Raw genomic sequence first — 57671 nt, 5'->3', positions numbered from 1 at the left:
CGTGATGGTCATTTCGTTCACAGATTTCAAAATGTAATCTTGTGACTGTTCGCGGACTACGGCGTTCGCGTTCGTAAGAAGGTTTTGTGGAATTGATGAAACAGCATACTCCTGAGCGCTACTGTAAATCGAAAAAAAAGCACAAAACAGCAGGTAAAATTTATTCATATATAAATTTTTTAGGTGAATTTAATTTCCGGCTTCAGGCTGAAAAGTGCGCTGCGCCAGTTCCTGATCGAAAAGATAAAGCGCGGACGGATTGTCGGAAACCATTTTTATCTTAGAAACCAGCTGCGAAGCGTTGGCCTCTTCTTCAATCTGTTCGGTTACAAACCACTGAAGGAACGTCACCGTAGCGAAATCGCCTTCGTCGTTGGCATTTTTCAGAATATTAAAAATGCTTTTTGTCACCAGTTTTTCATGTGCAAACGCTTTCTCGAAAATCTCGACCGCGTTCACAAATTCGTGTGGCGGTTTCTCAATTGTTCCCATTTCGATAGCGGCGCCCACGTCATTTAAGTAGTCGAAAATCTTGTCGGCATGCATCAGCTCTTCTTTACTTTGCACGCGGAAATAATTTCCTATCCCGTCTAAATCCCGCGCGTAAAACCATGCGGACATTGCAAGGTAATATTGAGCGGCGAACTGTTCATTGGTAATTTGCTGATTTAAAAGTTCAGCGACTTTTGTACTTATCATAATATTAACTTCTTAACCAAATATAATAAAAAAAGGCAAACAAAAAAGCGGAAATAAATTCCGCTCTAACATTAAAAAAATAAAACTATGAAGAACTATTTTACTGCGCTTTTTGCATGTGGTGCTTTTTCATCATATCACCTTTTTTGTGCATCATTTGGCGCTTTTTCTGCATTTTTTCCTGGTTGCTTGCCATCCATTTTTGGTATTGGTCCGGAGAAAGAATTTTTTTCATTTCAGCCTGATGTTCTGCGCGTTTGGCTTTCATCTTTTCCATTTTGGCTTTTCTTTCCGCCTTTCTTTGTGGTGCCTCCATTTTTCTTTCCGCCATTCTTTTTTCATGAAGCGTTTTCAGCTGCGCAACCTGTGTTTCAGTAAGATTTAACTCGGTTTGCATTTTTTTGAAATGATCAGCTTTTTTCTGTTCCATGGTTTGCTGATCTTTTTTAGCCATCTGACCGTTTTGTTGTGCAAAGGCAAATGTTCCAACTGCTAAAAATGCAGCACTGAAGATTAATTTTTTCATTTTGTATATATTGCTATTGTTGTTTTATATGGTTTTGATACTAGAAAAATCCGAGAGTTAAAGCAGCTCTTCATAAAATTATGTTAAATAAAAATTACCCACATTTCAGGGCTTTTTTTCTGAATTTAACATCGAAGCCAAAATCGAAAAAAAAGTGCTTTTAGCGGCTAAAAAAAGAGCAGTTTAAAATTAAACTGCTCTCCCATCATTATTAACATTAAAAATCTAAAATTATCGGGAAGTTAATCGGCCTCCCGAGTTTCTTACGCTGGAATTTCTGGTTCCTGCGCCGGCATCCTGGGTAGAGTTGCCGGAATTATTTTCCATTCTGCGAGACGGTGTAACATTTCGCAAAGTTCTGTCTGGCTGTGCTGTTTCTGATCTAAATCCTGATTTCGAAGGCATTTCTGCTGGTCTTCTTGTGGAATTTGATCTTGTTCCTGCATCAGTTCTTGCAGATGCATTTGGTGTTACAGTTTCAGACTTAAAAGTATTTGTTCTGGTCCGTGAAGCACTTTCATTGGTGTCATTTCTAAAACCACTGTTGCGGTTCGGAGTAACTGTTTGTGTTTGTCCGGTGCGCGACGGCTGTTCAAAACCAATATTTCTGCGCGAATTATTCTGGTGATAGTTGTTTCGGTCCACACGGTAAACATTAACATTTACACTTCTGTATCTCGGTACTACGTAAATATTTCTGGCGTAGTGTCTTTGGTTATAATTCTGGTAATAAATTACCGGGTTGTACCCGTTATAATAACTGTTCTGGAAAACGACAAACAAATTCGGTCCCAAAATTCTCTGCAAAGCATAGAAGCGATCGTAATACCAGCGGTCCGGGTTATATCTGTAATATGAATTCCAGGCGCTGAAAGACGAAAAGCTGTCATTCAACATCATAATCTGCTGAATTTGCCACGGTGAAAGTCGGTACATCGAAAAGAAGCGGTTCCAGTTTACATTATTAATGCTGCTTCGGTAGTCGCTGTAATAATTTCTGTACAGGTCATTATTGTAATAATCACTCGGATATTCGTAGTAATAATCGTCCGGGAAATAAAACGCATCATCGTCGTCGCCGTAGTAGTTGCCATTTCCATAGCTGCTGTTCGGGTAATAATCGGGATAATTCTGAGCGGAAACCAATGTCATTGCAAACACCGATAAACCTAGTATAATTTTTTTCATTTCAATTTCAATTTATGTATTGATTCTTTAACTAATAATTAAAAAACGTGCCATAATTTTCAGTGATAATTAAATTCAGCATAAAAATAATCAGCTGCTTTTTGTATTAGCTGGTTATTTGATATAAAAATAAAACAGAAGTTAAATGCAGTGATTCAACTTCTGTTTATTCCGGGCTAAAACGCTATTTTTTAGCGATTTATATAGCTGCTGTTTTTAGAAACTATTTTTAAATTCTATTTGAATCAGAAATCCAGTACGCTATTTTTTTATTGAAATCTGTCTCTGCTACCATATCTTCTATGTTCAGATGCATTCTATAACGCCAGTAATGAGGGAAAACCGCCGGTTGGTTAATACGTTCATCATCCATATTCGGGTTTTTCAGCTTATTATCGGTTGCTAAAAACTCCTGGATCGGGAAAATTGCCAACATCGCATCGTTATAAAGATGCTGCAGCATTATAATTTCCGCCAGTTCACATTCCAGATGCCATGGCGCGGTACCGTATTGCCCCAGCTGATGCTGAAAATACTTTTGCGTCAATTCACGGTCTTCCTGCCACCACTGCCGCAAGGTAGAACTGTCGTGCGAACTCGCCGTCACCACATTCATATAAGTCGCATTTTGCGGATCGTACCACAGCGAATCATCGGCGGGCATTCTCTGCACTTTCAAAGCGGTAATTCCCAGACGGTCCATCACCTCGGGAACGCAATCCGGAACCAAACCTAAATCTTCGCCACAAATCAGCATGTCAGTAGAATTCAGGATGACTGGAAGTTTTTCCATTCCTTGCTGATACCACAATCCATCCTGTCGGTGGAAGAAATAATCCCGGTATAATTCGGAAATTTTCCACTTTTCGCTGTCGTTTAAATATTTATAAGATTCTGTTTTCTCCACATTAAACCGCGGATGATAAACATATTGATCATCGCCGAGCGCTTCTTGTAAAAACAAAACATTCGCAGCTAAAGAAAGCAAGCGCTCCTCTGCACCGTTAAAGGATCTTGTTTTAAAGTAATCAGCAAGTTTTCGCTGGGTATCAAATTCTTCTTTGAAAGTGTAAGTTCCATCGAAGTGGTTATTCATGAAATGCTCCTGAATATGTTCGCGTTCCTCGCCGAAATAGTCCCATAAAATCTGGTCATTAATGAAGGGCTTGCAGAATCTTTCGTAATTAAAATGAATATCACGCGCGTGGAATTCTTCAATTTTAACCGGAACAGCAGGATAAAAATATCCCAAAATTCCTTGCGTGGCGCTCATTGGCATCCGCCAGATTCGGAAGAAACCGAGAATGTGATCAATTCGCATCGCATCGAAATATTGCTCGAGCGCTTTGAAGCGGTTTTTCCACCAGCGGTAACCGTCGGCTTTCATCGCTTCCCAGTTGTAGGTCGGAAATTCCCAGTTTTGACCGAGTTCAGTAAACTGATCCGGCGGTGCGCCCGCCTGAAAATCCATACCGAAAAGTTCCGGTTCTGCCCAAGCTTCCACGGAATAGCGGTAAATACCGATCGGCAAATCACCTTTAACCGAAATTCCCAAGCGGTGTGTATAATCTATAGCGTCTTTTAGCTGAAGATGAAGTTGGTACTGAACCCAGGCGTGCACCATGGCAGCAGCAAAATCTTTGTTTTTTGGTGAAAAGAACGGTGAAACTTTACCAAAAATAAATTTTCGGTGCGTTTTCCATTCGTTGAAGTTCGGCGTTTGATATTTATCGCGTAAAACGCAGAAAGCTGAATACGGTAAAAGCCATTCTTCATTTTCTTTCAGGAATTTCTTAAAATTTCTGTCTTTTAAAATTTGGTCAAAATTGCCGGCAAAAATTGCTTTTAAATATTTCCATTTTCCGGAAATTACTTTTTCATAATCGATGAGCGAAAGTTCATTCAAAGCATCTTTTTCTGCTTTGTATTCTTCAACTAAATCGTTCGGTATAGGAAAATGAAGTTTTTCAACCGACAAATATTGCGGGTGAAGCGCATACACCGAAATCGCCGCATATGGATAAGAATCGGTCCAGGAATAATTCGCAGTCGTGTCGTTAATCGGCAGAATCTGCAAAATCGAAAGATTGGTTTCTTTCGCCCAATCTGCCAGATTTTTTAAATCGGGAAATTCACCAACACCAAAACCATTTTCGGTTCGTAACGAAAAAACCGGCACCGCAACTCCGGCGGCATGGTACATTTCATGCGACTTGAAACGGAAATAATGATCGGATTTTATTTGAAGTGCATTGTTTTCAGCGTTCGGCAAAGCCCAACGGTTCGGGCCGTATTCCACACCGAAAACTTCGCCGGTCTCGATGTTCATCAAACCGTATTTATATTCGATCATGTGGTTTTGCGGCAATACCACAGCGACTTCCCAGATTCCGAAATCTGTCTGATTCATCGGCAAAGTTTTCAAATATTGCCAATTACCCAGCACTTCGCAGTTTCCCAGCATGACAATCTGCCAGTCCGGATTATACACCGGCGCTTCCAGGCGGAAAAGATGGGTGTGTTTTTTTAGCGCGCTAACTTTACCGGGTGTAAAGCTTTGAAGCTTATTCTTAAGAATTTTATTGTTCAGGTAATTCTCCGGGAAATTTTTGGCGTTCCAGGAATCATAAATTACAAACTCATCATAATTATGCGGAAAAGCCAGATAGTGCACCGAATATTCTTCATTAATAATATTGCCGTGCTGGCCGGTAACCCGATATTTATATGAAATGGTTTTCGAAAAAAAATCTATTTCACCTGTCCAGTTTCCATTATCGGTATAATTAAGGTGATAAATTTTCTCTTCAATTCCGTCATTTAAAACCAGAAGTTGCAGATTTTCACCAACTTTCGTCTGGAAATTTATATTAAGATAAAGTTTCATCAAATTTATTTTTTAATGACTGCAATTTAGCAAATTTTTCAAGAATTAATCTGAAATTTCAGCTGCTTTAAAGGTGATATTTTTCAGTTTAACTATTGATAATCATTTTATTACAGAACCAATACAAACTGATACGAAAAAATGTTTGATTAAACATTTCCGCCAGGTGAAATAATAAAAATTTTAGCTGCTATTTGGGCATTTTTTCAAAAAAAATAAAATGCTTCAGATAACCTTATGATATCGAATACGTTGTGCCGTCTCTTCCGTCTTTAAGCTCAATTCCTTCAGCCAGCAAGCGATCACGAATTTGGTCTGATAGATCAAAATTTTTGGCTTTACGTGCCTGATTTCGGAGTTCAATTAAAACCTGTAAAGTCTGATCCAATTTTTCATTGTTATTTTCCTCGATATTCTGCAAGCCTAAAACATCGAAAATAAAGCTGTTCAGCAAGGTTTTCAATTCTTCTAAATCCTGAGTGGAAATGCTTTCTTTGCCTTCTTTTAATTTAAAAATGAAATTAGCAGCTTCAAAAAGATGTGCTATTAAAATGGGTGAATTAAAATCGTCAGTTAACGCAGCATAACATTTTGCTTTCCATGCTTCAACATCAAAGCTGGAAACCTCAGCACTGGAAAAAGTTGTATTTGAAAGCACCTTCAGCGCTTCCATCAAACGCTGAAATCCTTTCTCACTTGCGATCATGGCCTCATTGGAAATATCCAAAACGCTGCGGTAATGCGCCTGCATAAAATTGAAACGCACGATAGTCGGATGAAAAGCTTTTTCGAAAAAGTCGTTGCTTCCGGAAACCAATTCCATCGGTAAAATATAATTCCCGGTAGATTTACTCATGCGCTGACCGTTCATCGTCAGCATGTTTGCGTGCATCCAGTAATTAACAGGTTCTACACCATTGCAGGCTTTTCCCTGGGCAACTTCACATTCGTGATGCGGAAATTTCAGATCCATTCCACCACCGTGAATGTCAAACCTTTCACCTAAATATTTAGTTGACATGGCTGTACATTCCAGATGCCAGCCCGGAAAACCTTCGCCCCACGGCGAATTCCAGCGCATAATATGTGCAGGCGAAGCGGCTTTCCACAAGGCAAAATCCTGCGGATTTTTCTTTTCACTTTGTCCGTCGAGGTCGCGCGTGTTTGCAAAAAGTTCTTCAATATTTCTACGGGAAAGTTCACCATAATTTAAACCGCGGCGGTTGTATTCCAAGACATCGAAATAAACAGAACCGTTCCTTTCATACGCAAAACCTTTATCTAAAAGTTTCTGTGTAAGTTCGATTTGTTCTAAGATATGTCCGGTTGCAGTGGGTTCAATCGTCGGTGGAAGTAAATTGAAAACCTCTAGAACTTTGTGAAAATCTACGGTATATTTCTGCACGATTTCCATCGGCTCCAGCTTTTCCAGGCGCGATTGCTTTACAAAACGGTCATTGTCCACATCACCATCGTCGGTAAGATGGCCCGCATCGGTAATGTTTCTCACATACCGGACTTTGTAACCAAGATGCATCAAAGTGCGGTAAATAAAATCAAAAGACATGAAAGTCCGTACATTTCCCAAATGCACATTGCTGTACACGGTAGGACCGCAAACATACATCCCGACGCTTTTTTCGTGAATGGGCGTGAAAATTTCTTTTTCACCGGAAAGGGAATTGTATATTTTTAAATTCATTGTTTTTAGTTTGAAATTAGTCCAGTTTTGCGTGGTTTCCTACATAATGTAAGAATTCCTGACGCGTAATCGGATTGGTTCGGAAAAGGCCGCTAAGCTCGGCGGTTGTGGTGGAGCTTGCAGTATCTTTAATGCCGCGACAGTTCACGCACAAATGTTTTGCTTCAATGATACACGCTACATCTTTGGTACCTAAAGCATCTTTCAGCGCATCCACAATTTGCATCGTCAGCCTTTCCTGAACTTGCGGACGTTTTGAATAATAATCCACAATTCGGTTTATTTTTGAAAGGCCTATCACTTCGCCGTTTGAAATATACGCCACGTGTGCTTTGCCGATAATCGGTAAAAAATGGTGTTCGCAGAAGGAATACACGGTGATATCTTTTTCCACGAGCATTTGGCGGTATTTGTATTTATTGGAAAAAGTGGAAATTCGCGGTTTATTTTCGGGCAGAAGACCGCCGAAAATTTCATTTACATACATTTTCGCCACGCGTCTTGGTGAATCTTTCAGCGAATCGTCGGTCATATCCAGGCCAAGCGTTTCCATAATTTCATGGAAATGTTGCTGAATAAGCTGAATTTTTTCCGCCGGTAATTTATCAAAAGCATTTGCGCGCAATGGCGTATGTTCTTTTCCGGTAAACACGTCGTCGTCAAAGTCGATATCCTGATCCATAAAATGTTATAATGAAAGCAAAATTAAGGATTTAATTTCATGTTTTTTCAATTCAGGAAAAAAGGCTTAAATAGCCCGGATTTTTTTCAGATTAAATCACTTTAATTCTGCTTTTTTTAAAATCAGAAAAAACGGTCATTTAGCAGCGAATTTTTAAACCAAATGATTTTTTATTCAGGTTTTCAAATCCGAAAAAAACGGTCATTTAGCAGGGAATTTTTTTCAACCAAATTAAAACCCACCGGTGCCACCGAAAGTAAATGTCGCTGTAAGTCCCGCGCGTACTGTTGAAAGCGGGAACGCCGTGGAAATTTTGTATTTCGTCATCAGCTGATCGTAGAAAAAGCGGATATTGAAATTCTGCGACATATTATAATCCGCGGAAAGTTTTAAGCTCAACATGCGCTGGCCGCCCGTTACCTGAGAATCGTCCTGCAAAATATTGGTAATTCGGGTTTGGCTGTCTCGCAACGCAAAATCGCCACGCACATTCAAATCACTTTTAATATTGCGCTGTTTTCCTTTGAAGTTCAGCTTCAATTTTAAATCCTTCAAAATATAACCAAAACCGAGGATATATTCTTTCCCGATATCTTCCGTCAGCGTATGATTTATCAAACCGAGCATAAACAAACGGTCGGTGTTGTACTGCGCACGGAACTGCATATTGTTGCGCATGGTAACATCAGCACCGATCAGCGGCGCAAAAGCTTCAACATAGCCAACCTGCGAAAACGTGTAAGGATTGTAAAAATCGCCAAACGCGTCGCGGTTGTCAGTACCGTTGTTCTGAACATTGTAATAATCAATACTGGACTGGATTCCCGCGGCGGTGTACGTGGAAGTGTAACCGTGCAAAATATCAAATTTGGAAAATTGGCTGTTTATAAGCGGAATATTTTTTAAACCGGAATAAGTCACACGCCAGTTCGGTAATGGGAAACCGGATTTTTTCGGATCGTCCAGCGGACCACCCGCCGACTTACCTTCAACAGCTGCCTGAAAAGCCGGAACCAAAATGTACGCGTTTGCTAATGAATGACCATCCGTAAAACCGTTCGCATCAAGCGGTCCACCGAATTGCTGAGAAATTTCCCGGGCATTTGAGATCATATTTTCGTAAATCGTACGGCCGTCTACAAACGAAGTTCCGAAGGTCCACGCCGTTTTGGAATAGGTGAATAAATCGCTGCCAAAGGAGAACTGAAAACCATTATTAGGATCGGAATCTGCATCTACATTATAACCGCCCTGAGTGAAATTGCTGTTGTAATTTTTCAGGAAATTAACATCGATGCGGAAATCGTTCACCGGCATAATCTGGACGTTCGCGAGGAAGTTTTGATTTTTCAGCTGCGAATACGGATCGTTCATATAATTGGAATCCGAAATCCAACCGTTTTCAATTACCGTTCGTCTAATGTCTGCTTGGGAACCTAAAAGGAAACCAACAGTTGGTCCGCCGATATTCTGGCCATATCCGTACCAGTTCGGCGCTGCCAATAAACCAGGCAATACAGTTCCGTTGTTTTCGTTGTAAGAAATATCCAGCTGCTTCACGGAGGTTAATGCGTAAGCAACCGCCTGCATTGGATTTAATTTATTTTTGAATCTGTAATTTTTGAAATTTCGCTTTTTGTTTTTCTTCTGCCAGGCTAAATTATAAACATTGTTCAGTGAATCGATTTCCTGACGGCGTTTTTGCATTGTGGAACTAATTGCCTGGAAATATTTAAATTTTCCGAAAAATTTTGGAACATCTACCGCTGCTGTCGCAATAATATTATTGGTATTTTGGCCGATACTACCCAAACTTTCTTCACGTCCAGTGTCCGGATTTCTAAAATTTGTAAGTACAGTGCTGCGCGCGTTCCAGTTATAGGTAAAACCATAACCTAGTTCGGCATTAATGAAATCCAGGTAAGGCAAATATTCGAAAGGTAGACGGTAGCTCAGCTGCACGCGGTGGTTATACAATACCGGACGACCGGCGCGGAAAGGATCAGCGAAAATCGATTTTGTGTTCATATTATAGACACTCAGATTGTCGTTTAAAGTCCGCATGGCGGAATTTATATCAAGTTTAAGCGATTTTGTAAAATTAAAACCAATACCGTATTGCCAGCCAAAATAGAAATTTCGGTTTTTGATCACATCGAAATCCTGGGCAGCATTTCCGCCAAGAATTGCATCGATGTTTCTGAATTCCAGCTCATTATAATTTCGGTCGATTTCTGTTCTGAAAGAAAGTCGTGTAGGAACCGGATTAAAGTTGACTTCTTTAACCCAACGCAAATATTTGTACGATTTTGCCGTGTCGCTGACCAGTTTATTAAATGGTCTTAAAACCCAAGGTTTGAAGGAATAATTATAGTCGATATAACCTTTCAGATATTGGCGGTAATTCTTTTTGGTATACACATCGCGGAAATAATCATCGTTATAAATCGCGGTCACCGATAGATTTTCTACGTCATAAAATCGCGGTTTTTTATTAGGATTCATTCGTTCCTTTCGCATATTTACCACGCCAATGCTGCGTTGCTGCGTGTAAGTTCGTGCAACGGTTTTCAGCTCTTCTTTATTCGGTGCTTTTTCAAAAGTTACATCATTATCCAGCGGATTATATTTCGGATCTTCAATCGTTTGGGTATACGAATAATTTACCGGCACTTTTAAACCAAGTTTTTCCGGTAAAAATTTATCCACGTTCACGGTCGTATTGATGTTATAAGCAGCTAATGTAGACTGGGCTCTTTCAGCAGGTTTTTCAGTAATACCTCCAAAACCAATGGTTGAGTAAGAAGCATTGGCATTAACCAAAGCAAAATCACCAAGGTTAAAATTCACACTTGCATTCCCAGCATAACCGCCTTTATTTTCTATTTCAGAAAGACGGATTTCATTAACCCAAAGCACCACTTCTTTGGAAACAACGGAATTTTTATTGCGCACACCCAACATAATGGTCGTTACGTTGCCTAAACTCGGGCGACCTTTGATATATATTTTTTTGTTAGGATCAAGTGAACCGTATTCCACATCTTCGCGGCGAAGTTCTATTTCGGTCGGATAGTTTTGGTCGCGGCGCAGTTTTGCATCCACAAAATCCTGGATTTCTAAATCTACATTATTTTCCGAAGGCCAAATTTCCAGCGGTGAACGTGCATTTTTTGAAGTATATTTCAGCGAAGCTTCATACTCGTAATAATTGTCGGTTGCATCACTACCAAAACGGATGAAAAATTTAGCGTCTTCATCGTAGTTCGAAGAAGTAACATCTTTTAAATCTTCAGCGTGAACGAAAAGCTCCAGCTTTTTGTACCGGCGCATATCCAAAGCCACATTTTTAAAAACTCCGCGCGAAGAATTTTTTTGTAAAGGCGCCGCTTTTAAATATAAAGAAGCTTCATTCTGTCTCTGTACACCGGCATTTCCGCTCAAAACCTGACGGTCAATTCCCGGAGGCAGAACATAAGGCGGTTGGCTTAAACCGTTTTCTTCCAAATTTACACTTCCGACATCTAAATTCTGGTCGGTTACCAGCTCAATTCCTTCAGTATCAGAAGCATTTGTCGCGATGTTTTTGGTATATTTTCGCCAATCGCTTCGAACCAAATCCAAAGTTCCAAAACGAAGCGTAGAAGTTTGGTCGAATCCGGTAAGCAACATTCTTGCGAAACGTACATTATTCAGAATGGAAGCATCTGCTTCGCCGGCATCATAATCATATTGCGCCACCGGCACACGGAATAAATACCATTTGTTGGTTCCGGTTTGTCCGTTTTGAAATTTACTTTCCACTTCTTTAACATCAACAATAAAATTTTGCCCTAATTGCAGGTTATTTTTATCGAGATTAATGGTGTACTGATTATAGTTTTCGCTTTGGTCCAGGTTGTAATCGCGGTTTACGTCTTCAGCATCCGGAGTTTGTGTGGCAACTTCCAGAGAATTGCTTTGCGAATTACCTTCAGGACCACGGAAGTACTTATAGCGTTGGGTTACAGAACCCGCTTGATTTCCCTGAAACTGGTCTGATAAATAAAATACGAAATCATCCGACGCCGGATCCGAATTATTGGTAACCGGATTAATAAAATTGGTCGCGAACTTGGCTGTTTCTCCCGCAGCATCAAGACCGTCATAACCTAAATCCTGCGCCGTACGCTCTGCACCTTCCGAAGAAAATGCATAAAGCACCGGGAATTGATTCGGTTGAACACCCCAATTTGTAGTCGTGGTATTTGCAGGAACGGCAGGTGTTGGCAAGCCGTTTTCGTACATAAGTTTACCATCTTTCAGCAAGTCTTCGGAAACATTTCCCAATTGTAAAAGAAGTTTTGGTGTTGCACCTAACGGATTTCCGTCTGCGTAAGGATCCATCATCCAGAACTCCACATATTCGATATTTGAATTGGTGAAATTGGACACCGAAATAGGTCTCATTAACCCCGCCCAGCGCTGCTGCGTAGTTTCAGAAGCTGGATTTACGTTATATGGTCCTCTTTCGGTCGGGAAATAAGTAATATCTAACGTGTTGGTATATAGTTGTTCACCGGCAACGAAATCGCGGCTGTTGAACAGTTCAGATGTTTTCACACGTCGGGAAGAGTGATTTGATACGGCTTCGGCATTAATTCCACTCGGCGCTTTTCCCCCTATTCCATAAAATCTCGGATCAATATTATACCAGCTTAATAAGCCACGTCCATTTCCAAAAGATAAATTATCATTGAGATTACCGGTAGAAAAAATAGGTTCCGGGTTTTTTTCAGGTTTTGAAGCCAAACTCCACATCGCCGGTTCTTTAAGCGAAATTTTAGAAGTGCTCTGTTCAAAATCATCGATATAAGACTGGTCACCAATTCCTTTATTCTGTCCCGGAATTAAATAGGCTCCTTCAGCCATAAAGTTCAAATTCGATGGTGCTTCGGTATTTACAAACGGAATTTTATCGGTTAAGCGGGTTAAAAAAGGCAATTCGTTGTTATACAAAACATTGAAGCCAGCCATTGTATTATTCACAGCTTCCTGACCAAAATTTACCTTTTGGGCTAGCGGCGTTTCGGCATAATTTACCACCGTAGCACCGACGGTTAAATGTTCATTAAATCTTCTTTCGAGATTTAAACCCAGGAATCTTTTTCTTTGGGTATTGAAAGTCAGCTGATTTTCCAATGAAATATTGATCGCCTGCCCCGACTGCTTTACGGTTTCATTGATAATGTTTACCGTTCCCAGCATATAATCGACGGTATAATCAATACCCTCCTGAAGCTGTACGCCGTTGGCGGTAACTTTTACAGAACCTTGCGGCACGTTAATCGCTCCTAATGAAATGCCCGAACCCTGGCTGCCTTTATAACGGCCTTCCATGGTATATCGCAACGCAAGATTGTTCTGCGAAGCGACCTGCTTTTGCTGATTGTAAAGGTCATTAAAAACGAAATCCGGATCGTCTTTTCCCAATACACTTTCCAGATAAGCGCCGAAAGGTTTTGCTTTAGTGAAAATTACGCGTCCGTTTTCGGAACTCACCGTAATGCCGGGAACATAATCGAAAATGCCATCGCCTGTTTCACCTGAACCTTCCTGCAAATCGTTATTCATATTTAAACGGTCCCAGTTGAAGAGTTTCAGTAAATTAGGATTAACCTGAGGGTCGGGCGCGTTAACAGTTGTTGGTAAATAATTTACTTTTCCCCCTGTTTGCGGATCGCGGTAATAAACGTTGAGTAAAAATCCATCGGAATTGATCTGATTGGTGTTCAAAGAATAAATATTCTTCATCATCAAATCCCACATCGGCGATGAAGTTTTCACGGTGCTGTTCGGTTTCAGAACTTTGGTGATGAGCACCGGACTTTCCTCCGAAAATTCGCCAACTTTATAAACTTTGTTGTCACCGTTTAACGTATAACTGTACGAAACTGCCAAAAGCTGGTTGTCATTAAGTCTCTGGTTCAGTGAAACGTAACCTAACTGCGGATGATAAGTAAATTCGTTTTGATTTAATTTTCTTGCTTTACGGTTGAAAATAAATTGCTCACCGTCTACGTAATTTTCTGCTGAACCGTTTGCGTTCGGGAAAGATTTACCATTTATTGCATTGTAGGCGGTATTTACGTCGCGAATGGCCGGTCCTAAACTGACGATGCTTTGGTATAAATTATTTTGTGAATTATCCGGAAAACCTGAAGTTCCATCACTTAAATCCCGAATTCCAAGAATTCCTTTTTGATCCTGAAGATTTCCGGAGCCCTGGTCTAAAACCCAGGCTTCAATGCGGCTGATATTCACACGGGAATTGATCTGCGGGTAATTAAGAAGCGCTTTGTCGTAAGTATTTAAGAAAAAATGTCCCAGAAAATAGTGCTGATTATCTTCATAATCTACCGCGTTGAACTTAAAAGTGTTCATAACGCCTCCACCTTGTGCTATTATATTTCGCGCTTCACCCTGTTGTTGCGAAAACACCAAAGTTCCGTAGGTTTTCCCCAGCTGAAACTCCGTCTTTAGTCCAAAAAGCGATTCGGAACCGCGAATTAAACTAGTGGAAAGCGGCATATTTACATTACCGAATTCTACGCGCTTGATGATTTTATCTTCGCCGCTTGAAGTTGGGTTATTCAGTCCTTTGGTCTGTAAATCGCGCCAGGTCCCTTTTGCCTGCCAGATCAGGTTCATACGGTTTTCAAAAGCAAAACCGCTTTGGGTATCGTAATTGGCTTTTAGCTGTAGATTTTCACCTACTTTGCCAATCATTCCCAACTGGATTCTCTGCTGAATATCAATAGCAAAATTGGTCCTGTTTTGGGGTAAAATTAACGGATTATCTATTTTTTGGTAAAGACCTCCAATGTCAAAGGAAGCGAACCCTTGCGGAATAATTTCAATCTTATTGCCGCCAAATAAGGTTTCAAAAAGTTTGTTTTTAATCTTTACAGATGGTAGTAAACCTTTTTTTATGGCTTCCGTCTGATCTTTCCTATAACCTAAATCATTAATTGATGATTTTTCACGGTAATATTCGCTTATTTCGTTGGTCAGCATAAACTTTTGGTATTCTGCAGACGTCATAGAAACGGGATTTCCCACCACTATATTACCGATTTTGGGATATAGAATGTACATGCCGCTGGAAACATCATAAAATGCTTCGTAGCGCGTGGGATTGGGCAAAGAAAAATCCTGTCGTACGCTGGCACTGTCGCTGGGTTTAACCTGCGCGAAAACCGACGTAAGAGAAAAAAACGTAAGTAGAAAACCTAAAAAACGCTGTTGAATTAATCTTTTTCTTCCCAAATGTTAAATATTTTTTAATATTTGTTTTATCAGGTCTTCTACCGTCAAGTCCGGGTTTTGCTTTAAAATACGGTCGGCAATTTTCTCGCTCATTTTCTTTGAAATACCCAAAACTTCTAAAGCTGATAACGATTCCTCCTTAACTTTATTATTTATGGTTGGTGAAAAATTACCAGCTGAAACGGCAAATTTTTGCATTTTATCTTTCAGTTCCACGATAATACGTTCTGCAGTCTTGGAACCAATTCCCTTTACTTTTTGCAGCATCATGCTGTTGTTCGACATGATGCCGGCTGCAATCTCCTGCAAAGACAGTGATGAAAGCATGATTAAAGCCGAAACCGGTCCAACCCCATTCACACTAATCAGCAAGTTGAACAGCTCTTTTTCAGCGATGGTATCAAAACCAAAAAGCAGGTTTGCATCTTCACGGATGATTTGCTGGATGTTTAAAAAAGTTTCCTTTCCTAAGACCAATTTTTCTGAGGTTTGCAGACTGATGCCAACAAAATAACCCACGCCATTTACATCAACGACAACGGAAGTTGGGTTAAGTTGCTGAACAATTCCTTTAAGCGAATATATCATTTTTAAAAATTAATAAATTACGCTTTTGATTCTTCACGGCGCTGCGCATCCAGAACCGCAATCGTTGCTAAATTCACGATTTCATCCACACTTGCACGCATTTGTAAAACGTGTACCGGTTTTTTCAATCCCATTAAAATTGGTCCAACAACCTGCGCTACTTTTAAACCTCTGATGATTTTATAGGAAATATTTGCACTTTCCAGATTCGGGAACACAAATACATTCGCTGGTGTCGTCCCCAATTTAGAAAATGGATAATCCGAAAGATGGTCGCTGTCCAGAGCAAAATCCGGCTGAATTTCTCCATCAACAATCATTTTCGGGAATTTTTCATGCAAAATAGAAACGGCTTTTGCCACTTTTTTCGAAGTTTCTGTCCTGCCGGAAAAATTTTCGAAAGACAACATGGCAATTCTCGGTTCTACGGCAAAAGTTTTTACCGTCATTTCGGCCATTTTTGCAATATTTACCAAGTCTTCAGCGGTTGGATTTTGATTAATGGAGGTATCAGTAAAAAATATTGGCTTTTTCTCAGTCATAATCATCATCATCGATGAAATTTTTTCAACGCCTTTTTCTTTTTCTACAATTTTTAAAATTGGCTTTATCGTAGAAGCATAATTTTTAGAGAAGCCTACAATCAGCGCGTCGGTATCACCATGGTGAAGCATCAGCGGACCAAAATAATCGTGCTGGCGTACGTATCTTTTGGCTTTGTACTCATTCATGCCTTTGCGTTGGCGCATTTTCCAAAGTGTTTCACGATATTTCAGGCGGTTTTCTGACTGATCATCATCCATCGGGTCGATGATTGGCACGTCAAGCTCAATACCGAATTTTTTCATCTGCTGCTGAATGTATTTTTTCTCGCCCAATAAAATCGGGTGCGCAATACCTTCTTCGTAAAGAATCTGAGCAGCTTTCAACACATTATATTCATCAGCGTTGCCGAGTGTCACACGTTTCGGATTGGAGCGTGCACGGGTCTGCATCATTCGGATAAGTTTTTCATCGCGGCCCATTCGGTCTAGCAAAACATTTTCGTAATCGTCGAAATTTTCAATTGGTTTGCCTGCTACACCACTTTCCATGGCTGCTTTTGCAACCGCGACAGAAACCCTGGTGATCAATCGGTTATCAAATGGTTTCGGAATAAAATATTCGCGGCCGAAATTTAAACCGTTTAAGCTGTATGCTAAAATAACAGCTTCCGGAACGGGTTCTTTTGCCAGTTTTGCAATCGCGTGAACTGCTGCCAATTTCATTTCTTCATTAATTCCGGTCGCCTGCACGTCAAGCGCTCCGCGGAAAATGTACGGGAAACCCAGAACATTATTCACCTGGTTAGGATAATCGCTTCTACCGGTTGCCATAATGGTGTCCGGTCTGGTCGCCATCGCAACATCATATTCAATTTCCGGGTCCGGATTTGCCAAACCAAAAACGATCGGGTTTTCTGCCATGCTCAACAGCATTTCCGGCGTCATGATATTTCCTTTGGAAAGACCGATGAATACGTCGGCACCTTTTAAAGCTTCCGCTAAAGTATTCCGGTCGGTATCAGCAATAAAATGCAGTTTTTCAGGTGTGAGGTTTTCACGGCGTTTGTTGATGACACCTTTGGAGTCGCACATCAAAATATTTTCCATGCGAAGACCGAGCTGAACATACAGTTTGGTACATGCAATTGCAGCGGCGCCGGCACCATTTACCACCATTTTTATTTCCTCGATTTTTTTACCGGCAATTTCAAGGGCGTTCACCAAAGCTGCAGCAGAAATAATTGCTGTTCCGTGCTGATCGTCGTGCATCAACGGAATATTGAGCTCTTCCTTGAGGCGTTGTTCAATATAAAAAGCTTCCGGAGCTTTAATATCTTCGAGGTTAATTCCACCAAAAGTCGGGGCAATACCTTTTACAATTTCTATGAATTTATCCGGGTCTTTTTCGTTGATTTCAATATCAAAAACATTGATGTCCGCGAAAATTTTAAAAAGCAATCCTTTACCTTCCATCACCGGTTTTGAAGCTTCAGCGCCGATGTCACCCAAACCTAAAACAGCCGTTCCGTTGGAGATTACAGCAACAAGATTTCCTTTTCCGGTGTACTCATACGCGAGTTTCGGATCTTTTTCAATTTCGAGACACGGGATAGCAACTCCGGGCGAATATGCCAGCGACAGATCGCGCTGCGAAGAATGTGGTTTAGAAGGAATTACTTCAATTTTACCTTTCGGTTCGTTGCTGTGGTAATCCAAAGCGGCTTGTCTGAAATTGCGCTCGTCTCGATTGTTTGTAGTGGACATATCTAAATTTTTTGGCGGCATTTTGAGCAAATTATTTCAAAATACCTGAATTTTATTAAAGTTCTTCCGGACCGAAAATTAGTCCAGATTGAGAATGTATTTTTTGTGATAATCGACCAGACTTTCAATAGGTTTCTGAACCACTCTGCCGATTTTTAAATTGAGTTCAGCTGCTGCAGAACGCAGGATATCTTCATAAATAAAGGCAATATAGCCCATAAAATTTATTTTCACCTCACGCGCTTCCGGGTAAGGTAAAACCTGGTAATCCAAAAAGTTTTTCATTTCATCGAAAACCATATTCTGAAAATATGGATGTTCTTTTCTTTCAGCGATAAATTTGTTGAAGTCGCCCAGATACGCATTGGCGCGAGGATTATGGTACATATTTTTAATGGCGTCGTCGATGGTTAGCTGGTATTTTTCTTTGAATTGCTTTTCCAAATCGACGGGCAATTTTTTCATGAAAAACCTGCGCAATAGATGTTTTCCCAAAGCGCTGCCGCTTCCTTCGTCACCGATAAGGAAACCTAAAGAAGGCAAATCAATACGGATTTTTTCACCATCGAAAAAGCAGGAATTAGAACCGGTTCCCAGAATGCAAACCATACCGGGTTCACCGTCGTAAGCCGCATAGGCCGCGGCGGTCATATCTTCTTTCACCCGAATTTCCGCTTGCGGAAAAGAGGTTACAAATTCGTCATTCACCTTTTTTGCATTCGCAGCGGTGCCGCAACCAGAACCATAAAAGAACAGCTTTTCGATATGATTTTTCAGGAAAAAAAGGTCTTCATTACGATCAATTTCTTTTCCGATAAAATCCGGATTGATAATATTTGGATTAAAGCCTAAAGTTGTAGTCCGCAGGTGAAGTTTCCCGGAATTATCCAGGATAACCCAGTCACATTTCGTAGAACCGCCGTCTATAATGGCAATCATATAATCATTAGTTTAAAGTGCTAAAATAATTAATTTCAACGTCAAAATTTTAGACTATGCGAAATTACGCATAATTACCGTCTTGCCGAAGCAGAGATAAAAAAAACGGACAATTGCCCGTTTTAATTTTTTGGTGAAATATTTTTACTCTACCGCAAGCACCTCGGTGATTTCCGGCGCAAATTGCTTCACGGTATTTTCCACACCAAGTTTCATTGTAGAAAAACTCATCGGGCAGCCGTTGCAGTTGCCGTGGAGTTTTACCAATACGGTGTGTTCGCGCACATCGATCAGTTCGATATCGCCGCCGTCTTTATTCAAAAACGGACGTATACTTTCCAGTGCCAACAGTACTTTGGTTACCGTTTCTTCCTGTGTTAATTGTTTTTCCATCGTTTGAGATTCATTCTTTTTTCGAAGAATAAAAGGTGTTTTTTAGGCGTTTTTTTTGTTTTTTGGTGAACAGCCTGCCATTGTGGTAATTTTTACCGCTTCGGTCGCCGGCATGTTTTTATTCCGTTCTACCAGGCTTTCTACCATTTTCTGGGTAGTTTCATGATAAATTTTTGCAACTACAGAATTTTCCTGCAAAGCTGCCGGTCTGCCAACATCGCCGGATTCGCGGATGCTTTGTACCAAAGGAATTTCGCCCAAAACAGGAATTCCCAAATCTTCAGCTAAAAACTGCGCGCCCTGGTTCCCGAAAATATAATATTTGTTTTCCGGCAATTCTTCCGGAGTAAAATACGACATATTTTCAATTAAACCTAAAACCGGAATGTTGATGCTTTCCATCTGGAACATTGCGATTCCTTTTCTTACATCAGCAAGCGCAACGTGTTGCGGCGTACTTACGATTACCGCGCCGGTTACCGGAACTTCCTGAATAATTGATAAATGAATATCGCCTGTTCCCGGTGGTAAATCGATTAAAAGGAAATCCAGTTCACCCCAAGCCGCATCGCGAATCATTTGGTTTAATGCTTTAGAAGCCATCGGGCCACGCCAAACAACCGCCTGGTTTGCACCGGAAAAATATCCGATTGAAAGCATTTTCACCCCGTAATTTTCTACCGGTTTCATCAGTGATTTTCCGTCAACTTCCACGGTAATCGGTTTTGAACCTTCCGTATCCAACATCGTTGGAATTGATGGTCCGTAAATATCAGCATCTAAAATACCAACTTTAAAACCCATTGAAGCTAAAGTTACCGCTAAGTTGGCTGCAACTGTAGATTTCCCAACGCCACCTTTTCCGGAAGCGATGGCAATAATATTCTGAATTCCCGGGATCTGTTTTCCTTTGATTTGATTTTGCTGAACTTCGGACGGTTCCGGAGATGAAATTTTCAGTTTCAAAACCACTTCTTCACCAAACTGCGAAGCGAAAGCCTGTTTCATGGCAGCTTCCAGCTTTTTCTTTTCGTGCATTGCCGGTGAATGCGCGGTCATATCGATATACACATCATTTCCCATCACCTGGAAATTGTGCACCAAATCATCTACTTCTATCTCTTTCAGGAAATCCTGAACTTTTGCTTTCGTCAACATAATTCTTTATAAAAAATTGATGGTCAAATTTAAGCAATATTTTCTTATTTAGAATGATTAAAATTTATGATAAATGTTTGTGTTAAATCTACATCACGGTTACTTTGTAGATAAAGTTATGCTTAAATACTTATTGCACAGTTATTAAAATTAAAAATTAGCCGTTGAATTGGCAAAATTCTTGATGTTTCACAACTCTCTGATACACAGACTGCTAAACTCAGTTTAATCTTAAAATATTACTATTATGAAAAATGCAATGCTTTCGGTCTTGTGCGCTGCGGCGCTGATGGCCTGTAACAAAAACGAAAACACGCAAACCACATCCACAACGGATAGTATAATGACCATGCCTGCCGACTCAACTATGATGATGACAGATTCAACGATGACTGGCACTACCAATGAAACGCTTACAGAACAGGATAAAATGTTCGCCAATGAAGCTGCTACGGGCGGAATGATGGAAGTGATGTTGGGGGTGTTGGCAGAAACCAACAGCAGTCAGCAGGAAGTAAAATCGCTCGGCAAAATGATGGTAGATGACCACACCAAAGCCAACGAGGAGCTTAAAAGCTGGGCAACAAGCGCCGGTTACGATTTACCAAATACGCTTAAAGCTGATATGCAGCAAAAATACAATGATATGCAAGCCACAAAGGGCGCTGATTTCGATAAGGCATATGTGGACTTTTTGGTGACTGATCATAAAAAAGATATTGCTGCCTATAAAAAGCAGGCAGATGCCGGTGGAGATGGCAATTTAAAATCATTCGCCTCGAAAACAGTACCGATTTTGGAGAAACATCTGAAAGCATCACAAGATGTGATGAATAATTTAAAATAAATACCAATTGGCAAAAATGAAAAAAACCGGTTTTTAACCGGTTTTTTCTATATTCTCAGCTGATCTTTATTACAAATCCCCGCCGTGATTTTCGAGCTGACCTTCCCATTTCGAAACTGCTGAAGTTGCCAAAGCGTTACCTAAAACATTGGTCATGGATCTTCCCATATCGCAAAAATGATCGATTGGTAATATCAGTGCGATACCTTCTGGCGGAATACCAAACATGGTACACGTCGCGACAATGATGACCAAACTCGCGCGAGGCACGCCCGCAATTCCTTTCGAAGTAAGCATCAATACCAAAAGCATTATAACCTGCTGACCGATGGACATATCAATACCATATATCTGCGCGATGAAAATCGCTGCGAAAGTCATATACATCATACTTCCGTCCAGGTTAAAGGAATAACCAAGCGGTAAAATAAACGAAACAATTCTGTTGTTACAGCCAAATCTTTCCAGCTCCTCTACCAATTTCGGGAAAACCGCTTCGGAACTCGTCGTGGAAAAAGCGATGAGTAACGGTGCTTTAATCCGGCGCATCAATTCAAACAAACGGTTGCCGAGAATTAAATATCCAACGATGCACAGCACCAACCATAAAACCGCCAGCGCAAAGAAGAAATCCCGGAGGTAAATCGCGTATACTTTAAATATTTCAAAACCATTGGTTGCAACGGTCGCTGCAATTGCACCTAAAACGCCTAATGGAGCAAACCACATGATGTAGCCCACCATTTTAAGGATCGCATGTGCGCAAATATCCAAAGCGCGGACAATGGGCTTGGTGTATTCTTCGCCCATATTTGCTAAAGCAATACCGAACATAATTGAAAACACCACAATCTGAAGCACTTCGTTTGTGGCGAAAGCTTCGAATAAACTTTTCGGAATAATATGGTTTACAAACTGCTCCAAAGACAATCCCTGGCTTGTAGCCAAAACCTCGCCCGCTGCATCTGCTGCAGGTTTCTCCAGCTGCATTACCAAGCCCGGCTCCAGCCAGTTTACAAATACAAGTCCGATGAAAAGTGAAACCAAAGATGCAGTAATAAACCAAAGCATTGCTTTGGAACCTACACGTCCAATCATTTTCATATCGCTCATCTTTGCAATACCAACCACCAAAGTGGTGAAGACCAACGGCGCAATAATCATCTGCACCAAACGGATGAACATTGTGCCTAAAAGCTTGATGTTTTTTGCAAAGTCGGGAGCACTATCCGGATATTGGGTGTGGACGACACCGCCCATAATCACGCCTATGATTAAAGCGACGATAATGGCGATGAACAGTTTGTTTTGACCTTTCATAAGGAGTTATTAAATGTAAGAATACAAATATATGTTTTTTTGCCAAAAATTGGGGTTATTTCTGCGTGGACAAGCGATTGAAGTGGAAATCCTTTTGCCGCGGCGCAGCCGCGGCAAAAGATTGAACGGAAAGCGCGGTCCCGGCAGAAAATTTGGTGAGGAAAAGCATGGGCGAATTTTCTGGCGGGATGGCCCAAAAAAAATTCCCTGTTAAAACAGGGAATTTTTCTTTTTGCAAAAATCTTTTAAGAATGCAGATAGCGTGCGTAGGCGTAACCTTCTTCACCATCGGAAGTGCGAACTTTCCACCATTCATCGGAAGTCTGTTCTACTAAAGTTACGGTTTCACCTTTGGCGGCTTTGCCGATTACCGCAGCGTCGGTGGATGGTTGCTGACGAATATTCAAATTAGAAGACTCGGTATTGACCGTTAACGTGGAGCCGGAAGCCAAGCCATTGACCTGAACATCTAAATTAATGTCTGAGGCTGAATAGTTCGAATCGATGGTGCCCAAAGCGTTCCATACTGCATCTTTTGCGGCGCTGTTGGCCGCGTAGCCGGAAACGTAAAGAATGCCGTTCTGTTCCGCCACGCGCAAATGGGAAATTCCTGCATTTTGCGCAGCCGCTATTACACTGGCGTATTTATCCTGTAATGTACTCATAATCTCTATTTTACTGTATAGTTATAGTTTATTTTGCCGGCCTGTAGTGCATCTACAGATTCCTTAATCTTTCGTGCTTGTGCCGGAGAAACATTTCCGGTCAAGGTAAGTTCGCCGTTCACCACTTCAGCTTTTACGGAAGGGAAATCTTTCAGCGCGTCATCAACTTTCTGTTTCACCATCGGGTCAACGGCGCTGACGGTATCTACGACTGGCGGTGGTGGCGTTGCGGCAACGGTGGACATATCCATTACATCTTTAATACCTGGAATGGCTTTAAGCGAAGCGATCATATTGTCTTTGGATGCCTGATCTTCGAAAGTTCCGCTTAAATGTGCGGTACCGTCCTTAACTTCCACAGAAGCGTTGGGGTTAGAAGTCACTACAGTGGTCGCCTGAGTCTGAAGTTCAGCGTCGGTTACTTTCTTTTCGCAGGAAACAGAACCCATAGAAATCGTAAGCGCCAAAGCGGCAAGAGCAAGTGTCTTTTTCATAGTTTTAATGTTTAACGTTAATAATTATTCTCAAATTTAACAATTAATAAGCCTTTAAATCCTTAAAGTATTATAAAATTTTCTTAAAGTTTAAGGAATTATTTTCGAAATTGATAAATTTACGGTGCTATTTTGACCAATTTTTATGTTTTTAATTGGTAGGGTTTCGCGAGCGGAAAGTTAAATTTATGCGTGGCGAATGAATCTTTTTTGATGGTGGCAAACTGTGTAGCCAATGTCTTTGGGTTTCACCTTTCATCAGCAGTAAACTGCCGTTTTCCAGAATAAATTCCAGCCGCTCTTTCGTGGTTTTATGCTTGAAAACAAACTTGCGCGCAGCACCTAAACTTAAGGAAGCAATCGCGCTGTTTTTTGTAATGTCGCCTTCGGAATCGCTGTGATAGCCCAGTCCTTCGCTACCGTCGTGGTATAAGTTCAAAAGGCAGGAATTGAAATTTTCACCGGTAAGCTCTTCAACCTTATTTTTCAGCTCTAAAAGTTCCGGCAACCAAACGGTAGCGGTTTTTTTAATTTGAGAATAAGTATAATCCATTTCGGCATCGGCGTACCATGCTATTTTTCGGCTGGTGACTATGTGTTTACCGAACATCATCACCTCATCATTTTTCCAGGCGCCGTTTTGCATTAATTTTTCGAAAAAATTTGTGGCTTCTTCGGCGGATAAAATTTTACCGTAATAATTCACGGTTCCGTCGTATGGCAATAAATTGGCGTGCGGATCGGGCTGATGTTCAAATAATTCCATTCGGTATAAATTGGTGAGAATTTCTCGGATTTTTTGCTAAATTCGTTCAAAATAAATTCTATGAAAAAAATATTCCAGATTTTACTGGCTTTTTATTTTGTGACGGCCTTTTCTCAAAAACGGCCCGACAATACTTTTATTAAAGAAAATTACACCAAAAAAGAAGTTTACATTCCGATGCGCGACGGTATAAAACTTTTTACTTCGGTTTACGTCCCAAAAGATATTTCCAAAAACAACAAATATCCGTTCCTGATGCAGCGCACGTGTTACAGCGTAGCGCCGTACGGTGAAAACGAATACCGCAGCGGTCTCGGCCCGAACCAATACCTGATGAAAGATAAGTACATCTTTGTGTATCAGGATGTTCGCGGGCGATACATGAGCGAAGGAACCTTCACCAACATGACACCGCAGGTGGACCATAAAACCAAAAAAGATGTTGATGAAAGCACCGACACTTACGACACCATCGAGTGGTTGCTGAAAAACTTTCCGAACAATAACGGTAAAGTTGGGCAATACGGAACTTCTTATCCAGGATTTTATACTGCAGCTGGAATTTTATCTGATCACCCCGCGCTGGTTGCCTCTTCGCCGCAGGCACCGATTTCCGATTTCTGGAATGACGACTTTCTGCACAACGGAAAATTTATGTTGGGTTATTTCCGCACTTTTCCGGTTTTCGGCATTCAGAAAACAAAACCCGAAGATAAAGCGTGGTATATGGATACTTTCGTAAAACAGACTTCTGAAGACGGTTTGCAGTTTTACCGTGACATGGGAACTTTAAAAGACGGTTATGAGAAATATTACAAAAATAATTTCTTCATGACTGAAATTATGAACCACCCGAATTATGATGAATTCTGGCAAAAGAGAAGTTTATTACCACACCTGAAAAATGTGACACACGCGGTGATGACCGTCGGTGGTTGGTTTGATGCTGAAGATTTAGCCGGTCCGCTGAATATTTACAAAACCATTGAAAAAACCAGCCCCAAAGCTAAAAACACGTTAGTAATGGGACCGTTTTCCCATGGTGCATGGGCTCGTGAAACCGGAAAGCATTTTCATAACGAAATTTACTTCGGCGACAGCATCGCAACTTATTATCAAAGAAATTTGGAAACGCCATTTTTTCGCCACTATTTGAAGGAAAATTCTAAAACTGACGCAGGTTTACCGGAAGCAGCTTTATTTGATACCGGTAAAATGGAATGGAAAGAATTTGCCGCTTATCCGCCGAAAAATGTACAGAAAATACAGTTGTATCTTGCTGATGGAACGTTGAGAGATAAAGCTTCTGCAAGTGTTTCGGAATATTTCAGCGACCCGAATAATCCGGTGATCAGCTCTGAAAATCTGAAAGATTTCAACGGTTTTACGCCCAGAAATTATATGAGTGAAGACCAGCGTTTCGCGGTCGGCAGGCCAGACGTACTGACTTTCACCACCGATGTTCTAACTGAAGACATGACTTTCGCGGGAGAAATTTTAGCTAAACTAAAAGTGGCTTCCACTTCCACGGACGCGGATTTCGCTGTAAAATTAATCGATGTTTATCCACCGGATTTTGTTCCGGCGCAGAAAAAAGACGGTGTTGTTTACGGCAATTATCATCAAATGGTGAGAAGCGAAATTATGCCGGCGAGATTTAGAAACTCCCGTGAAAAACCTGAAGCTATGGTACCAAACCAAAACACTTCGGTTGATGTGAAACTGCAGGATGTTTTGCACACCTTTAAAAAAGGACACCGTATTCAAATTCAGATTTCAAGTACTTGGTTCCCGTTATTTGCGGTGAATCCACAGAAATTTTTAGATAACCCTAATTTCGCAAGCAAGGAAGATTACACCAAAGCTTTCATTAAAATATTTGGCGACAGCTCGCTGGAAGTGGGTATTTTAAAATAAAAGCAGCATTTAGCACCGAAAAATAAAGACCAAAACATCAATTTGTTTTGGTCTTTTTGATTATAAAAATTTGCCGTTTAAAGCGGCTTTATTTTGATTTTGATGAAGAACGCCTGCCGCAGCTTTTATAGCTAGAATTAAAAAAAACCTGCTTTTAGCACCTAAAAAAAATAAAGACCAAAACATTAGTTTGTTTTGGTCTTTTAATTATAAAAAATTTGCCGTTAAAAGTGGCTTTTTTTTGAATTTCTAAACTGATGAGTATAGCTTAAATGGAAGCCATCAACTCATCGGTGATTTCCATATTGTGGTAAACGTTCTGTACGTCATCATCTTCCTCGAAACGCTCCAGCATTTTCATATTTATTTTAAACTGCTCTTCAGATACTTCTTTGGTATTATTCGGGATTCGCTGAACTTCGGCGCTTTTCGGTTCAATTCCGAGCTCATGAAGTTTGTGTGAAAGTGTACCAAAATCTTCAAAAGCGGTGGTGATAAAAACTTCTTCATCGTCGTGATCAATTTCTTCGGCACCGCCGTCAATCATTTCCATCTCGAAATCATCCCACTCGGTTTTAATTTGTGAACGGTCCAGAGAAAAAACACCTTTTCTGTCGAAAATAAAAGCGAGTTCACCGTTTTTACCGAGATTTCCATCAAACTTATTGAAGACGGCACGTACGTTTGCTACGGTGCGCGTTGGGTTGTTGGTGGTACATTCTACAAAAAAAGCTACACCACCCTGGCCGTAACCTTCGTATGTAATTTCTTCATAGCTCTCAGCATCTGCACCGCTGGCTTTTTTAATGGCGCGTTCAACGTTATCCTTGGGCATATTGGCGCCTTTCGCATTCTGGATGCAACGTCGTAATGCTGGATTGGAGTCAGGATCCGGACCGCCGGCTTTTACCGCCAGAGCGATATCTTTCCCGATCTTTGAAAACGTTTTGGCCATCTTGTCCCAGCGGGCCATTTTTGAAGCTTTTCTGTATTCGAATGCGCGTCCCATCGTAATGTTTATTTTGTGTGTGCAAAAATAATAAAATATGGCAATAAAAAACGCTCCCTTTGAAGGGAGCGTCATTTATTTAGAAAAATAATTGATTATTTTTTCTTTTTTGCAGCTGGTACATCAGATTTTTGGTAAGTAGCCCATTCTGCAGCATCTTCGATTGCTCTAACAACAACTTTTCTGTCTTGTTGTCTTTCTTCGTTAGAAGCAGTTTCAGGAACTACAGCTTTAGCTTCACCAACACCAATTGATTTAAGAGCGTTTGCTTCTACACCTCTGCTGTCTAAAGCAGATACTACAGCAGCAGCTCTTCTTCTTGACAATGAAAGGTTATAAGCTTCAGCACCTTTTTTATCAGTTTGACCTTCTAGTAAATAGTTACCACCGTCAGTTTTGATAAGGGTTGCAGCAGCATCTAATCTTGGACCTGACTCAGCTTTAATTGTAGCTTTATCGAAATCGAAATAGATGTTTTTCAATTCTCCTTCTACTTCAGAAGCAGTAACTGATTTTGGTTTTGGACAACCGTTATATTGTGCAAGACCTGGAACTGTAGGACAAGCGTCATCTTTATCTAACACTCCGTCGCCATCAGTATCTGGCCAAGGACATCCGTTGTTTTCAGCTGGACCAGCAACTTCTGGACAAGCATCATCTTTATCAACTACACCATCACCGTCAGTATCTGGCCAAGGACAACCGTTGTTTTCAACTGGTCCTGCAACATCTGGACATTGATCGTCGATATCTGGAACTCCGTCACCATCAGTATCTGGACAACCTTGGAATTCAGCTAAACCTGGTGTATCAGGACATCTGTCATCTTTATCTAAAATTCCGTCTTTATCTCTATCCATGTTTCCGAATCTGAACAATAATGAAGCAGATGCCTGGAAGAAGTTAGCTACAGTAGATTTGTCTCCTGGAGTAGAAACGTAATCACCCTGAACACCAATACCGAAACCTTTAGTGATCCAGAAGTTAGATCCTAAACCAGTTGCTAAAGCAAAGTGGTTCGCTCCAATGTTTTGACCGTCTTCGTCAACAGCGTTCATAGCTCCTGAGTAGTCGTGTCTCAAATAGTTAGCACCAACTCTTAAATATGGGTCAAACCAAGATTCTTCGTCCCAAAGTCCGTTGAATTTGAATTGCAAACCAAGACCAGTCATTAGGAAAAATTCTTTTCCCATACCAATTCTCGTATTGTCAATATTTCCAACAGAAGTTTGCCAATCAAGAACCAAGTATTGGTTCAGGTTTCTAGCAACAGTTAACTTGGAAAGTGGAGGTGTAATTGTAAAATTGTTGATATTGTACAACTGACCTTGATCTCCACCACCGAAAGCAGTTGAGACAACATCTCCAACTTTTCCTCCAGCCGCAGCGTGGTTTACCCCATGAGCACCAACTCCGATTAACCACGGGTTGTTGGTAGTCTGAGCGAACACAGTAGAGGCAACAGTTAGTGCCAATGCTGAAATTCCTAATTTTAGATTTTTCATAGAATTAAATGATTAAATAATTGATAATGCAAAATAAATATAAATTTTCTTTATAAACAAAGATTTGTAGGCTTTATTTAACTTTTCTTTAATAATCTGTCTAAATTTCTTCGGTTTTCTCTATCTTTTATGCTTTCGCGTTTATCATAGAGTTTTTTACCGCGGCCAAGGGCGATAAGAACTTTGGCTTTCCCCTTATCATTGATATAAAGTTTTAAAGGAATAATGGTATTTCCAACATCCTTTAGCTTCTTTTCCAGCTTCTGTAATTCTCGTTTGTGCAACAGCAACTTCCGTTCCCTTTTTGTTTTGTGGTTGTAATATGTTCCCAATTTATACTCGTCAATCGTCATATTTATGATGTACAATTCACCGTCAATAAACTGGCAAAAGGACTCGGTAATACTCGCTCGTGAAGAGCGTAAAGATTTTATTTCGGTGCCCGTAAGTACCATGCCTGCTTCGATTTCATCAAAAATCTCAAATTCGAAGCGGGCTCTTTTATTGTAAATAGCGATCGATTTTTCAATTTTCATTTTGATGATTTTTTCATTTTTAATTTTTCGTTAAATTTTATAAAATTTTAACACGAAACTATTAATTTTTGGCAGTCAAATATTGGTCCAAAACAGGTAAAATTTCAGCACCTGTTAAGCAATGCTATAAACCCAATTTGTTTTCGTAATTTTGCACCAAATTTACAAAACTATATGTTAACAGTATCTAATTTATCTTTACAATTCGGCAAAAGAGTGCTTTTTGACGATGTAAATATTATGTTTAGTAAGGGAAATTGTTACGGTATTATCGGCGCAAATGGTGCCGGTAAATCTACTTTCCTAAAAATTCTTACAGGTCAGCAAGACCCCACAACGGGCTCAATTTCCCTTGAACCGGGAAAAAGAATGTCCGTTTTAGAGCAGGATCACTTCGCTTATGATAATTTTACCGTGTTGGAAACGGTTTTACGGGGAAATAAAAAATTGTTCGAGATTAAAACCGAAATGGATGCGCTTTATGCTAAAGAAGATTTTTCGGATGAAGATGGTATAAAAGCGGGCGAACTCGGCGTTATTTATGATGAAATGGGCGGCTGGAACTCAGAGTCCGATGCGATGACGATGCTTTCCAACGTTGGTATCAAAGATGAAATGCACTACCAAATGATGGGCGAACTAGAAAACCAAAACAAAGTAAAAGTGCTTCTTGCCCAGGCTTTATTTGGAAATCCCGACGTGCTTATTCTCGATGAGCCTACCAATGATTTGGACATTGAAACCATTGCGTGGTTAGAAGACTTCCTTTCGACCTACGAAAATACGGTAATCGTTGTTTCTCACGACCGTCACTTCCTGGATACGGTTTGTACGCACATCGGGGATTTAGATTATTCGAAACTGAACTTATACACCGGAAACTACTCTTTTTGGTATCAAGCTTCGCAGCTGGCTACAAGACAAAGACAACAGGCGAATAAAAAAGCAGAGGACAAAAAGAAAGAACTTCAGGACTTCATCGCGAGATTCTCGTCCAACGTTGCAAAAGCAAAACAGGCAACTGCGCGTAAAAAGATGATCGATAAGCTGAACATCGAAGACATCAAACCTTCATCAAGACGCTACCCGGCAATTATCTTCGATACGGAACGCGAAGCTGGTGACCAGATTTTAGAGGTTAAAAATCTTGAAAAAACAAAAGACGGTGAACTTCTTTTTTCCAATATCGATTTAAATCTGAAAAAAGGAGACAAAGTAGCGGTAATTTCTAAAAACAGCTTAGCAATTACAGAATTTTTCCAGATCTTAAGTGGAAATACGGAAGCGGATAAAGGAACTTTCAATTGGGGAATTACCACGAACCAATCGTATATGCCTTTGGATAACGCAAGCTTTTTCCAGGAAAATATCAACTTGGTTGATTGGCTTCGACAGTTTACCAAAAATGATGAAGAGCGCCACGAAGAATATATGCGCGGCTTTTTAGGTAAAATGTTATTTTCCGGCGACGAAGCTCTAAAATCGTGCACCGTACTTTCCGGAGGTGAAAAAATGCGTTGTATGTTCAGCCGAATGATGTTGCAGCGCGCGAACGTTTTGCTTTTAGATGAGCCGACCAACCACCTGGACCTTGAAAGTATTACGACTTTAAATAACTCTTTGGTTAACTTTAAAGGAAATATTCTGCTGGCTTCACATGACCACGAAATGCTGCAAACGGTCTGTAACCGCATCATCGAATTAACTCCGAAAGGAATTATCGATCGTGAAATGACATACGACGAATATTTATCAGATAAAAAAGTGAAGGAATTACAGCAACAAATGTATTAACCAACCGCTTTTACAAAATGAAAAAAACCGCCAAATAAGGCGGTTTTTTTTTGCAGGAAGACTTTGATAAAATCAAAGTCTTCCTAACCAAAATATATAGAATGAGAAAAATTTATTTGCTGCTTAAGCGATGAATAATCCCGCAATTGCTGCTGAATCGCTTCCGCTTAAAGTTTCATCGAACGATGCCGAACCTGCCGCCGCGCCAAATTTCGTCGAAGTATTATAACCAGCCTGGATGACATTTTCTTCGCCTGCATAAACAGCATCTGTGGCTGCCGGCATATTTCCGCCGTCTTTCAGTTCTATCCAGCCTTTGTTCATCCGCATTCTGCGAACTTGTGACGCGTGTCTTGCTTCAACGGAATGGATTTGCAACGCTGCCTGCAAAATTGCTTTATTTGATGCAACATTTCCCGCCTGACCTTTATAAGCACGAACTCCCGTATCTTCAAAAGCCTGCGCCAAAATCATAAATGTCTTATAATCCGTAAACGGTTGGAAATTTCCGCCCGCGGTAAAATCGAATTTTGGTTTTGCGCCCGGTGTTGTTCCGAGTGAAGAAATGGCAGCTTTTAAAAACGCGACATGCGCTGTTTCGTGTTTGCTTATTTGCTGAAAAACTACACGATCAGCTGTCGGAATTAATCCTGTACTTGCTAAGCCGGTTCTGTAATATTCATCTTCCAGATATTCTAAAACAAGCGCCAGTTGTAACGCGTCGGTTAAAGCGGAAGCTGCCGAAGATGTGCTTGCTACCGTGGTAGTTGCTGCTTTAGCATCCGTCGCCATAAAAGAGCCTAATCCTAAAGGAATACTCGCTATTGCGGTTTTTCGTCCGAAATTGGCGATATCTAAAAGACCTTCTGACCTCGAGGTCATTTTAGTGAAAAATTGATCGTCTGATAATTTATCTAATATATTGAGTAAGTTCATAATGCTGTTATTTAAGTTAAAATTGATGTAAAGTGATTAACCGATTCCCTGTTCTTTCCACGTGAACGGTGTTTTAAAGAAACCGCCCGCTGCCATTACAATATCTTTCGGCTCTTTTGCAACATCCAAACCGTTGGCGTCTACCACATCATCACCGGAAAACGCACCGGTTCCGGGGCTGATCAAATCTCTGATCGCTGAAGCGTGCCGCGCCTCTACTGAAACAATTTTCCCAGCAATAACCAAGTAATCTAAATTTGTAATGTACTTACCTGCACCATTATATGCGGCGACACCTGTATCTTCCAAAGCTTTTGCTGTCGCGAGAATGGAACTTCTGCTTTTGAAATCAACTCCGTCGTATTTGAATTCCAGCGTTGGTGTTGGTGTTGCGCCAGCCGCTGTAATTGCAGCTTTAAAGAAATCACGGTGAATAACCTCGTGGTTATAAATATCAGTAAAAAGTTGCTTTTCAACTGTAGAAATTCCACCGTAGAAACTGTTGACAACTTTGGTGTAAAAATCGGCTTCCAGCTGTTCCAACGCGTAAGCGTAATTTAAAACGCCCACATCGCCTTTCCCAAGATCGAATACATTTTGGTTCATCGGCATATCCATGTTGTCATCTCTACAGCCCACCACAGCCAAACCTGCGACAGCGAGTCCTATTCCGCTTAATTTCAAAAAATTTCTTCTGCTTGTATCCAAAGTCGCTCCTTTGTTCGATACAGTAATTGTTTTCTGCATAATAATGATTTTTATGATTAATGATTGTATAAAATAATTACGAGCAGCTTTTTAATTCAGATTTCGGAATGCAGAATATTTTTTAAAATAATATGTAAAGCATTGAACATCAGGTTAAAAAATTTTATATTTTGTTTTTCATTAATGAAATGTTTATAGCAAAATCGAAAAAAAAACGGCAATAAAGCAGCTAATTTTTTACCGAAAATCAGCATTTCCTTCGGCTTTTCTTATCGACTTTTTAAAATAGAAAACACTGAAAAATTGCCCGAAATAACCTGATATTTTTTCCTATTTTTGTAAGATTATGAGTCAAAAATGGATTTTTACACCCGAGCCAAATGAAGATATTGTAGACAGTATCAGCTCCTCATTGGGTTTCGGAACCTTTGAATCCAAGATTCTGGTTCTGCGCGGAATAGACAATTATCAGAAAGCACGCGAATTTTTTAAACCAAACCTCGGCGATATTCACAATCCTTTTTTAATGAAGGATATGCAGGTTGCCGTGGACCGAATTGCAACCGCAATTGAAAACGGTGAGAAAATCCTGGTTTACGGTGATTATGATGTTGACGGAACCACCGCTGTTGCGCTGATGTATCTTTACCTAAGCAAAATTGTTGAAAAGAAATACCTCGATTATTATATTCCGGACCGAAATATAGAAGGCTACGGGATTTCCACCGAAGGAATTGATTTCGCGAAAAACAACGGATTTTCACTCATTATCGCGCTTGATTGCGGTATTAAAGCTATCGAAAAAATTGACTACGCAAAAAGTCTCGGCATAGATTTTATCATCTGCGACCACCATTTACCTGGCGAAAGAATTCCCGATGCGGTTGCGGTTTTAGATCCGAAACGTAAAGATTGCCGTTATCCGTTCAAGGAACTTTCGGGTTGCGGCGTTGGTTTTAAACTTTGTCAGGGCCTGAACAGCATTTACAAGATTCCGGAAGCCGAACTTTTTGAACTTACCGATTTGCTCGCCATTTCCATTGCGGCCGACATTGTTTCGATGAGTGGTGAAAACCGTGTTTTGGCAAAACAGGGTTTAAAAGTTTTACGGAAAACCCGGAATATCGGTTTGCGCTTGCTTATTCCGGAAGATAAACTGGCAACTTTTGAAATCTCAAATATTGTTTTTGAAATCGCTCCAAAAATAAATGCGGCGGGCAGAATTTCACACGGAAGAGCCGCGGTGGAATTAATGGTTTCCGACAACCTGAAACACGCGCATCAAATCGTTGGCGATATTTTAAGCCTGAATGATTCGCGCCGCGAAATGGACATGAGCAGTACTACCGAGGCACTTTTACAGGTAGAAACTTCCGGTCAGATTACCAACCGTTCTACCATTGTTTACGGTCCCGGCTGGAATAAAGGTGTAATCGGAATTGTAGCTTCACGATTGATTGAATCCCATTACAAACCGACTTTGGTTTTCACCGATGGTAATAATGGCGAAATGGTGGCATCGGCACGTTCAGTTGCTGATTTTGATGTTCACCACGCGCTGGAATGCTGTTCGGATTTGTTTCTGAAATTCGGCGGGCATCCTGCTGCAGCAGGACTTTCAATGGAGAAAGCTAAATTCGAAGCTTTTAAGCAGAAATTTGAGCAGGTTGTTTGTGAAAAAATTAGGGAACATCAGATCGAGCCCAGCATCACCATTGATTCTGTGGTAGAAATTGAAGATTTAAACAAGGATTTTTTCAATTTTCACCGAAAGCTTGCGCCATTTGGTCCGCACAATATGAAACCGAATTTGGTCCTGAAAAACCAAAAAGTTGCTGGTTATGTAAAAACAATGGGCAAAGATAATTCCCATGTCAAATTTTTCATCCGACAGGAATCTTCGGGCAGAAATATTGAATGCATTGGTTTTAAATTGGGAAAATATGCTGATGAATTCCGCAAAAGAAGTTTCGACATGGCGTTTACCGCAGAAGAAAATCACTGGAAAGGAAACGTAACGTATTACCTCAACATCAGAGACGTAAAATTTCTCTAAAATAGCCGGTAATTTTTATAAAATTTTGTGCCGGTGAAATTCTTGCGTACGGTCAAAAAGATAACGATAAGTTGCTAATTTTCGAGTCACCGTGGTGTCCAGATTTTCAGCGATTTTTATCATTTTCGGGTTAAAATCTCCAATCCACTGCATTTCATAATCTTCGAAATCCGTGGTTTTGCGGAAATGCTTGGTGCCTTCCCAAATCATAAATCCATCGATGCCGCGTCCCTGCCATTCGGGAATTACACCGAAAACCAAACCGACCATTTTCCTATTTTTTTTCAGTTTTTTCAGCACTAAAAAGGCTAATTTTTGGATTATACCAAACTTACCATTGAAGTATTTAAACCATTGGTTCAAGTCCGGAATGTTCATCCAAAAAGCGATTGGCTTTTCCTCCATATAGATAAACCAGGAAATATGTTCATTAATTACCGGCTTTAGCGTGGTAAAAATTTTTAAAGTTTGCGCTTCGGTCAGTTGTTTTCCTTCACCGTGCTTTGCCCACGCCTGATTATAAATTTCGGTGAAATCCTTGGCAAATTTTTCCAGGTGTTTCACTTTCAAAGGTCTGGCGCTTATTTTTTTGTTTTGCGAAACGCGCGCGTGCATTTCCATGAAATTTTCCGCAACCGGACCGTGAACTTTTCGGCCAAAGCACAACTGGTTGAAATAAATTTCGAAACCGTAATTTTCAAAAAGCTCTTTGTAATACGGCGCATTATAATTCATCGCGTACAGCGGCTCGGAAAATCCTTCAATAAGCAAACCCCAGAATTTATCGCGTTCACCGAAATTTATCGGGCCATCCATCGCTTCCATTCCTTTTTCCTGAAGCCAGTTTTTCGCAAAATCAAAAATAAAATTTGCGGTTTGCTGGTCATTAATACAGTCGAAAAAACCAATGCCTCCGGTCGGCTGGCTCTGCTTGTATTTTTTATTGGTAAAAACGGCAATTTTTCCTAAAATTTTATCATCATCATTTTTAAAGATGAATCGTTCGCAAATCCCTAGTTTGAAAAATTTATTTTTCTTCGGATCAAAAACCGCTTCGATGTCCTGGTCCAGAGGGCGGATGTAATTTTTATCTCCCGAAAATAAGGTTGCCGGAAAATCCAGAAATTCCCGTATCGTAGATGCTGAAGTCACTTGTATAACCTTCATATCATCAAAAATAAAAACATTATCTGCATAAAACGTACTTTTTTTCGTTTTTTTTGTAATTTCGGGCAATTAGCCCATTTGTGAAAAAAACGCTCGTCATATTCGCGCATCCTTACTTTGAATATTCTACCACCAATGTAGCGCTGATCAAGGCATACGGGAATTCCGAGCAACTCGTTTTCCGGGATTTGTATGAAGAATATCCGGATTTTCACATCGCAACGTTCCGGGAACGGAAAAGAATTCGTGAATTTGAGCGGCTAATTTTTCATTTTCCTTTAATTTGGTTTGGTTTACCACCATTAATCCAGCTTTGGATTGATGAGGTTTTCGATATGAGCTGGAAAGCGGAAAGCAATCACCCGCTGATGAATAAAGATGCGATAATCATTGTAACAATGGGCGCCTCAGAAGAAAGCTATCACCGCGAAGGTTTGTACAAAACGACCATTGAGGAACTGATGAAACCGCTGATTCTCTCGCTTTCCGTAACCGGTATTGAAATTAAAGAAATCATCTCCATTTATAACGCGGATGATCTTGAAGAGCAGGAACTTGCGGATATGACCGAAAAAATTAAACAAAGTTTAACACGCTATGAGTAACGATTCTTTAGCACAAACAGCGTTAATTTTTTTAGGTGCGGCCATCATCATGGTTCCGCTTGTCCGGAAACTGGGATTAAGCTCTGTAATCGGTTTTATTCTCGGCGGAATTATTATTGGTCCATTTGGTTTAAAGCTAACTGGCGATTCCGATGATATCATGCATGCAACAGAGTTTGGTGTCGTTATGCTTTTATTTTTGGTGGGTCTGGAAATTGAACCGAAAAAATTCTGGATTATTCGGAAGAAAATTCTCGGTATGGGTTTCAGCCAAATGATTTTCACCATCGCTATACTTTTCCCGATCTTCTATTTTGCGGGTTGGCGCACCGATCAGGCGCTGGTCGCGGCCATATGTTTTGCAATGTCGTCCAGCGCGATTGTTTTACAGACTTTAAAAGAGAAAAATACACTTCATACCGATGTTGGTGAAGCGTCATTTTCCATACTTTTATTTCAGGATATGGCGGTAATCCCGCTTTTAGCTTTATTGCCGGTGATTGCGAAAACTTCTGAAAACACCGAAAACCAAAAACTGATACAGCTTCTCCCCGACTGGCTACAACCGTTTTCTATTGTACTCGGAATTGCTGCGCTCATTTTTTTGAGCAGATATACTTTTGTCCCGTTTTTACGCTATGTTTCGCGTTCCGGAATGAATGAACTTCTTACCGCAACTTCACTATTCCTGGTTATCGGTGTTTCAGAACTGATGAATGCCGTAGGTTTGAGCGCCGCACTTGGCGCTTTTATCGCGGGCGTCATGCTGGCGACAAGCGAATTCCGGCACGAGCTGGAAAGTCAGCTTGATCCGTTTAAAGGCGTTTTATTGGCGGTATTTTTTGTAAGCGTCGGTTCCACAATTAACTTTTTTGTCATCATGCAGGACCCGATGTTTATTTTCACCGTAACTGCCGTGGTTTTGTTGGTGAAATTTGGGGTTTTATTCGGTGTCGGGAAGTTTTTTAAGCTTAAAATGAATCAGAATTTCCTGGTTGCTTTGGGGCTTTCACAAGTTGGTGAATTCGCGTTTGTGCTCATTAATTATTCTTCGGATTTATATATTGTTGATCCGCAGCTGAAAGCGCAGCTGATGGCAATTACCGCCATTTCGATGTGTATTACGCCGATTTTATTAATTATCAACGAAAAATTTATTGAACCACACACGAATAAAGCTATACAAAGTCCGGAAGAACTTGAAACACCAGAAATCAAACACAAAATCATTATTGTTGGTTTCGGGCATTTCGGAAGTACGGTTGGCAGGCTGTTACGTGTAAACGGTATTGGTGCAACAATTTTGGATAATGACGCGGAACGCGTGAATTTGCTGCGCTCAAATGGTTTTAAAGTTTATTTCGGCGATGCTTCCAAACCTGGAATTTTGCGATCCGCTGGAGCGGAAACGGCAGATCTTCTGATTTTATGCCTGGATAACCCCGAAAAAAATAAAGCAATTTTAAATTATTCGCGAGAGCATTTCCCCCAACTTCAGATTTTTGTACGTGCGAAAAACCGGCTTGATGCGTATGATTTCATCAATAACGGCGTGGATCATATTTATCGCGAAACTTTGGGAACTGCTGTAAATATGGCGGTGGATATTTTACAAGCCACGGGAATGCGCGCTTATGCTGCGCGACGACTCGGGAAGAGATTTACCATGATCGACATTGCGATGACAAAAAAATTGGCAAAAGAGCAGGTAAAAGATAAAGTAAGTTTCACGATGAGCCAATATCTTAGCCGCGAAGCCGAATTACTCGCGGAAGACACCAACTCTTTCGATGAAACGAAATGGAACGAGTACGATGAAGATCCAAATTAATTCGGTTCGTTTTCCTTCACCAAAACCAAATAAGCCCACGGTTCCAGCTTCAAAGTGGTTTTTCCGGAAATATTGTAGATTTTACCGGTAAAAAGCTCTTTATATTTTCCCTCAAAATAATTGGTGTTTAAATTTACATTCACACTTTTATCGGAAAAATTTAAAACCGGCAAAACGGCATCTTTTTCCATTTCTCGGTAAAAAGAAATAATCTGGTCCTGATGATCATTCACCACGCGAATCATTTCACCACCAAATTTTCCGTTCCAAAGCGCCTTATTTTTGTGTTTTAAATGGAATAGTTTGGTGAAGATTTCACCGTTTTCATCTTGTTTCCATTCAATCGGGTCTTTTTCGAAAAACTTCAGACTTCTATTCAAACCCGCTTCCTGACCGCTGTAGCAAAGCGGCATTCCGTTCACCACGCCGGTCATAACGATTGCAGTTTTTAAGCCTGGTCCAAAATTCAGATACGGATTTCCTTCCCAGGAATTTTTGTCATGATTATCAGTAAATGTCATTCGATACGCATTACGCGGAACCGTGCTTACGTCGTGCGCAAGGTATTCCACCAAACCGCCTAATTTTTGCTGGTTTACGGCGACTTTCATTTCATTCCACAAAGACCAGGAATACGTCATGTCAAACGATTTTTTGTACAAATCGCGGCTTTCCCATTCCGCCAACATAATAACCGGCTTGATCTGATCTAATTCTGCGCGCGCATTTTCCCAGAAATCTACCGGCATAAAGCCTGCAACATCCGCGCGGTAACCGTCGATATTGGTTTCTTTCACCCAAAATTTCAGCGCATCGGTCATATATTTCCGCAGGTCCGGATTGTTATAATCAAAATCGATGACATCATCCCAATCATACCAAGGCGTTGGCTGAAATTTGCCTTTGCGCGTTTTCGTGTACCACTCGGGATGCTCTTTTGCTAAAGGATTGTCCCAGGCCGAGTGATTGCCAACCCAATCGATGATGACGTACATGCCTAAGGAATGAATTTTATCTACCAAATGCTGAAAATCCTTCATCGTCCCGAACTCAGGATTGATGGCTTTAAAATCTTTCACCGAATAATAGCTGCCTAATTTTCCTTTGCGGTTCAGTTCACCAATTGGGTGAATCGGCATAAGCCAGATAATGTCCACACCCATTTTTTTCAGGCGTGGCAGATGTTTTTCAAAAGCTTTGAAAGTGCCTTCCAGTGTGTATTGGCGGATATTGGCTTCATAAATTGTGGCATTTTTGCTCCACTCCGGATGGTTGATTTCTACATATTCTTTGGGCTGATAGCGCGGATCCTTTGTTTGCGCACTTCCCGAAAAAGGAAAGGAAAATGAAAAAGCTAAAATGAAAAAAAATGCCGTTTTCATGACCAATTTTTTTAATTTGAATTTAAACTTAAAATAGCGAGCGCATAACCTTTCAAACCAAAACCACTGATGATTCCGTCCGAATTGACCGCGGTCACAGATTTCTGACGGAATTCTTCGCGCTGATAAATATTGCTGATGTGAACTTCCATTTTTTGCTGCGAAATGTTTTTCAGGCAATCTGCAATCGCGTAAGAATAATGCGTAAAAGCGCCCGGATTAATGATTAAAGCTTCAAAATCATCTTTTTGCAAACGGTCGATGAGCTCACCTTCAATATTGGATTGGTAGTAGGAAATTTCGTGTTCCGGAAATTTGTTTTCAAGCTGATTTAAATATTCTTCCATCGAAATATTTCCGTAAATATCGGGTTCGCGCGTGCCCAAAAGATTTAAATTCGGGCCGTTTACTATTAAAATTTTCATTTTTAGCTTTTTACAAATATAAGCAGTTTTAGCATTAAAACCGTTTAACAGCAAAATGCGCATTGGAAATTTTACCTGCTTTAAAGGCATTTTTTTTGAATTTTCTAAGCTTAAACTTTAAAAATATTTTTTTCAAATAATATCGACTTCAATTTTGGCAACGCCTTTGCCGCGATTTTTGCTTCAATAATCTCTGTGAGCTGAAAATTTATCAATTCAGAATCTCAGCTTTCGGTTCTAAAACATTAAAAAGATGAAAAATATAAGTTTTTTCTGGGATTCTTTAAAGGAAACCTTCACCGAATGGAACAAAAGCAACGCAACCAGCGATTCTGCAAGTTTGGCGTATTACGCTATATTTTCCATTCCCGGACTTTTGATTATCATCATTTGGATTGCGGGATATTTTTTCGGTCAGGAAGCCATTCGTGGGCAGATTGGAGACCAGATCAGCGGAATGATGGGTTCTGACGCGGCGAAAAGTATTGAAGAAATGATCGCAAGCGCGCTGATTGACAAAGAAAATATTTTCATGAAAATCGTGGGAATATTTTCATTGGTGTACGGTGCCACTACCATTTTCTTTCACCTTCAAAGATCGTTGAATACACTTTGGGACGTAGAAGCCGCGCCGAGAAAAGCTTTAATTAAATTTCTGCTTGACCGCGCAAATTCACTCGGGATGATCCTGGTGATTGGTTTTTTGTTGATGATTACGATGATTCTGACGTCGCTCATCAGTTTACTGAATAATTTTATTACAATGAAACTCGGGCTTGAAACCTATCTTTTAATGGAAGTAATGGATTATGTGCTGGGCTTCCTTTTGGTGGTCGCCGTTTTCGCATTTATGTTTAAAGTGCTGCCCGATGTTGAAATTTCCTGGAAAGCGGTGTGGACGGGCGCGATTCTAACCGCCGTTCTGTTCACCATCGGTAAATTTCTGCTTGGTTTATATTTCGCAGAATTAAAGCCTACGTCGACCTTTGGGAAAGCGGGAACCATCATCCTGATTATGATGTGGATTAATTATTCCTGTATGCTGATATTTTTCGGGGCAGAATTCACCAAAATTTATTCGCTGAAGAAAGGTTATTCCATAAAACCGTCGCGTCACGCGAAATGGAGCGCTGCAAAACTTTACGAAAAAGAACAGGAGAAGGAAATGGAAAAGCTGAAATCGCTGCAGGAAACCGAAAATATAACGGCATAATTGAAAAACGAAAAAAAATGCCCTTTTAGCACGGAATTTTTTCCAGCAAAGAACTAGCACTTTTTCCTGGCTCTACGCTCTAAGCTCTACGCTTTATAGCACACAAAAAAACTTCCGAAAAATTAATTTCGGAAGTTTAAGTAGCCCGTAGGGGAGTCGAACCCCTCTTACCAGGATGAAAACCTGAGGTCCTAACCGATAGACGAACGGGCCAGTGCGTCTTGTGTATTGTTTACGCTAAATTATTAACGTGCTTTGTCAATTTGCTTTTCAAGTTGGCAGCTTTGTTCTTGTGGATGATGTTTTTCTTAACCAATTTATCCAACAAAGAAATTACTGATGGCAACTGTAATGCAGCAGCAGCTTTATCTTCTTCATTTCTGAATACTTTCAAAGCTGTTCTAGCAGTCTTGTGATAGTATCTGTTTCTTAATCTTTTCTTTTCGCTTTGTCTGATTCTTTTCAGAGCTGATTTATGATTTGCCATATCTTTCTAAAAACTTGGGTGCAAAGATATAAAATCTTTTTTGATTACAAAATATTATTTACAAACTTTTCAAAATTTCAGTTTTGTAGCCTATAGGGGAATCGAACCCCTGTCGCAAGACTGAAAATCTTGAGTCCTTACCACTAGACGAATAGGCCTTTGCTTTGAGGACTGCAAAAATATTAATTATGTTTTAAACCTGCAACACTCTTTCGGCTTTATTTGGAAAGTTTTTGGATCGTGGTATTTTTAACTCCCTTTTCCTCCAGTTCTTTCTGCGTTTTCACCGCTTCTTCCAAAGTTGCGAATTTCCCGTAGGTATAATAAAACTTACCGTTTTCCTTAACGCGGGTTACATTTTTCAATGTATTTAGCAGGTAAGAATTTGCGCTGAGCTTTTGGTTGCTTACAGCCACTTCCAGCGTATAAGAGCCAATTCCCAGCCGCTGGTTCGGAACAAATGAAATGGAAGTCGCGTTTTTGAAGCCGGCATCTTTCGCTGTTTCCAGGTTATTATCGCGTACCGAAGCGAGATTGGTGACGCTGTAATAATATTTGTACAGGTTGTTTTCTTTGATTGGAAGAACGTAATTCAAACCTTTCAGCGCAGGATCTCCGCTGTTATATTTCATCGGTGATGACATCAGCAAAATCCGGAAATCATTTTTTAACGGCTTTTCGGCAGGTTTTTCTACAATTTTCGGTTCATTATAACCGCCGCCGTTTCTGTCTATTGCTTTTTTATAACTGATGATCGCATCGTAAATACTTTCGGCAATTTCTTCCTGACCTCTATCTGAAGCTAAATACATCGCTTCGTCATGATTACTGATGAACCCGGTTTCTATAAGTACCGAAGGCATCGCATTCAGCCTTAAAACGTGCAAATTTTGCTGTTTTACACCACGGGACAAACGTTTGTCTTTCTTTTCAAAATTATTTTCTATGAAACTCCCAATAAGCAAACTGCTTTCGAGATATTTACTTTGCTGAATTTTTAGCGCAATCAGCGATTCCATGGATTTTGGGTCGTAAGAAGCGAAGGTTTCTCGGTCTTTTTCGTCGAGATAAATTACGTCGTTTTCCGCTTTTGCAACTTCCAGGTTGGTTTTGTTCTGGTCCGGGCCCTGCACAAAAGTTTCGGTTCCGTACGGCGAAGTTCTTTCGTTTGCATTACAGTGAACTGAAAGGAATAAATCTGCTTTGCTGCGGTTTGCAAGCGTTGTGCGCGCCGTCAATGACGGATATTCATCAATTTTTCGGGTGTAAATTATTTTAAAATCTTTATTTTTTTCAAGCATTCTGCCTAATTTCAGCACGACCGCTAAGGTCACATCTTTTTCACGAAGGGTTCCCGTTTCGCTATAATAGCGGTTTGCGCCGTGATCGCTTCCGCCGTGTCCGGCGTCTAGTACGAGGGTGAATTTTTTTTGGGCTTGAGGGAGAAAAAAGAAAAAACAGAAAAATAAGGGGAAATATTTTTTAAACGAAAAACTATACGTAATCATCTGTAAATTTTAAAAATTATATTAATTTTGACGCCAACTTATATCAAGCACTTTGGTCAAAACTGGCTTCAAAAATATACCACTAATTTTAATTATCCTAATTTTTAACAATTTTTTAGCACATCTTGGGGCTCAAAATTTGGCTGGAAATAAGATAGTTAATGATACCATTGCCAGGCAGGACACCATTGTTTTGCCCAAAGAGCAACTGGAAGCCGTGGTGAAAACCAAGGCGGACCGAATACGAAACGACATCCCGAAAAAGATGACTTACCTGAACAAAAATGCGCAGGTAAATTATCAGGATTTAAGCATTTCCGCTGACTATATTTCAATTGACTGGAACAAATCACTCGTTTTCGCGCGTGGTGAGATTGATTCTTTGGGAAAAATCACCAAACCTGCTATTGCCGTTCAGGGTGGAAAAACCTACGAATACGACGAATTTACCTATAATATTAAAACGCGTCAGGCAATTGCTTTCAATGCCAGAACCGAAGAAAGTGAAGGGGTAATAGTTGCTGAAAAAACCAAAAAGTATAACGATTCGGTTTTTTTTATGCGCCGCGGGAAATATACAACCGACGAATATTTCATCAAGAAAAAAGATACCATCGCCGATTATTATCTGTTGGCACCAAATATTAAGCTGATTAAAGGCGAAAAAAAATCGCAGGTAATTACGGGGCCAATTCAGCTTTATATAGAGCAGGTTCCAACGCCGCTTATTATGCCGTTTGCTATTTTGCCTTTTTCGGATAAAAGAAGCGCCGGAATTTTAATTCCAAGTTTTGGCGAGCGCGAAGACGTTGGTTTTTATCTGAATTCCCTCGGATATTATCAGCCGATTGGTGAACATTTCGATGTGAAAATTCTGGCAGACATTTATACCAAAGGAAGCTGGAATCTGCGGCCTGAAGTTAATTACAAAAAAAACTATAAATATACCGGTAATTTTTCTGCAGACATTGGCACTACGGTGCGTGGAATTAAAGGTTTAAGCGATTATTCGAAAACCGGAACCTACCGAATTGCCTGGCGGCATCAGCAGGATTCTAAGGCAAATCCTTTCCTTACATTTTCCGCGTCGGTGGATGTTGTAAGCAGTAAATTTTACAACAATACCGTAAATAATAATTACGCATTTAACCAGAATAACCTCAACGCGCAGCAGAATTCATCAATAAGCATTGTTAAAAGATTTTTGACGCTGCCGGTTACAATTACTGGAACTTCCTCTTACTCCCAAAACTTTTCTACCGGCTTAGCTGACCTGAAATTACCGGTTTTGAATGTAGCGATTAACCAGTTTTATCTTTTCAAACCTAAAAACGGAATCCGCCAAGGACTTTTGGAAAATATTACGGTAAATACAGGATTAAATTTAAATAACTACGTGCAGACCGATGAAGGCGAACTTTTCACCAAAGCGATGTGGGATAAAATGCAGACCGGACTTAAAAACAATATCTCCTTAGGAACCAATACCACGCTTGCAAAGTATTTCACCTTTTCCGTGTCGGCGAATATTGATAATGCTTTAACGACCAAAACTTTAACCCGAAGTTACAATCCGCTCAGTAATAAAGTGGTTGATGTTTTAAATAATAAAATCGCAGGTTATTCTTCATTTTCCACCAGCGCGAGTTTGCAGACGGTTTTATACGGAATGCTGAACTTTAAAAAAGATGCAAAAATCCAGGCAATCCGTCACATGATGACGCCGCAGATCAGCTTCAGTTATTCACCGGATTTTTCTGCGCCGTCTTTTGGATATTATAAAAATTATTTCAGCGACAGAGGCGAAATGACGCCCTATTCGATTTTCGACCGCGGAATTGTAGGTTCACCAAACTCCGGACTTGTGCAAGCCCTGAACTTTTCCATCAACAATAATCTGGAGATGAAAATAAAGTCAAAAAAGGACTCTACAGGCGTTAAAAAATTAAAAATATTTGAAAGCTTAACTTTCAACACCAGCTATAATTTTGCTGCACCAAAATATAAATGGTCAATTTTCAGTTTCAACGGGCAAACTACTTTGTTTGAAAAGCTAAACCTGAACACGAGTCTAACCCTGGAACCTTATCAGATTGTATTTGCTCCCGGTGAGGATACCGGCCTCCGTACGGAAAGATTCGGACATTTCAGCATTCAGGGTTTCAATGCGCAGCTTTCTTATCCGCTGAGTGAAGCGATTTTTGGTGAACGTGAAGATCCCGCAAAAAAGTACAAAAAGAAGGGAGAAATCCGTAATGAAAGCTACTATTTTGATGAGGACAACTATGCGCGGTTTCTGCAGCCGTGGTCACTGAATATCAATGCGCAATACGGTTATACCAGAAGTTTAACCCGTTTCGGGAATAACGTGGCGTCGCTTGGTTTAGATGGAAGCATCCGTTTAACTCCTTATTGGAATATTACGGGAAATCTGTATTACGACATCATCACCAAAGAAATTGCGAATACACAAATTGGTTTTTCACGTGATCAGCGGAGTTTCACCATCAACTTCAATTGGATTCCTTACGGACAGTACAAAGTGTATGATTTCTTTATCGGCATTAAAGCCAATATTCTACGTGATGCGCTGAAATACAAAGACCGCAGCTTTACACAACCAAACGCTCCTTTTTAATTTTATTTAATAAAACATAAGTTTTATATTTGCCAAAAGCCTAAAGAAAAATGAAAACAATTATATCAACTGATAAAGCGCCGGCGGCAATCGGGCCTTATTCTCAAGCCAATTTAATAAACGGAATCCTATATATTTCGGGGCAAATACCCTTTAATAACGAATCTGGAAAGATTGAAGAAGGAATAGAAAAGGCGACACATCAGGTGATGAAAAATCTGGAATTCATTTTAACCGAAGCCGGGCTTAGCTTTAAAAACGTAGTAAAATCTACGATTTTTTTGAAAAATATGGATGATTTTGCAGCAATGAATGAAATTTACGCTTCATACCTTGATGCTGACAATTACCCGGCGCGCGAAACAGTTCAGGTTTCCTGCCTTCCGAGAAATGTAGAAATTGAAATTTCGATGATCGCACATCAATTTTAAATGAATTTCCTTCGGAATACATTTGCAGTTCTCACTGGGCTGGCTGTTGCAGGATTATTAATCTCTATCGGCATCCGCCTGAATTCTGCGTGGATCACGTACGACGAATTTGCGCCTTTTCAGCACTGGAAATCTTTGCTGGAAAAAATGGAGCATAAACCGTACTTTTTTGTGGCTTTGCTGATATCTTCCGGGATTGCTGCAACGGTTGGTGGCGTGGTTACTGCAATTATCGTAAAATACGCGAAAGTAGCTTATGCGATTTTAATCGGTTTTATCCTGTTATTTATGGCGATGCTGGATATTATTATTTTCCCGTATCACCCTACTTTTTATAAAATTCTAATATTTCTTACGTTTTTTCCTTTTTCCTGGATTGGTGGAAAAATCACCGAGGTTATTTATAAGCGGAAAAAACGCCGCGAAAGGAACCTAAAACTTAAATAAAAAAACGCAACATCTTACTGTTGCGTTTTAGTTTTATAAAATTGGTCTTTAAGGCATTTTAAAACCTCCGCTGGCCATTCTGCCATACTCGTCCAAGAACTTAATCTGTACGTTTCCTTTATAGGATTTAAGTCGCTTTTCAATATCTTCTTGAGAATTCACAGGTTTTCCGTTAACTTCAATAACGATGTAGTTATCAACGATACCTATTTTTGCGATTTCGCTTCCACTTTGAACATTTTTTGCAATGACGCCGCTGTCAACACCATAAGCAGTTTTATATTTTTCGCTTAAAGGTTCAAACTCAGCACCGATTTTTTCGGTAACAGATAAATCAGCTTTACTTCGCAGCGCCGTTCCACCCTGCTGGTCACGCAAAGTTACGTTTACGGTATTGGTTTTACCATTTCTAATATAAGTTACGAGAACTTTATCACCAGGTCTTTTGCTGCCTACCGCGTAAGAAAGATCGAAATAACTTGAAACCGGAGTATTATCAACCTGTGTAATAATATCACCATTTCTTAATCCGGCCAGTTCTGCACCGCCTTTTTCTACCACTTCGATGAGGTAAACGCCGTTACCTTCTTTCAGATTGGTTTTTTTCTCTCTGTTATAAGCTGCAACTGCCTGCGAGTCTGATAAATCCAGTGAAAGCACACCTAAAAATCCGCGCTGTACGAGACCAAATTTCTTAATATCTTCTACCACTTTTCTGGCCAAATTCGCTGGCACTGCAAATCCGTAACCTTCATAATAACCTGTTTTTGATGAAATAGCGGAGTTAATTCCAATTAATTCACCATTCGGATTTACCAATGCACCACCGGAGTTTCCAGGATTAATGGCCGCATCCGTTTGGATAAAACTTTCAATTGGTGTTCTGGAATTTTGGCTCAGCAAATCAATACTTCTGCCTTTCGCAGAAACAATACCTGCCGTAACGGTAGAATTTAATCCCATCGGGTTTCCAACTGCAAGCACCCACTGACCAACATCAACATTATCGGAATTTGCGAAATTTAAATAAGGCAAACCTTTTTCTTCAATTTTCAAAAGCGCGATGTCTGTTGTCGGATCAGTTCCCACCAACGTTGCGACATAAGATTTCTTGTTAGAAAGTACAACTTCTAGTTTATTAGCACCCGCAATCACGTGGTTGTTTGAAATAATGTATCCGTCTGGGGAAATAATAACTCCCGAACCCATACCTGTAGGCATGTTCGGTGGTGGAGTTTGCTGCTGCTGCGATCTTGGATTACCGAAAAACAAGTCGAATAAATCCTGCTCGCTTCCACGGGTTCTTGCAGCGGAGAAATTTTTAATGCTCACCACCGCCGGAACTGTCATTTTGGCAGCTTTTACGAAATCATCGCCCACGCCTGTCATGTTGAAAGCAGCATATTGAGCATTGGAATTTTTCGGAGCAAAATAAGAGAAATCTGAATTCCCGTTGGCTTCATTAAAGTAAGTAAGTGCCCCAACTGTGGTGGCACCAGACATTACACCAACCAAAGCATACGGAATCAGTTTTTTAAAAGTATTTTTCATTGTCATTTAATTGTTTGAATGTAATTTTCCCTGTAAGGTTAACAAATTTAATGCTAAATGAGTATATGGAAAAAATCCTTTGTTTCAACTTTAACCATTATTTAACAGGAATTGAGGGATTTTAAATGTTCTTTAAGAGTTTATCGAAGTTCTCGTCACAACTGCTTTGAAATATTTTCAGCTCATTTGTGCCACGCCGCTATTCTTAGTATATTTGGGACCATCTTGGCAGAAAAAATTTATTACCAAAATCCAAATTTATTTCGATGAAACTCAATATAAAGAATGAAACCGGCACGCTGAAATCTGTTGTTCTAGGGCAACCCAAATCCTTGGGCGCCGTCCCAATTATTGATGACAGTTACGATGCAAAATCTTATCATTCTATTCTGAACGGAATTTATCCCTCAGAAAAAGAGATTATTGACGAAATGTCGGAGTTTGAAAAAGTGCTGAGAAAATACAATGTTCAGGTTTTTCAACCCGAAGTAATCCCGGATTACAACCAGGTTTTTGCGCGCGACGTTGCTTTTGTGATTGATGATAAAATGATTATTTCAAACGTAATTGCAGACCGCGCTGATGAGCAGGACGCTTACCGAAAAATTTTTGAAAAAGTAAAATGGCGCGACATCATTAATTTGCCGGACACCGCGCATGTTGAAGGCGGTGACGTTATTGTTTGGAACGATTTCCTATTCATTGGAACGTGCTTCTCTCAGGATTACCGCAATTTCAAAACCGCGCGGACAAACGAATACGCCATTGAAATTTTAAAGGAATATTTCCCGAAAAAACGAATTCTCGATTTTGAACTCAAAAAAAATGACCGCGAACCTTACCAGGGAATTCTGCATCTGGACTGCACTTTTAATCCGGTTGGTAAAGACAAATGCATTATCTATAAAGATGGTTTTGTGGACGAAAGCGACTACATGCTGATTCTGGATATTTTCGGCGAAGAAAATTGCTTCCACGTCACCGATGAAGAAATGTTCGAAATGTGCCCTAATATTTTTTCCATTTCGCCGGAAGTTGTGGTTTCCGACAAAGCATTTACGCGAATGAATAAGCATTTACGCGAAGAATGGGGAATGACGGTTGAAGAAATCCCGTATCGCGAAATTTCAAAAATGGGCGGACTTTTAAGATGCTCCACTTTGCCGCTTGTACGCGAATAATTTAAGAAGAAAGCTGCTTCAACCTGCTGATTTCTTCCGCGGAAACAAACGAATCGTATTTCAAAATCGCGGAGGAATGAAAACTTGTGCCGCCCGTGAATTTTCGGATTTCCGCGAGATTTTCCGAACGCACGCCGCCGCCGATTAAAATTTCGATTTTATGCTGATATTTCTCGATAAGATTTTTCAGATTTTCTTGCCCTTCCAGGGCTGTTTTTTTTCCACCTGAAGTCAGCACCGTTCGGAAACCGAGTTTAATTAGAGTTTCGATTGATTTTTCCAAATCTGAAGTACGGTCAAAAGCGCGGTGAAAAGTACACGGCGTATCGCCCGCAAGTTCCAGCAATTCGCGGTTTTTCCTTTCATCGATCTCGTTGTGCGCGTCCAGAATCCCGAAAACCAACCCGTCGGCGCCACCTTCTTTGAAACTGATGATGCTGTTTTTCATCTGCAAAAATTCGTGCGCGGTGTAATAAAAATTGCCCCCTTTCGGGCGAATCATCACATAAATTGATGTGGAATAAGTTTTCTTTAAATGCAGAAATTCATAAAAATCGGGCGTGGTGCCGCCGCGTGAAATATCAGCACAGAATTCTATCCTGTCCGCCATGGACTGAAGCGCGATTTCCGCGGAAGTAATTTCAAAGCAGGCAATTTCCAGCATTTTTTCGGGGTTTAAACGGGTAATTTTTTCAATTTAGCTTTCGGAAAATTCGCTGCTTTTCCCGGTAATTTTTTCAGTTTACATCTTTAAAAATTCCGTGCTTTTTCAGGTAATTTTTCAATCTTCACTATTAAAAAATACCGTGTTTTTTCAGGTAATTTTTTGAATTTAACTAATTTACGCAAAATATTGCAAAACGGATGGAGCCCAGTCATTTTGAAATGTTAAATTTGCTCAAAATTAAAATATTTATGCAGACAACCGATACGGTTTTGATGATCGAACCAGTTGCTTTTGGTTTTAATTCTGAAACCGCCGAAAATAATTATTTCCAGGTAAATTTCGAGAACGATTCTACACAGCAGAAAGCTTTGGAAGAATTTAATGCTTTTGCCGAAAAACTCCGCGAAAAAGGCGTGAATGTTATTGTGGTAAAAGATACTTTGGAACCGCATTCGCCGGACTCTATTTTCCCAAATAATTGGGTGAGTTTTCACCAGGACGGTCGCGTAGCGCTGTACCCGATGTTTGCACCAAACCGCCGCGTTGAGCGCCGCTTAGATGTTTTGGATGCGGTGAAAGGGGAAAATTTTGTCATTACCGAAATCGATGACCGGTCTTCTGCTGAAAACGAAAATAAATTTCTGGAAGGAACCGGAAGCATGATTTTCGATCACGATTACCGAATCGCGTACGGCTCGGTTTCTTTACGTCTTGACGAAGAACTGTTCCGGGAATTTTGCAAAAAATACGACTACAAGCCGGTAATTTTTCATTCCTACCAAAACGTTGGAAATGAGCGTTTTCCGATTTATCACACCAACGTCATGATGTGTGTCGCGGAACAGTTTGTGGTAATTTGCCTGGACTGCATCGACAATGAAATGGAGCGTGAAAAAGTGCAGGAAATCATTAAAACAACCAATAAAGAGCTGATTGAAATTTCTGAAGATCAAATGCAGCAATTTGCCGGAAATATGCTTCAGGTGAAAAATATCGAGGGGAAACAGTTTTTGGTGATGAGCGAAACCGCGTATAAATCCTTAACACCGCAGCAAATCGCGAAAATTGAAAAGTATTGCGAAATCATTTATTCAGATTTGAGTACGATTGAAATTAACGGCGGCGGAAGCGCACGCTGCATGTTGGCAGAAGTTTTTTTGCCGAAGAATTGACCATTTTTTTTAAAATAACGAAAAACCCTTAGAAAATTCTAAGGGTTTTTTTGCGAAAAAAATTTAGTTAAATAAAGGGAAATAATTTAATTAGTTCTGGATTTAATGTCTTTGTCGGCGCTTTCAATGTTTCGTACTTTTTTCACCTTTTGGTTTCCGAAATTATATACGATGGTAAGTTCCACGCCTTGGTTATATTGATTTTGATCGATGAAGTTGTAGTTTCCGTTGCTTTGCAAATCTTCGATAACCACTTTATTGGTTTTCAAAACATCATTCACACCCAACGAAAAAGTCCACTGATTCCATAGTTTTTTCAAGTTCAAATCTAAACTCATCAAACTGTTCAGCTGACCGAGTTCTATTTGCTGTTTGTCCACATAAAAATAATTTATTCCCAAAAACCAGGTCTTTTTTTCATCAAGGCGAATATTATTATTAGTTTGGATCAGTAAGCTGTTGGACGCAATATGGTTTTCATACATCGGGAAAACATCGCCGGTTAGTGGATCTGTGTCCAGATTTCCGTCATTAACATTTCTTTGAACGCCGATGTTGAAATTGGAAGTCAAATAACCTTTGAAAAAGCTTCGCTGCATTCCCAGCATCGCGCTCATTTCCTGCTTGTCACCGAAATTGGTGCGGATGTACCGGAGCTGGTTTTTTCCATCAATTACACCCTGTAAAGGCACCTGCGTGATTTGGTCTTTAGTTAAACTGTGGTTTAAAATCAGAAAATAAGAGTTTTTAAACATATACGTCAGCTCGTGCGTGTAAACCGAAGAGGCTTTTACAAACGGATTGTTCTGGATATAATTAAACTCTGTAAGAACATTTTTTACCGGATTTAGCTCCCAAAAACTTGGCCTTCTCATTCTGCTGGAAAAAGCGTAAGAAAGCGTATTTCGATCGTTGATGGTGTAATTAAGACTTATATATGGCAAAAGTTTGTCGTAATCACGTTTAATGTTTCGCAGATTTTCGTCCTGCGCGTTATCAGATCGGCCTTCACTTGTAGTCAGCTCATAGCGGGCGCCGGCTTTCGCTGAAAATTTTGGTGAAAATACTTTGTCAACCGTAACGTAACCACCGAAAATACTTTCATCGTAAACAAAATGATTCGGCATACTTGCGGAATTTCCGGTTCTGTAATCAAAAGAATTGTATTTCGTGTCGTTATCAGTTTTGGTATTGTTAAAATTTCCACCGACGGATACTGTGAAATCTTTTTTAAATTTCTGAATATAATCTGCAGTTGCAGAAAAATTGTCGATAAGCTGCGGCTGCGCCTGCATTATCTTCAATAAATTTTCAACCTGGTTTTGGTTTTTATCGGCTAAAATGGTAAAGTTTTCTGAAGTCTGGAATCTACGGTACAGCAAACCAGCAGCATTTAAATTTAATTTACTTCCCAGCGTATCGGTTTTCAATTCGTAATTTAAGTTGAGGGAATTGTTGTAAGAACGCGCATTTTCTTCGCTTTTGGTTAAAGAATAATCGGTTTCACCGCTGGTAAGATCCGTGCTTGTATTGAAAAGATTTGCTTTGGAACCGTAACTTCTGTTCGCGCGCGAATTGAAAGTAAGTCCCAAACTGTTATTGTCATTAATTTGGTAATCGAGGTTCAGATAACCACCAAGATTTTGGTTGGGGTCGGTAAGGTTTCCTTCAGTTCTGTTTGCTGCAGAAGCATTTCCGTTTCGCAAAATATAATATTGCTCTCGGATGTTTTCGCTGCCGTTAAAATTGGCGTTTACACCAAGTTTGTCTTTGCGGTAATTCAAGCTGATGCCGGCGCCCGCTGCATTGTGATAATTTTGCTCGTTATTTAGGCGCAGATTTCCGTTCAGCCCGTTGCTGCTTTTCTTTTTCAGCACGATATTGATGATTCCGTCGGAAGATTCCACTTTATATTCACTTCCGGGCACGGTAATCACCTCGATTTTCTGTATGTTTTCAGCAGGCGTATTTTTCAGGAAAGCAACCAAAGATTCCGCATCCATTTGGGTTACACGACCGTCGATGAAAATTACAGCATTAGATTTTCCGGCAATTTTCAATGTTTTATCATCGGTTGACGAAACAAGTGGAGTTTCTTTTAAAAGACCAAAGGCGGTATTTCCTTTCGCCTGCGGCGAAGCTGCCACATCGAAAACAAAGCGGTCACTTTCTTTTTTAAAGACTTTTTTGGTCATTGTAACTTCCTTGATATTTTCTGTTTTTACAGAATCGTTCTTCGGATTTTGCTGCGCAAAGGCGACAAAACCTGTAAGCAACGAAAGTGAAATAATAAGTTTTTTCATGGTTTTAGTTTAAAAAAAAGAAGAAGGAAGCGGTGGTATTAGGTTTTGCGATTTGGTTATCAGTTTTGCTTCCTTCTATCTTTCTGGTATTAGTTTTCTTGAATCTTACATTGCAAAGATATAAAAAACATTTAGTATTATGCAATACAAAGTAGTAATAAAATGTTTTTATTTTACTTAACTAATTGAATTTCGATTACTTAGATTTTACGCAAAAATTAAAAAAGGAAAAATTGGGTGAAATAACGGTCAAAAAATTATGCTTTTTGCTGAAGGTTTTAACAAAATGTAGTTGTCCAAAAAAGCTATTTTTAGAAAAAGCCAGGAAACAAGCGGAAATTTTTTAAAGAAATTGACGTAATATAAAACCAAAAAAAAGCCGCTTTTAGCGGCAAATATTTTTAAATATAATTTAGCTGAAATTTATTCGCGGTTAAAACGCGCTAATTTTTTATCAACCCAAATTGTCGCAAAAGGAAAGAATGCCGCCAGAACAGCGAAAACCGTATCTTCATCATCCCAGGAATATATTTTTCGGGCTTCGATAATCAAAATTAAATACAGCGTGAAAAACAATCCGTGAATGTTTCCTACGATAATAATGAATATGGTTGGCAAAAGTCCTTCCTGATCGTAACGCTTCCACACCATCGCGACGCAATACAGCAAAAAGCACGAAATAGCTTCCGCAACACAAATCTGTTTAAACCATTTGATGAGCTGCTCGCGGCTATATTTGGCAAAAAAATTCTCGATAAAGTTCATAAGAAAAAGCAGTTTTAGCTTGAAAGTGCAAACTTAAGAAATTAAAAATCAGCACACCAGAAACCTTTAGCGGTAAAAGTTGCTGCCGTCCAGATATTCGAAAACTTCCGGTGGCAACATCGGCCGCACATTTTTTCCGTCTTTCAGCATTTTTCGGATTTCCGTGGCAGAAAGTTCGATGATCGGAGCTTTAATTAAAGAAATATTCGGGTGAACGGACGCGTTTTCCGGTAAACCGCTGGTAAGGCGCGGATATACGATAATCTGATAATTTTCAATCATGGTTTCCGCATTCTTCCATTTGCTTAAACTTTTCAGATTGTCTTCGCCCATAATTAAAGCAAAATTATAATCCGGATGCTTTTCCTTTAAATATGACAGCGTGTCTATCGTATAACTCGGAATTGGCAGAGAAAACTCGATATTTGACGCGCGCATTTTCGGGTAATTTTTTACCGCCAGCTGTACCATATCCAAACGGTTATGATCTTTCAGCAAAGATTTCTTTTCCTTGAAAGGATTCTGCGGACTCACCACAAACCACAGTTCATCCATATCCGTATTTTCCAGAATGTAATTCGCCAAAATCAAATGACCAATATGGATGGGATTAAAACTGCCAAAAAACAAACCAATTTTCTTCATACATTTACAATGATCAGCCGCTAAAATACCGCGTTTTCAATTAAAAAAGTTAATTTTATAAAGATAAAAAATTCCGCGCAAAACCGACTAAAATCGCGGAATTTCCGTTCAGTACAAATACCTGCTTTTTGAAAAAAATTCTGCCTTTTTTCCTGCTTTTTTTCTGTGCTTATCTTCAGGCGCAAAATAAGGAATTCTGGCTCGTCGATGTTCAGACCGAAAAAAAATCGGTTGTAAAAGATTCCGCCGCAGCGGTGAATTTCCTGGACTCTTTAGCCCAAAATAATTTTTATTTTACCAAAATCATCAACGTAAAAAAAGAAGCAAATCACACCGAAATATATTTCGATAAAGGCACAAACTACAATGAAGCTTTCGTAACCCTTTCACCTGAAATTTGGCAGGATTTACAGCTTAAAAACCAATTTTTCACCAAAAACCTCGATTCTTTAAAAAAAGAATTCAGCGAAAATTACCGAAAAAAGGGCTATATTTTTAATCGGGTAAAATCGAAATTCCGGGGAATGGAAAACGGTTTTCCGGCGGTGGAAATTTCTGTTTTAAAAAATTCGCAGCGAAAAGTTGATAAAATTGTACTGAAAGGCTACGAAAATGTGCCGTCTCGCTTTGTGAAAAATTTAGAAAATGATTATGTTGGTAAGGTTTACGATGAAAAAATACTTTCTGATTTAAACCGTTCTCTGCAAAACCACGAATTTTTCACGCTGGAAAAACCACCGCAAACACTTTTCACCAAAGATTCTACAGACATTTATCTGTTTTTGCAGAAGAAAAAATCCAACAACTTCGATGGCGTGATTGGTTTTGGAAATGACAAAAGCGAAAAATTTACCTTTAATGGCAGCTTAAATTTAAATCTCAGAAATATTTTCAACGCTTTTGAAACAGTAAATATTTTCTGGCAGAGAAATCCAGACAAAGGACAGACTTTCGATTTGCAAACCGATGTTCCTTATCTTTTTAAAAGCAATATTGGCGCAGATTTTAAGGTGAATATTTTCCGTCAGGATTCCACTTACGCAACAGTAAAACTGACACCAGCATTTTATTTGAATTTCAAAAATAACCACAAAATCGGTGTTCGTGGCACTTTTGAAACATCTACCGTCATTGATTCCACCTATGTTCAGGGAAAAGATTTTAATAAAAACGGGATTGGACTTTGGTATCAGTTTCAGGAACCTACGGACGTAGATTTGTTTTTGTACAAATCGCGGCTGCGACTTGAAGCAGATTACGTTTCAGCAAAATATGGCGACGAAAAATTGGCTGGTGCACAGGCACATTTTTTCATTTCGGTTGAGCGGAATTTTCACCTGAAAGACAATCATTATTTAAATTTCAATGCTGAAGGAGCTTTTCTGAATTCAAAAAACGGTTTTGCTACCAACGAGCTGTTGCGCTTCGGCGGCTGGAATTCTTTCCGCGGTTTCAATGAAAAATCGCTGTTTGCAGATCTTTATTATTACGGCACGGCAGAATACCGATATTTAGTGGGAAACCAGGCGTTTTTCGATGTTTTCGGGCAGTACGGTGAGTTCCAAAACCGAAGCCTGAATCTGAAACCAAAAATTTACAGTTTCGGTCTGGGCTTTAATTTCGTTTTACCAATCGGCTTGATGAGTTTTCAAATCTCGAACGGCAACCAATTTGGAAATCCAATAAAATTCAGTGACACGAAGATCCATTGGGGCGTTTTGAGCAGATTTTAGGAGCAACCACATTTTCCGCTTCGTAGAAGATTACAACCCGCTGTCCGCTATATCCCCGGCTTCGGCCACGGCCTCGCCGGGGGATGCCGCTACCATCGGGGCTAGAAGTCTGGCTGCCGCTTCTTATATAAAACATTCGGCATGATTTCCCGTAGGAAAAATATTCGCTGCTAAAAAGCTGATTTTTTGCTTTTTGCTTAAAACATTAAATTGAGAAAAGTAAACGCAGCAGGTTATGACAAATTCCACCAGATTCTTATATCTTCGATTATTCAATGAAAAAATTCGCTGCTAAAAGGCTTTTTTTTTTGGATTTTAGTATTTTCAATTCCAGAATAAAGCAGTATCAAGTTTATCGCGCATTTATTTACTAATATAATCCTTAGCTCTTTTTTACCTTTGGTTGTTACTTTGCTCTGTCTCCTGTACTCGTGGTTCTTTCCTCTCATTTCCAAGCACAAAAAAACCTCATACAAATAAATGTATGAGGTTTAAAAAACTGGCGGCGACCTACTCTCCCGCTTTCGCAGTACCATCGGCGCTAGAGGGCTTAACTTCTGTGTTCGGAATGGGAACAGGTGAGCCCCT

At 40.0% G+C, this 57671-nt stretch carries 45 protein-coding genes, 2 tRNA genes and 1 rRNA gene (1 of these 48 running past the window's edge); 13 read left to right on the top strand and 35 right to left on the bottom strand.

Features of this window, described 5'->3' with window-relative positions; genetic code table 11:
• From BMZ55_RS09950 to BMZ55_RS09890, 13 genes are all read right to left on the bottom strand, one after another.
• Window positions 1-168, bottom strand: the start of a protein-coding gene (locus tag BMZ55_RS09950; protein WP_089820219.1) for a DUF3857 domain-containing protein. It extends 1719 nt beyond the left edge of the window; the window shows 168 of its 1887 coding nt (coding positions 1-168); its start codon is at window positions 166-168; the stop codon falls past the left edge of the window.
• Window positions 169-189: 21 nt separating this feature from the next.
• The gene (locus BMZ55_RS09945) at window positions 190-699 is read right to left on the bottom strand and encodes a ferritin (protein ID WP_039343005.1); all 510 of its coding nucleotides are present in this window, start codon (window positions 697-699) and stop codon (window positions 190-192) included.
• 100 nt (window positions 700-799) lie between these two features.
• Window positions 800-1225, bottom strand: coding sequence for a hypothetical protein (locus BMZ55_RS09940; protein ID WP_089820218.1), 426 nt, complete (start codon window positions 1223-1225; stop codon window positions 800-802).
• A gap of 231 nt (window positions 1226-1456) precedes the next feature.
• Window positions 1457-2413: a hypothetical protein gene (locus tag BMZ55_RS09935; RefSeq protein ID WP_143068770.1), complete on the bottom strand. Its 957-nt coding sequence runs from the start codon at window positions 2411-2413 to the stop codon at window positions 1457-1459.
• A 229-nt stretch (window positions 2414-2642) separates the two neighbouring features.
• Complete coding sequence (locus BMZ55_RS09930) at window positions 2643-5300, bottom strand: 4-alpha-glucanotransferase (protein ID WP_089820216.1); 2658 nt, start codon at window positions 5298-5300, stop codon at window positions 2643-2645.
• Window positions 5301-5535: 235 nt separating this feature from the next.
• Window positions 5536-7002 carry a cysteine--tRNA ligase gene (cysS, locus tag BMZ55_RS09925; RefSeq protein ID WP_089820215.1) on the bottom strand — a complete coding sequence of 489 codons (1467 nt, stop codon included), beginning with the start codon at window positions 7000-7002 and terminating at the stop codon, window positions 5536-5538.
• Window positions 7003-7018: 16 nt separating this feature from the next.
• Window positions 7019-7684: a GTP cyclohydrolase I FolE gene (gene folE / locus BMZ55_RS09920; protein WP_089820214.1), complete on the bottom strand. Its 666-nt coding sequence runs from the start codon at window positions 7682-7684 to the stop codon at window positions 7019-7021.
• 231 nt (window positions 7685-7915) lie between these two features.
• The gene (sov, locus tag BMZ55_RS09915; protein ID WP_089820346.1) at window positions 7916-14974 is read right to left on the bottom strand and encodes a T9SS outer membrane translocon Sov/SprA; all 7059 of its coding nucleotides are present in this window, start codon (window positions 14972-14974) and stop codon (window positions 7916-7918) included.
• Between the two features lie 21 nt (window positions 14975-14995).
• On the bottom strand, window positions 14996-15580 hold the full coding sequence (gene ruvA, locus BMZ55_RS09910) for a Holliday junction branch migration protein RuvA (protein ID WP_089820213.1): 585 nt from the start codon (window positions 15578-15580) through the stop codon (window positions 14996-14998).
• Window positions 15581-15597: 17 nt separating this feature from the next.
• Window positions 15598-17889 (bottom strand): NADP-dependent malic enzyme, encoded by a 2292-nt coding sequence (locus tag BMZ55_RS09905; RefSeq protein WP_089820345.1) that lies wholly within the window; start codon window positions 17887-17889, stop codon window positions 15598-15600.
• Between the two features lie 78 nt (window positions 17890-17967).
• The gene (locus tag BMZ55_RS09900; RefSeq protein ID WP_089820212.1) at window positions 17968-18828 is read right to left on the bottom strand and encodes a BadF/BadG/BcrA/BcrD ATPase family protein; all 861 of its coding nucleotides are present in this window, start codon (window positions 18826-18828) and stop codon (window positions 17968-17970) included.
• A 144-nt stretch (window positions 18829-18972) separates the two neighbouring features.
• The gene (locus BMZ55_RS09895; protein ID WP_052252107.1) at window positions 18973-19221 is read right to left on the bottom strand and encodes a NifU family protein; all 249 of its coding nucleotides are present in this window, start codon (window positions 19219-19221) and stop codon (window positions 18973-18975) included.
• Window positions 19222-19263: 42 nt separating this feature from the next.
• A complete protein-coding gene (locus BMZ55_RS09890; protein ID WP_089820211.1) occupies window positions 19264-20379 on the bottom strand; it encodes an Mrp/NBP35 family ATP-binding protein in 1116 nt (371 codons plus the stop codon).
• A 247-nt stretch (window positions 20380-20626) separates the two neighbouring features.
• On the opposite strand from BMZ55_RS09890, the gene BMZ55_RS09885 reads away from it, so the two are divergent.
• Window positions 20627-21226, top strand: coding sequence for a DUF4142 domain-containing protein (locus tag BMZ55_RS09885; protein WP_089820210.1), 600 nt, complete (start codon window positions 20627-20629; stop codon window positions 21224-21226).
• A 69-nt stretch (window positions 21227-21295) separates the two neighbouring features.
• On the opposite strand, the gene BMZ55_RS09880 is transcribed toward BMZ55_RS09885, so the two are convergent.
• The 4 genes from BMZ55_RS09880 to BMZ55_RS09860 all read right to left on the bottom strand — a co-directional run bounded on the left by BMZ55_RS09880 (window position 21296) and on the right by BMZ55_RS09860 (window position 24471).
• Window positions 21296-22546, bottom strand: coding sequence for a dicarboxylate/amino acid:cation symporter (locus BMZ55_RS09880; RefSeq protein WP_089820209.1), 1251 nt, complete (start codon window positions 22544-22546; stop codon window positions 21296-21298).
• Between the two features lie 245 nt (window positions 22547-22791).
• Window positions 22792-23211 carry an SH3 domain-containing protein gene (locus BMZ55_RS09870; RefSeq protein ID WP_039342934.1) on the bottom strand — a complete coding sequence of 140 codons (420 nt, stop codon included), beginning with the start codon at window positions 23209-23211 and terminating at the stop codon, window positions 22792-22794.
• Window positions 23212-23216: 5 nt separating this feature from the next.
• Window positions 23217-23705, bottom strand: coding sequence for a BON domain-containing protein (locus tag BMZ55_RS09865; RefSeq protein WP_039342932.1), 489 nt, complete (start codon window positions 23703-23705; stop codon window positions 23217-23219).
• A 151-nt stretch (window positions 23706-23856) separates the two neighbouring features.
• On the bottom strand, window positions 23857-24471 hold the full coding sequence (locus tag BMZ55_RS09860; protein WP_089820207.1) for an alpha-ketoglutarate-dependent dioxygenase AlkB family protein: 615 nt from the start codon (window positions 24469-24471) through the stop codon (window positions 23857-23859).
• A gap of 60 nt (window positions 24472-24531) precedes the next feature.
• Here BMZ55_RS09860 and BMZ55_RS09855 point away from each other — a divergent pair, with 60 nt between their 5' ends.
• Window positions 24532-26388 (top strand): CocE/NonD family hydrolase, encoded by a 1857-nt coding sequence (locus BMZ55_RS09855; protein WP_089820206.1) that lies wholly within the window; start codon window positions 24532-24534, stop codon window positions 26386-26388.
• A gap of 268 nt (window positions 26389-26656) precedes the next feature.
• Here BMZ55_RS09855 and BMZ55_RS09850 read toward each other — a convergent pair whose 3' ends face one another.
• From BMZ55_RS09850 to smpB, 3 genes are all read right to left on the bottom strand, one after another.
• Entirely contained in the window at window positions 26657-27397 is a 741-nt protein-coding gene (locus tag BMZ55_RS09850; RefSeq protein ID WP_039342903.1) for a YebC/PmpR family DNA-binding transcriptional regulator, read from the bottom strand.
• Between the two features lie 95 nt (window positions 27398-27492).
• The gene (locus BMZ55_RS09845; RefSeq protein WP_039342902.1) at window positions 27493-28902 is read right to left on the bottom strand and encodes an OmpA family protein; all 1410 of its coding nucleotides are present in this window, start codon (window positions 28900-28902) and stop codon (window positions 27493-27495) included.
• A 77-nt stretch (window positions 28903-28979) separates the two neighbouring features.
• The gene (gene smpB, locus BMZ55_RS09840) at window positions 28980-29438 is read right to left on the bottom strand and encodes an SsrA-binding protein SmpB (protein ID WP_089820205.1); all 459 of its coding nucleotides are present in this window, start codon (window positions 29436-29438) and stop codon (window positions 28980-28982) included.
• A gap of 174 nt (window positions 29439-29612) precedes the next feature.
• On the opposite strand from smpB, the gene BMZ55_RS09835 reads away from it, so the two are divergent.
• Entirely contained in the window at window positions 29613-31232 is a 1620-nt protein-coding gene (locus tag BMZ55_RS09835) for an ABC-F family ATP-binding cassette domain-containing protein (protein WP_039342899.1), read from the top strand.
• Window positions 31233-31355: 123 nt separating this feature from the next.
• Here the strand turns inward: BMZ55_RS09835 and BMZ55_RS09830 are convergent, their stop codons facing one another.
• A complete protein-coding gene (locus BMZ55_RS09830) occupies window positions 31356-32168 on the bottom strand; it encodes a ferritin-like domain-containing protein (protein WP_089820204.1) in 813 nt (270 codons plus the stop codon).
• Window positions 32169-32204: 36 nt separating this feature from the next.
• On the bottom strand, window positions 32205-32915 hold the full coding sequence (locus tag BMZ55_RS09825) for a ferritin-like domain-containing protein (RefSeq protein ID WP_089820203.1): 711 nt from the start codon (window positions 32913-32915) through the stop codon (window positions 32205-32207).
• Window positions 32916-33222: 307 nt separating this feature from the next.
• On the opposite strand from BMZ55_RS09825, the gene recJ reads away from it, so the two are divergent.
• Window positions 33223-34932: a single-stranded-DNA-specific exonuclease RecJ gene (recJ, locus tag BMZ55_RS09820; RefSeq protein ID WP_089820202.1), complete on the top strand. Its 1710-nt coding sequence runs from the start codon at window positions 33223-33225 to the stop codon at window positions 34930-34932.
• Window positions 34933-34947: 15 nt separating this feature from the next.
• Here recJ and BMZ55_RS09815 read toward each other — a convergent pair whose 3' ends face one another.
• A complete protein-coding gene (locus tag BMZ55_RS09815; protein ID WP_089820344.1) occupies window positions 34948-36099 on the bottom strand; it encodes a hypothetical protein in 1152 nt (383 codons plus the stop codon).
• An 80-nt stretch (window positions 36100-36179) separates the two neighbouring features.
• Between BMZ55_RS09815 and BMZ55_RS09810 the strand changes: the two genes are divergently transcribed.
• Window positions 36180-36704 carry an NAD(P)H-dependent oxidoreductase gene (locus BMZ55_RS09810; protein ID WP_089820201.1) on the top strand — a complete coding sequence of 175 codons (525 nt, stop codon included), beginning with the start codon at window positions 36180-36182 and terminating at the stop codon, window positions 36702-36704.
• Window positions 36697-38535: a monovalent cation:proton antiporter-2 (CPA2) family protein gene (locus BMZ55_RS09805; protein ID WP_089820200.1), complete on the top strand. Its 1839-nt coding sequence runs from the start codon at window positions 36697-36699 to the stop codon at window positions 38533-38535. Before BMZ55_RS09810 ends, BMZ55_RS09805 begins: the two co-directional genes overlap by 8 nt.
• On the opposite strand, the gene BMZ55_RS09800 is transcribed toward BMZ55_RS09805, so the two are convergent.
• Window positions 38532-39917, bottom strand: coding sequence for an alpha-amylase family glycosyl hydrolase (locus tag BMZ55_RS09800; protein ID WP_089820199.1), 1386 nt, complete (start codon window positions 39915-39917; stop codon window positions 38532-38534). The two genes, BMZ55_RS09805 and BMZ55_RS09800, sit on opposite strands and share 4 nt — an antisense overlap.
• An 11-nt stretch (window positions 39918-39928) precedes the next feature.
• The gene (locus tag BMZ55_RS09795; RefSeq protein WP_089820343.1) at window positions 39929-40342 is read right to left on the bottom strand and encodes a type II 3-dehydroquinate dehydratase; all 414 of its coding nucleotides are present in this window, start codon (window positions 40340-40342) and stop codon (window positions 39929-39931) included.
• A gap of 253 nt (window positions 40343-40595) precedes the next feature.
• Here BMZ55_RS09795 and BMZ55_RS09790 point away from each other — a divergent pair, with 253 nt between their 5' ends.
• Window positions 40596-41555, top strand: coding sequence for a YihY/virulence factor BrkB family protein (locus tag BMZ55_RS09790; protein ID WP_089820198.1), 960 nt, complete (start codon window positions 40596-40598; stop codon window positions 41553-41555).
• Window positions 41556-41696: 141 nt separating this feature from the next.
• Here the strand turns inward: BMZ55_RS09790 and BMZ55_RS09785 are convergent.
• From BMZ55_RS09785 to BMZ55_RS09770, 4 genes are all read right to left on the bottom strand, one after another.
• Window positions 41697-41768: transfer RNA gene (locus tag BMZ55_RS09785), tRNA-Glu, on the bottom strand.
• A gap of 19 nt (window positions 41769-41787) precedes the next feature.
• Window positions 41788-42042, bottom strand: coding sequence for a 30S ribosomal protein S20 (rpsT, locus tag BMZ55_RS09780; protein WP_089820197.1), 255 nt, complete (start codon window positions 42040-42042; stop codon window positions 41788-41790).
• Window positions 42043-42128: 86 nt separating this feature from the next.
• A tRNA-Glu gene (locus BMZ55_RS09775) sits at window positions 42129-42200 on the bottom strand.
• A gap of 60 nt (window positions 42201-42260) precedes the next feature.
• Window positions 42261-43550 (bottom strand): N-acetylmuramoyl-L-alanine amidase family protein, encoded by a 1290-nt coding sequence (locus BMZ55_RS09770; protein ID WP_089820196.1) that lies wholly within the window; start codon window positions 43548-43550, stop codon window positions 42261-42263.
• Between the two features lie 52 nt (window positions 43551-43602).
• Here BMZ55_RS09770 and BMZ55_RS09765 point away from each other — a divergent pair, with 52 nt between their 5' ends.
• From BMZ55_RS09765 to BMZ55_RS09755, 3 genes are read left to right on the top strand one after another with little or no spacing between them, the layout of a single operon-like run.
• Complete coding sequence (locus tag BMZ55_RS09765) at window positions 43603-46188, top strand: putative LPS assembly protein LptD (RefSeq protein ID WP_089820195.1); 2586 nt, start codon at window positions 43603-43605, stop codon at window positions 46186-46188.
• Between the two features lie 50 nt (window positions 46189-46238).
• On the top strand, window positions 46239-46619 hold the full coding sequence (locus tag BMZ55_RS09760; protein WP_089820194.1) for a Rid family detoxifying hydrolase: 381 nt from the start codon (window positions 46239-46241) through the stop codon (window positions 46617-46619).
• Window positions 46620-47066 carry a hypothetical protein gene (locus BMZ55_RS09755; protein ID WP_089820193.1) on the top strand — a complete coding sequence of 149 codons (447 nt, stop codon included), beginning with the start codon at window positions 46620-46622 and terminating at the stop codon, window positions 47064-47066. It begins immediately after the preceding gene.
• 48 nt (window positions 47067-47114) lie between these two features.
• Here BMZ55_RS09755 and BMZ55_RS09750 read toward each other — a convergent pair whose 3' ends face one another.
• Complete coding sequence (locus tag BMZ55_RS09750; protein ID WP_089820342.1) at window positions 47115-48617, bottom strand: trypsin-like peptidase domain-containing protein; 1503 nt, start codon at window positions 48615-48617, stop codon at window positions 47115-47117.
• A 266-nt stretch (window positions 48618-48883) separates the two neighbouring features.
• Between BMZ55_RS09750 and BMZ55_RS09745 the strand changes: the two genes are divergently transcribed.
• A complete protein-coding gene (locus tag BMZ55_RS09745; protein ID WP_089820192.1) occupies window positions 48884-49798 on the top strand; it encodes a dimethylarginine dimethylaminohydrolase family protein in 915 nt (304 codons plus the stop codon).
• 1 nt (window position 49799) lies between these two features.
• Here the strand turns inward: BMZ55_RS09745 and BMZ55_RS09740 are convergent, their stop codons facing one another.
• Window positions 49800-50462 carry a copper homeostasis protein CutC gene (locus BMZ55_RS09740; protein WP_089820191.1) on the bottom strand — a complete coding sequence of 221 codons (663 nt, stop codon included), beginning with the start codon at window positions 50460-50462 and terminating at the stop codon, window positions 49800-49802.
• 251 nt (window positions 50463-50713) lie between these two features.
• Here BMZ55_RS09740 and ctlX point away from each other — a divergent pair, with 251 nt between their 5' ends.
• Entirely contained in the window at window positions 50714-51637 is a 924-nt protein-coding gene (gene ctlX, locus BMZ55_RS09735; protein WP_089820341.1) for a citrulline utilization hydrolase CtlX, read from the top strand.
• An 86-nt stretch (window positions 51638-51723) separates the two neighbouring features.
• On the opposite strand, the gene BMZ55_RS09730 is transcribed toward ctlX, so the two are convergent.
• The 3 genes from BMZ55_RS09730 to nadD all read right to left on the bottom strand — a co-directional run bounded on the left by BMZ55_RS09730 (window position 51724) and on the right by nadD (window position 55350).
• Entirely contained in the window at window positions 51724-53940 is a 2217-nt protein-coding gene (locus tag BMZ55_RS09730; RefSeq protein WP_089820190.1) for a TonB-dependent receptor domain-containing protein, read from the bottom strand.
• 423 nt (window positions 53941-54363) lie between these two features.
• Window positions 54364-54705 carry a DUF3817 domain-containing protein gene (locus tag BMZ55_RS09725; RefSeq protein ID WP_089820189.1) on the bottom strand — a complete coding sequence of 114 codons (342 nt, stop codon included), beginning with the start codon at window positions 54703-54705 and terminating at the stop codon, window positions 54364-54366.
• 66 nt (window positions 54706-54771) lie between these two features.
• Window positions 54772-55350, bottom strand: a complete 579-nt coding sequence (gene nadD / locus BMZ55_RS09720; RefSeq protein ID WP_089820188.1) for a nicotinate (nicotinamide) nucleotide adenylyltransferase — start codon at window positions 55348-55350, stop codon at window positions 54772-54774.
• 128 nt (window positions 55351-55478) lie between these two features.
• Here nadD and BMZ55_RS09715 point away from each other — a divergent pair, with 128 nt between their 5' ends.
• Window positions 55479-57083 carry a BamA/TamA family outer membrane protein gene (locus BMZ55_RS09715; RefSeq protein WP_089820187.1) on the top strand — a complete coding sequence of 535 codons (1605 nt, stop codon included), beginning with the start codon at window positions 55479-55481 and terminating at the stop codon, window positions 57081-57083.
• 497 nt (window positions 57084-57580) lie between these two features.
• On the opposite strand, the gene rrf is transcribed toward BMZ55_RS09715, so the two are convergent.
• Window positions 57581-57671, bottom strand: a 5S ribosomal RNA gene (gene rrf / locus BMZ55_RS09710); the annotation flags it as partial.

It is taken from the genome of Kaistella treverensis (genome assembly GCF_900114045.1).
Classification (GTDB): Bacteria; Bacteroidota; Bacteroidia; order Flavobacteriales; family Weeksellaceae; genus Kaistella; species Kaistella treverensis.
Note: the sequence above shows the minus strand (reverse complement) of the source record. Positions and strands in the feature narration are given on the sequence as shown.

Excerpts from the sequence above, each read along its gene's own strand:
- BMZ55_RS09935 (WP_143068770.1), bottom strand. The coding sequence starts at position 2,413 with ATGAAAAAAATTATACTAGGTTTATCGGTGTTTGCAATGACATTGGTT.
- BMZ55_RS09770 (WP_089820196.1), bottom strand. The coding sequence starts at position 43,550 with ATGATTACGTATAGTTTTTCGTTTAAAAAATATTTCCCCTTATTTTTC.
- BMZ55_RS09825 (WP_089820203.1), bottom strand. The coding sequence starts at position 32,915 with ATGCAGAAAACAATTACTGTATCGAACAAAGGAGCGACTTTGGATACA.
- BMZ55_RS09845 (WP_039342902.1), bottom strand. The coding sequence starts at position 28,902 with ATGAAAAATCTAAAATTAGGAATTTCAGCATTGGCACTAACTGTTGCC.
- BMZ55_RS09790 (WP_089820198.1), top strand. The coding sequence starts at position 40,596 with ATGAAAAATATAAGTTTTTTCTGGGATTCTTTAAAGGAAACCTTCACC.
- BMZ55_RS09830 (WP_089820204.1), bottom strand. The coding sequence starts at position 32,168 with ATGAACTTACTCAATATATTAGATAAATTATCAGACGATCAATTTTTC.
- BMZ55_RS09745 (WP_089820192.1), top strand. The coding sequence starts at position 48,884 with ATGAAACTCAATATAAAGAATGAAACCGGCACGCTGAAATCTGTTGTT.
- BMZ55_RS09855 (WP_089820206.1), top strand. The coding sequence starts at position 24,532 with ATGAAAAAAATATTCCAGATTTTACTGGCTTTTTATTTTGTGACGGCC.
- BMZ55_RS09835 (WP_039342899.1), top strand. The coding sequence starts at position 29,613 with ATGTTAACAGTATCTAATTTATCTTTACAATTCGGCAAAAGAGTGCTT.
- BMZ55_RS09930 (WP_089820216.1), bottom strand. The coding sequence starts at position 5,300 with ATGAAACTTTATCTTAATATAAATTTCCAGACGAAAGTTGGTGAAAAT.
- nadD (WP_089820188.1), bottom strand. The coding sequence starts at position 55,350 with ATGAAGAAAATTGGTTTGTTTTTTGGCAGTTTTAATCCCATCCATATT.
- BMZ55_RS09945 (WP_039343005.1), bottom strand. The coding sequence starts at position 699 with ATGATAAGTACAAAAGTCGCTGAACTTTTAAATCAGCAAATTACCAAT.
- BMZ55_RS09905 (WP_089820345.1), bottom strand. The coding sequence starts at position 17,889 with ATGTCCACTACAAACAATCGAGACGAGCGCAATTTCAGACAAGCCGCT.
- BMZ55_RS09805 (WP_089820200.1), top strand. The coding sequence starts at position 36,697 with ATGAGTAACGATTCTTTAGCACAAACAGCGTTAATTTTTTTAGGTGCG.
- BMZ55_RS09725 (WP_089820189.1), bottom strand. The coding sequence starts at position 54,705 with ATGAACTTTATCGAGAATTTTTTTGCCAAATATAGCCGCGAGCAGCTC.
- BMZ55_RS09890 (WP_089820211.1), bottom strand. The coding sequence starts at position 20,379 with ATGTTGACGAAAGCAAAAGTTCAGGATTTCCTGAAAGAGATAGAAGTA.
- BMZ55_RS09885 (WP_089820210.1), top strand. The coding sequence starts at position 20,627 with ATGAAAAATGCAATGCTTTCGGTCTTGTGCGCTGCGGCGCTGATGGCC.
- ctlX (WP_089820341.1), top strand. The coding sequence starts at position 50,714 with ATGCAGACAACCGATACGGTTTTGATGATCGAACCAGTTGCTTTTGGT.
- cysS (WP_089820215.1), bottom strand. The coding sequence starts at position 7,002 with ATGAATTTAAAAATATACAATTCCCTTTCCGGTGAAAAAGAAATTTTC.
- BMZ55_RS09850 (WP_039342903.1), bottom strand. The coding sequence starts at position 27,397 with ATGGGACGCGCATTCGAATACAGAAAAGCTTCAAAAATGGCCCGCTGG.
- BMZ55_RS09740 (WP_089820191.1), bottom strand. The coding sequence starts at position 50,462 with ATGCTGGAAATTGCCTGCTTTGAAATTACTTCCGCGGAAATCGCGCTT.
- BMZ55_RS09750 (WP_089820342.1), bottom strand. The coding sequence starts at position 48,617 with ATGAAAAATACTTTTAAAAAACTGATTCCGTATGCTTTGGTTGGTGTA.
- rpsT (WP_089820197.1), bottom strand. The coding sequence starts at position 42,042 with ATGGCAAATCATAAATCAGCTCTGAAAAGAATCAGACAAAGCGAAAAG.
- BMZ55_RS09880 (WP_089820209.1), bottom strand. The coding sequence starts at position 22,546 with ATGAAAGGTCAAAACAAACTGTTCATCGCCATTATCGTCGCTTTAATC.
- BMZ55_RS09760 (WP_089820194.1), top strand. The coding sequence starts at position 46,239 with ATGAAAACAATTATATCAACTGATAAAGCGCCGGCGGCAATCGGGCCT.
- BMZ55_RS09800 (WP_089820199.1), bottom strand. The coding sequence starts at position 39,917 with ATGAAAACGGCATTTTTTTTCATTTTAGCTTTTTCATTTTCCTTTCCT.
- BMZ55_RS09870 (WP_039342934.1), bottom strand. The coding sequence starts at position 23,211 with ATGAGTACATTACAGGATAAATACGCCAGTGTAATAGCGGCTGCGCAA.
- recJ (WP_089820202.1), top strand. The coding sequence starts at position 33,223 with ATGAGTCAAAAATGGATTTTTACACCCGAGCCAAATGAAGATATTGTA.
- BMZ55_RS09795 (WP_089820343.1), bottom strand. The coding sequence starts at position 40,342 with ATGAAAATTTTAATAGTAAACGGCCCGAATTTAAATCTTTTGGGCACG.
- folE (WP_089820214.1), bottom strand. The coding sequence starts at position 7,684 with ATGGATCAGGATATCGACTTTGACGACGACGTGTTTACCGGAAAAGAA.
- BMZ55_RS09865 (WP_039342932.1), bottom strand. The coding sequence starts at position 23,705 with ATGAAAAAGACACTTGCTCTTGCCGCTTTGGCGCTTACGATTTCTATG.
- BMZ55_RS09755 (WP_089820193.1), top strand. The coding sequence starts at position 46,620 with ATGAATTTCCTTCGGAATACATTTGCAGTTCTCACTGGGCTGGCTGTT.
- BMZ55_RS09900 (WP_089820212.1), bottom strand. The coding sequence starts at position 18,828 with ATGATTGCCATTATAGACGGCGGTTCTACGAAATGTGACTGGGTTATC.
- BMZ55_RS09815 (WP_089820344.1), bottom strand. The coding sequence starts at position 36,099 with ATGAAGGTTATACAAGTGACTTCAGCATCTACGATACGGGAATTTCTG.
- BMZ55_RS09895 (WP_052252107.1), bottom strand. The coding sequence starts at position 19,221 with ATGGAAAAACAATTAACACAGGAAGAAACGGTAACCAAAGTACTGTTG.
- BMZ55_RS09730 (WP_089820190.1), bottom strand. The coding sequence starts at position 53,940 with ATGAAAAAACTTATTATTTCACTTTCGTTGCTTACAGGTTTTGTCGCC.
- smpB (WP_089820205.1), bottom strand. The coding sequence starts at position 29,438 with ATGAAAATTGAAAAATCGATCGCTATTTACAATAAAAGAGCCCGCTTC.
- BMZ55_RS09860 (WP_089820207.1), bottom strand. The coding sequence starts at position 24,471 with ATGGAATTATTTGAACATCAGCCCGATCCGCACGCCAATTTATTGCCA.
- ruvA (WP_089820213.1), bottom strand. The coding sequence starts at position 15,580 with ATGATATATTCGCTTAAAGGAATTGTTCAGCAACTTAACCCAACTTCC.
- BMZ55_RS09940 (WP_089820218.1), bottom strand. The coding sequence starts at position 1,225 with ATGAAAAAATTAATCTTCAGTGCTGCATTTTTAGCAGTTGGAACATTT.